Annotated in this window: 49 protein-coding genes and 1 tRNA gene (2 of these 50 running past the window's edge); 19 read left to right on the forward strand and 31 right to left on the reverse strand. The window is 70.4% G+C overall.

The genetic code is table 11. The features are described from left to right. The 4 genes from ACEXQC_RS07150 to serA all read right to left on the reverse strand — a co-directional run. Positions 1-986, reverse strand: the 5' portion of a protein-coding gene (locus ACEXQC_RS07150) for a 3-isopropylmalate dehydrogenase (protein ID WP_374819911.1). The gene continues 64 nt to the left of window position 1, outside the view; the window shows 986 of its 1,050 coding nt (coding positions 1-986); it begins with the start codon at positions 984-986; its stop codon lies off the left edge, out of view. A gap of 9 nt (positions 987-995) precedes the next feature. Beyond that, on the reverse strand, positions 996-2,306 hold the full coding sequence (locus ACEXQC_RS07155) for an RNA polymerase sigma factor (protein WP_374819913.1): 1,311 nt from the start codon (positions 2,304-2,306) through the stop codon (positions 996-998). 8 nt (positions 2,307-2,314) lie between these two features. After that, entirely contained in the window at positions 2,315-2,692 is a 378-nt protein-coding gene (locus ACEXQC_RS07160; protein ID WP_374819915.1) for a YciI family protein, read from the reverse strand. Between the two features lie 97 nt (positions 2,693-2,789). After that, positions 2,790-4,382 (reverse strand): phosphoglycerate dehydrogenase, encoded by a 1,593-nt coding sequence (gene serA, locus ACEXQC_RS07165; protein WP_374819917.1) that lies wholly within the window; start codon positions 4,380-4,382, stop codon positions 2,790-2,792. Positions 4,383-4,443: 61 nt separating this feature from the next. Here serA and ACEXQC_RS07170 point away from each other — a divergent pair, with 61 nt between their 5' ends. Then, entirely contained in the window at positions 4,444-4,833 is a 390-nt protein-coding gene (locus ACEXQC_RS07170) for a DoxX family protein (protein ID WP_374819919.1), read from the forward strand. A 45-nt stretch (positions 4,834-4,878) separates the two neighbouring features. On the opposite strand, the gene ACEXQC_RS07175 is transcribed toward ACEXQC_RS07170, so the two are convergent. Then, complete coding sequence (locus tag ACEXQC_RS07175) at positions 4,879-5,253, reverse strand: hypothetical protein (protein ID WP_374819921.1); 375 nt, start codon at positions 5,251-5,253, stop codon at positions 4,879-4,881. Next, a complete protein-coding gene (locus ACEXQC_RS07180; RefSeq protein ID WP_374819923.1) occupies positions 5,250-5,762 on the reverse strand; it encodes a hypothetical protein in 513 nt (170 codons plus the stop codon). Before ACEXQC_RS07180 ends, ACEXQC_RS07175 begins: the two co-directional genes overlap by 4 nt. 117 nt (positions 5,763-5,879) lie before the next feature. Between ACEXQC_RS07180 and ACEXQC_RS07185 the strand changes: the two genes are divergently transcribed. Continuing rightward, the gene (locus tag ACEXQC_RS07185; RefSeq protein ID WP_374819925.1) at positions 5,880-7,352 is read left to right on the forward strand and encodes an amidohydrolase family protein; all 1,473 of its coding nucleotides are present in this window, start codon (positions 5,880-5,882) and stop codon (positions 7,350-7,352) included. A gap of 71 nt (positions 7,353-7,423) precedes the next feature. Here ACEXQC_RS07185 and ilvC read toward each other — a convergent pair whose 3' ends face one another. The 6 genes from ilvC to ACEXQC_RS07215 are packed head-to-tail and all read right to left on the reverse strand — an operon-like array spanning position 7,424 to position 14,963. Continuing rightward, the gene (gene ilvC / locus ACEXQC_RS07190; RefSeq protein ID WP_374819927.1) at positions 7,424-8,449 is read right to left on the reverse strand and encodes a ketol-acid reductoisomerase; all 1,026 of its coding nucleotides are present in this window, start codon (positions 8,447-8,449) and stop codon (positions 7,424-7,426) included. 46 nt (positions 8,450-8,495) lie between these two features. Next, positions 8,496-9,005, reverse strand: coding sequence for an acetolactate synthase small subunit (gene ilvN, locus ACEXQC_RS07195; protein WP_374819929.1), 510 nt, complete (start codon positions 9,003-9,005; stop codon positions 8,496-8,498). Between the two features lie 4 nt (positions 9,006-9,009). Continuing rightward, positions 9,010-10,815, reverse strand: a complete 1,806-nt coding sequence (locus ACEXQC_RS07200) for an acetolactate synthase large subunit (RefSeq protein WP_374819931.1) — start codon at positions 10,813-10,815, stop codon at positions 9,010-9,012. Positions 10,816-10,860: 45 nt separating this feature from the next. Then, a complete protein-coding gene (ilvD, locus tag ACEXQC_RS07205) occupies positions 10,861-12,555 on the reverse strand; it encodes a dihydroxy-acid dehydratase (protein ID WP_374819933.1) in 1,695 nt (564 codons plus the stop codon). Positions 12,556-12,564: 9 nt separating this feature from the next. After that, a complete protein-coding gene (gene otsB / locus ACEXQC_RS07210) occupies positions 12,565-13,365 on the reverse strand; it encodes a trehalose-phosphatase (protein WP_374819935.1) in 801 nt (266 codons plus the stop codon). Then, positions 13,362-14,963: an alpha,alpha-trehalose-phosphate synthase (UDP-forming) gene (locus ACEXQC_RS07215; RefSeq protein WP_374819937.1), complete on the reverse strand. Its 1,602-nt coding sequence runs from the start codon at positions 14,961-14,963 to the stop codon at positions 13,362-13,364. The genes otsB and ACEXQC_RS07215 overlap by 4 nt, the downstream gene beginning before the upstream one ends. A gap of 88 nt (positions 14,964-15,051) precedes the next feature. On the opposite strand from ACEXQC_RS07215, the gene ACEXQC_RS07220 reads away from it, so the two are divergent. Continuing rightward, positions 15,052-15,243 (forward strand): hypothetical protein, encoded by a 192-nt coding sequence (locus ACEXQC_RS07220; RefSeq protein WP_374819939.1) that lies wholly within the window; start codon positions 15,052-15,054, stop codon positions 15,241-15,243. A 10-nt stretch (positions 15,244-15,253) separates the two neighbouring features. Here ACEXQC_RS07220 and ACEXQC_RS07225 read toward each other — a convergent pair whose 3' ends face one another. Continuing rightward, positions 15,254-16,498 (reverse strand): mechanosensitive ion channel family protein, encoded by a 1,245-nt coding sequence (locus tag ACEXQC_RS07225; RefSeq protein WP_374819941.1) that lies wholly within the window; start codon positions 16,496-16,498, stop codon positions 15,254-15,256. A 130-nt stretch (positions 16,499-16,628) separates the two neighbouring features. Between ACEXQC_RS07225 and ACEXQC_RS07230 the strand changes: the two genes are divergently transcribed. After that, positions 16,629-17,132, forward strand: a complete 504-nt coding sequence (locus tag ACEXQC_RS07230) for a hypothetical protein (protein WP_374819943.1) — start codon at positions 16,629-16,631, stop codon at positions 17,130-17,132. Between the two features lie 11 nt (positions 17,133-17,143). Here ACEXQC_RS07230 and ACEXQC_RS07235 read toward each other — a convergent pair whose 3' ends face one another. Together ACEXQC_RS07235 and ACEXQC_RS07240 are read right to left on the reverse strand one after the other, a co-directional pair. Continuing rightward, a complete protein-coding gene (locus tag ACEXQC_RS07235; protein WP_374819945.1) occupies positions 17,144-18,520 on the reverse strand; it encodes a glucose-6-phosphate dehydrogenase in 1,377 nt (458 codons plus the stop codon). A gap of 290 nt (positions 18,521-18,810) precedes the next feature. Continuing rightward, positions 18,811-21,531: an AAA family ATPase gene (locus ACEXQC_RS07240; protein ID WP_374819947.1), complete on the reverse strand. Its 2,721-nt coding sequence runs from the start codon at positions 21,529-21,531 to the stop codon at positions 18,811-18,813. A gap of 141 nt (positions 21,532-21,672) precedes the next feature. Between ACEXQC_RS07240 and ACEXQC_RS07245 the strand changes: the two genes are divergently transcribed. Beyond that, a complete protein-coding gene (locus ACEXQC_RS07245) occupies positions 21,673-21,951 on the forward strand; it encodes a hypothetical protein (RefSeq protein ID WP_374819949.1) in 279 nt (92 codons plus the stop codon). A gap of 5 nt (positions 21,952-21,956) precedes the next feature. On the opposite strand, the gene ACEXQC_RS07250 is transcribed toward ACEXQC_RS07245, so the two are convergent. Then, positions 21,957-22,032 (reverse strand) — tRNA-Lys (locus tag ACEXQC_RS07250). Between the two features lie 96 nt (positions 22,033-22,128). Here ACEXQC_RS07250 and bcp point away from each other — a divergent pair. Next, positions 22,129-22,611: a thioredoxin-dependent thiol peroxidase gene (bcp, locus tag ACEXQC_RS07255; RefSeq protein ID WP_374819951.1), complete on the forward strand. Its 483-nt coding sequence runs from the start codon at positions 22,129-22,131 to the stop codon at positions 22,609-22,611. On the opposite strand, the gene ACEXQC_RS07260 is transcribed toward bcp, so the two are convergent. Next, a complete protein-coding gene (locus tag ACEXQC_RS07260) occupies positions 22,595-22,963 on the reverse strand; it encodes a hypothetical protein (protein WP_374819953.1) in 369 nt (122 codons plus the stop codon). The two genes, bcp and ACEXQC_RS07260, sit on opposite strands and share 17 nt — an antisense overlap. A gap of 271 nt (positions 22,964-23,234) precedes the next feature. Between ACEXQC_RS07260 and ACEXQC_RS07265 the strand changes: the two genes are divergently transcribed. After that, positions 23,235-23,483, forward strand: coding sequence for a WhiB family transcriptional regulator (locus ACEXQC_RS07265; RefSeq protein WP_055808652.1), 249 nt, complete (start codon positions 23,235-23,237; stop codon positions 23,481-23,483). An 89-nt stretch (positions 23,484-23,572) separates the two neighbouring features. Here ACEXQC_RS07265 and ACEXQC_RS07270 read toward each other — a convergent pair whose 3' ends face one another. Then, on the reverse strand, positions 23,573-25,066 hold the full coding sequence (locus ACEXQC_RS07270; RefSeq protein ID WP_374819956.1) for a sensor histidine kinase: 1,494 nt from the start codon (positions 25,064-25,066) through the stop codon (positions 23,573-23,575). Between the two features lie 357 nt (positions 25,067-25,423). On the opposite strand from ACEXQC_RS07270, the gene ACEXQC_RS07275 reads away from it, so the two are divergent. Next, positions 25,424-25,915, forward strand: coding sequence for an Rv3235 family protein (locus ACEXQC_RS07275; protein WP_374819957.1), 492 nt, complete (start codon positions 25,424-25,426; stop codon positions 25,913-25,915). A gap of 33 nt (positions 25,916-25,948) precedes the next feature. Here ACEXQC_RS07275 and secA read toward each other — a convergent pair whose 3' ends face one another. The 6 genes from secA to mtrA form a co-directional block, all read right to left on the reverse strand. Then, the gene (secA, locus tag ACEXQC_RS07280; RefSeq protein ID WP_374819959.1) at positions 25,949-28,870 is read right to left on the reverse strand and encodes a preprotein translocase subunit SecA; all 2,922 of its coding nucleotides are present in this window, start codon (positions 28,868-28,870) and stop codon (positions 25,949-25,951) included. Between the two features lie 133 nt (positions 28,871-29,003). After that, complete coding sequence (gene hpf / locus ACEXQC_RS07285; RefSeq protein WP_374819961.1) at positions 29,004-29,702, reverse strand: ribosome hibernation-promoting factor, HPF/YfiA family; 699 nt, start codon at positions 29,700-29,702, stop codon at positions 29,004-29,006. A 128-nt stretch (positions 29,703-29,830) separates the two neighbouring features. Then, the gene (locus tag ACEXQC_RS07290; protein ID WP_374819963.1) at positions 29,831-30,538 is read right to left on the reverse strand and encodes a ComF family protein; all 708 of its coding nucleotides are present in this window, start codon (positions 30,536-30,538) and stop codon (positions 29,831-29,833) included. A 63-nt stretch (positions 30,539-30,601) separates the two neighbouring features. Continuing rightward, positions 30,602-32,284, reverse strand: coding sequence for an LpqB family beta-propeller domain-containing protein (locus ACEXQC_RS07295; protein WP_374819965.1), 1,683 nt, complete (start codon positions 32,282-32,284; stop codon positions 30,602-30,604). Continuing rightward, on the reverse strand, positions 32,277-33,971 hold the full coding sequence (mtrB, locus tag ACEXQC_RS07300; protein WP_374819967.1) for an MtrAB system histidine kinase MtrB: 1,695 nt from the start codon (positions 33,969-33,971) through the stop codon (positions 32,277-32,279). The genes ACEXQC_RS07295 and mtrB overlap by 8 nt, the downstream gene beginning before the upstream one ends. An 8-nt stretch (positions 33,972-33,979) precedes the next feature. After that, positions 33,980-34,657: an MtrAB system response regulator MtrA gene (gene mtrA / locus ACEXQC_RS07305; RefSeq protein WP_374819970.1), complete on the reverse strand. Its 678-nt coding sequence runs from the start codon at positions 34,655-34,657 to the stop codon at positions 33,980-33,982. Between the two features lie 121 nt (positions 34,658-34,778). On the opposite strand from mtrA, the gene ACEXQC_RS07310 reads away from it, so the two are divergent. The 5 genes from ACEXQC_RS07310 to ACEXQC_RS07330 all read left to right on the forward strand — a co-directional run bounded on the left by ACEXQC_RS07310 (position 34,779) and on the right by ACEXQC_RS07330 (position 40,964). Further along, a complete protein-coding gene (locus tag ACEXQC_RS07310) occupies positions 34,779-36,359 on the forward strand; it encodes a DUF7847 domain-containing protein (protein WP_374819972.1) in 1,581 nt (526 codons plus the stop codon). 9 nt (positions 36,360-36,368) lie between these two features. Then, a complete protein-coding gene (locus tag ACEXQC_RS07315; RefSeq protein ID WP_374819974.1) occupies positions 36,369-37,076 on the forward strand; it encodes a DUF4129 domain-containing protein in 708 nt (235 codons plus the stop codon). Continuing rightward, positions 37,073-38,353 (forward strand): DUF4350 domain-containing protein, encoded by a 1,281-nt coding sequence (locus ACEXQC_RS07320; RefSeq protein ID WP_374819975.1) that lies wholly within the window; start codon positions 37,073-37,075, stop codon positions 38,351-38,353. The genes ACEXQC_RS07315 and ACEXQC_RS07320 overlap by 4 nt, the downstream gene beginning before the upstream one ends. 75 nt (positions 38,354-38,428) lie before the next feature. Next, positions 38,429-39,436: an AAA family ATPase gene (locus ACEXQC_RS07325; protein WP_374819977.1), complete on the forward strand. Its 1,008-nt coding sequence runs from the start codon at positions 38,429-38,431 to the stop codon at positions 39,434-39,436. Positions 39,437-39,656: 220 nt separating this feature from the next. Continuing rightward, positions 39,657-40,964 (forward strand): DUF58 domain-containing protein, encoded by a 1,308-nt coding sequence (locus ACEXQC_RS07330; RefSeq protein ID WP_374819979.1) that lies wholly within the window; start codon positions 39,657-39,659, stop codon positions 40,962-40,964. A gap of 308 nt (positions 40,965-41,272) precedes the next feature. Here ACEXQC_RS07330 and ACEXQC_RS07335 read toward each other — a convergent pair whose 3' ends face one another. Next, positions 41,273-42,268 carry a stage II sporulation protein M gene (locus ACEXQC_RS07335; protein ID WP_374819981.1) on the reverse strand — a complete coding sequence of 332 codons (996 nt, stop codon included), beginning with the start codon at positions 42,266-42,268 and terminating at the stop codon, positions 41,273-41,275. 17 nt (positions 42,269-42,285) lie between these two features. Between ACEXQC_RS07335 and ACEXQC_RS07340 the strand changes: the two genes are divergently transcribed. Beyond that, entirely contained in the window at positions 42,286-43,116 is an 831-nt protein-coding gene (locus tag ACEXQC_RS07340) for an RDD family protein (protein WP_374819983.1), read from the forward strand. Between the two features lie 24 nt (positions 43,117-43,140). On the opposite strand, the gene ahcY is transcribed toward ACEXQC_RS07340, so the two are convergent. Together ahcY and ACEXQC_RS07350 are read right to left on the reverse strand one after the other, a co-directional pair. Continuing rightward, positions 43,141-44,649 carry an adenosylhomocysteinase gene (gene ahcY / locus ACEXQC_RS07345; RefSeq protein WP_374819985.1) on the reverse strand — a complete coding sequence of 503 codons (1,509 nt, stop codon included), beginning with the start codon at positions 44,647-44,649 and terminating at the stop codon, positions 43,141-43,143. A 72-nt stretch (positions 44,650-44,721) separates the two neighbouring features. Further along, the gene (locus ACEXQC_RS07350; protein ID WP_374819987.1) at positions 44,722-44,925 is read right to left on the reverse strand and encodes a DUF3499 family protein; all 204 of its coding nucleotides are present in this window, start codon (positions 44,923-44,925) and stop codon (positions 44,722-44,724) included. 95 nt (positions 44,926-45,020) lie between these two features. Between ACEXQC_RS07350 and ACEXQC_RS07355 the strand changes: the two genes are divergently transcribed. After that, positions 45,021-45,461: a metallopeptidase family protein gene (locus tag ACEXQC_RS07355; RefSeq protein ID WP_374819989.1), complete on the forward strand. Its 441-nt coding sequence runs from the start codon at positions 45,021-45,023 to the stop codon at positions 45,459-45,461. A 9-nt stretch (positions 45,462-45,470) separates the two neighbouring features. Here ACEXQC_RS07355 and ACEXQC_RS07360 read toward each other — a convergent pair whose 3' ends face one another. From ACEXQC_RS07360 to ACEXQC_RS07370, 3 genes are all read right to left on the reverse strand, one after another. Beyond that, a complete protein-coding gene (locus ACEXQC_RS07360) occupies positions 45,471-46,925 on the reverse strand; it encodes a DUF5719 family protein (protein ID WP_374819991.1) in 1,455 nt (484 codons plus the stop codon). Continuing rightward, positions 46,915-50,664: a glycosyltransferase gene (locus ACEXQC_RS07365; RefSeq protein WP_374819993.1), complete on the reverse strand. Its 3,750-nt coding sequence runs from the start codon at positions 50,662-50,664 to the stop codon at positions 46,915-46,917. Before ACEXQC_RS07365 ends, ACEXQC_RS07360 begins: the two co-directional genes overlap by 11 nt. 114 nt (positions 50,665-50,778) lie before the next feature. Next, complete coding sequence (locus ACEXQC_RS07370; protein WP_374819995.1) at positions 50,779-51,105, reverse strand: WhiB family transcriptional regulator; 327 nt, start codon at positions 51,103-51,105, stop codon at positions 50,779-50,781. A gap of 195 nt (positions 51,106-51,300) precedes the next feature. On the opposite strand from ACEXQC_RS07370, the gene ACEXQC_RS07375 reads away from it, so the two are divergent. Further along, complete coding sequence (locus tag ACEXQC_RS07375; protein WP_374819997.1) at positions 51,301-52,257, forward strand: GlxA family transcriptional regulator; 957 nt, start codon at positions 51,301-51,303, stop codon at positions 52,255-52,257. Here the strand turns inward: ACEXQC_RS07375 and manA are convergent. Further along, a complete protein-coding gene (gene manA / locus ACEXQC_RS07380; protein ID WP_374819999.1) occupies positions 52,247-53,518 on the reverse strand; it encodes a mannose-6-phosphate isomerase, class I in 1,272 nt (423 codons plus the stop codon). The two genes, ACEXQC_RS07375 and manA, sit on opposite strands and share 11 nt — an antisense overlap. Positions 53,519-53,561: 43 nt before the next feature. Between manA and ACEXQC_RS07385 the strand changes: the two genes are divergently transcribed. The 3 genes in view from ACEXQC_RS07385 to ACEXQC_RS07395 are tightly spaced (at most 29 nt apart) and all read left to right on the forward strand, a layout consistent with a single transcriptional unit that may run on beyond the window. Beyond that, complete coding sequence (locus ACEXQC_RS07385; protein WP_374820001.1) at positions 53,562-54,740, forward strand: acyl-CoA dehydrogenase family protein; 1,179 nt, start codon at positions 53,562-53,564, stop codon at positions 54,738-54,740. A 29-nt stretch (positions 54,741-54,769) separates the two neighbouring features. Further along, positions 54,770-56,128 (forward strand): O-antigen ligase family protein, encoded by a 1,359-nt coding sequence (locus ACEXQC_RS07390; RefSeq protein WP_374820003.1) that lies wholly within the window; start codon positions 54,770-54,772, stop codon positions 56,126-56,128. Next, positions 56,125-56,350, forward strand: partial view of an O-antigen ligase family protein gene (locus ACEXQC_RS07395; protein WP_374820005.1) — the beginning only. It continues 1,115 nt past the right edge of the window; the window shows 226 of its 1,341 coding nt (coding positions 1-226); its start codon is at positions 56,125-56,127; the stop codon falls past the right edge of the window. Before ACEXQC_RS07390 ends, ACEXQC_RS07395 begins: the two co-directional genes overlap by 4 nt.

The following is a 56,350-nucleotide window of genomic DNA, read 5'->3' on the forward strand; positions in this document are numbered from 1 at the left end:
CCCGCGATGTCGGCCACCACGGCCTCGCGCACGCGGTTCGCCGCATCCGGGAGCCGGAGATGGTCGAGCATGAGCGCGACCGAGAGGATCGCCGCGGTGGGATCGGCCTTCTGCTGTCCTGCGATGTCGGGAGCGGATCCGTGGACCGGTTCGAACATCGAGGGGTACGTGCCGTCGGGGTTGATGTTGCCCGAGGCCGCCAGTCCGATACCGCCGCTGATCGCGCCGGCGAGGTCGGTGAGGATGTCGCCGAAGAGGTTGTCCGTGACGATGACATCGAATCTAGCAGGGTCGGTCACCAGGAAGATGGTGGCCGCGTCGACGTGGAGGTAGTCGACGTCCACGGAGGGGAAAGTGGCCCCCACCTCGTCGACGATCCGCTTCCACAGGCCGCCGGAGAAGGTGAGCACGTTGGTCTTGTGCACGAGCGTGAGCTTGTTGCGGCGAGCAGCCGCCCGGGCGAAGGCGTCGCGCACGACGCGCTCCACGCCGTAGGCCGTGTTGACCGAGACCTCGTTGGCGATCTCGTGCGGGGTGCCGGCGCGGATGGCACCGCCGTTGCCCACGTAGGGGCCCTCGGTGCCTTCACGCACCACCACGAAGTCGACGTCGCCGTGCGAGGCGAGCGGCGAGGGCACGCCCGGGTAGATCACGGTGGGGCGGAGGTTGACGTAGTGGTCGAGCGAGAAGCGCAGCTTCAGCAGCAGACCGCGCTCGATGTTGGCGTCCTTCAGGCGCGGGTCGCCCGGCACTCCGCCGACCGCTCCGAGCAGGATGACGTCGTGGGCCGAGATGGCGGCCAGGTCCTCATCCGTCAGCACGTCGCCCGTCTCGAGGTACCGCGCGGCCCCGAGCGAGAACGTGGTCTTCTCGAACCCGATCCCCTCGGCGGCGGCCACGGCGTCGAGCACCTTCACGGCCTCGGACACGACCTCGGGACCGATCCCGTCCCCGGGAATGAGAGCAAGCTTGAAGGACTGTTCCATAGGCCTAGATTACTGCCGCACCGCCGCCTCCGCCGCGCGCTCGAGGAAGCGGCGGAGAGGCGCGTTGCGTTCGCCCACGAGGGCGCGACGGTAGGCCTCCGCCGAGTCGTCCTGGCGGCCCAAGCGGCGGAGCAGGTCGGCGCGTACAGCCCAGACCTGACGCTCGAGCGCCGCTCCCGTGCCCGCCCCCGGGAGGCCGCTCCGATCCAGTTCGTCGAGCGCCCGACCCGGTCCGACGGCCGGGAGGTGGCTGATCGCCACGATCCGGTTGAGGGCGACGGCGGGCGAGGGCCAAGCGGTCTCGAGGGCGTCGTAGAGCGAGACGATCGACACCCAGTCGGTCTCGGCCCAGCTCGGCGCCCTGGTGTGGAGGCCCGAGATGCCGGCCTGCAGCGCGAGGCGGCCGCGACCGGCGAGGGCGATCGTGGCCTGGTCGAGCCCCTCGTCGATGAGCCGGCGATCCCAGAGCGACCGGTCGGCGTGTTCGAGCGTCACGACCGAGCCGTCCTCCCCCGTGCGTGCCGGCGCTCTGGCCTCGGTGAGCAGCAGGAGGGCGAGGAGCCCACGCGCTTCGAGGTGCCGTGGCACGAGCGCCACGATGGAGCGGGCCAGCAGCACGGCGGCCGTGGTGGTGTCGTAGCGCGTGAGTCCGTCTCCGCCCGGCGCGGTGTGGCCGGTCGTGTACAGCAGGTACACCGTGGCGAGCACGTCGTCGGTGCGTTCGGCGATCTCGTGCGGGCCGGGGCTCTCGAGGCGGATCCCCTCGGCCTGGATGCGCTTCTTCGCCCGTGTCAGCCTGGCCGCCATCGTGGCCTCCTTCACGAGCAGCAGATCGGCGATCTCGGCCGTGGGCACACCATAGACCGCTCGGAGCGCGAGGCACAGCCTGGCCTCCTCGCTGAGGTCGGGGTGGCAGGTCATGTAGATCAGCTGGAGCCGGTCGTCGTCCACCGCGGTCGGGAACGGGTCGATCCCGGCCTCGACCGCCTCTCGAGCCGCGTGGTCGGCCGCCTCGGCGGCGAGCCGGCCGTACTTCCTGGCGAGTCCGGCCTCCCGCCGCTGGTGGTCGACGGCGAGATGCTTCGCCGTGGTGGTGATCCACGACGCCGGGTTCCTCAGCTCCTCCGCGCCGCTCCGGAGCTGGGCGGCCGCTCGGGCGAAGGCCTCCTGCGCGCAGTCCTCCGCGAGCTGGAGGTCGCCGGTGAAACGCAGCAGGCTGCCGAGGATGCGGGGCCACTCCTCCCGGAAGACCGTCGCGAGCGCGTCGTCGGGCGCATCATCACCCGCCGTCTCGGTCTCGGTCTCGCCGGGAGGAGGCACAGCCCGCCTCAGCCCGCGTTCGCCTGGTTGCCCGTGTCGATCACCGGGAACAGCTCGACCGACCCGCCGGTGGGCACGAGTGCGGCGAGCTCACGCGCCTGGGCATCGGTCTCCACCGCGATCTTGTAGAACCCGGAGACGATCTCCTTCGTCTCGCTGAACGGCCCGTCCGTGAACACGGCCGGCTGGCCGTCGCGAGCGGGCGTGATCCGCACCGCCTTGTCGCTCGACTCGAGGGCGTCGCCGCCGAGCACCTGCCCGCCGGCGGCGGCGACGGCCTGCGTGAAGGCACCGTGCTTCTGCATCGCCTCCGCCCAGGACTCCTCGGTCTCGGCCGACGAGTCCCACTCCGGCTCGCGGATGAGGATGATGAATTCCTTGGTCATGATGTCTCCTGCTCTTCGAGGGTGTGTCGTTCTGACATCACTACGACGAACGGTAGCGGCCGCAATCGACAGCCGCGAGACAAATTTTTCCGAGAGATCAGCTCTCGGTGATGTCGATCTCCTGCATCACGTCGGCCTCGATGGCCGCGGCGAGCGACTCGAGCAGGCCGTCGGGGGCCGGGGAGTCGATCGTGAGCACCGAGAGGGCCTTGCCGCCGGCCTCGTGGCGGGCGATCTGCATGCCCGCGATGTTCACGGAGGCCTCGCCGAACTCCTTGCCGTAGACCGCCACGATGCCGGGCCGGTCGGTGTAGAGCATCACGATGAGGTGCTTGGCGAAGGGCACCTCCACGTCGTAGCCGTTGATCTCCACGATCTTCTCGATCTGCTTCGTGCCCGTCAGGGTGCCGGAGACCGAGATCTGCGATCCGTCGCTCAGAGCGCCCGAGAGGGTGATGACGTTGCGGTACTCCTCCGACACGGGGTCGGTGATGAGCCGCACGTCGACCCCGCGCTGCTCGGCGAGCAGCGGGGCGTTCACGTACGAGACGCTCTCGCTCACGACGTTGGTGAACACGCCCTTGAGCGCGGCGAGCTTGAGCACGCTCACGTCGTAGTCGGCGAGCTCGCCCTTCACGACAACGTCGATCGAGGTCACGGGGCTGTCGGCGAGGCCGGAGAACACTTGGCCGAGCTTCTCGATGAGCGGGATGCCGGGGCGCACGTACGGGTCGATGACTCCGCCGGCCACGTTCACGGCATCCGGAACGAGCTCGCCGGAGAGCGCGAGGCGCACCGACTTGGCCACCGAGACACCGGCCTTCTCCTGCGCCTCGTCGGTGGAGGCGCCGAGGTGCGGGGTCACGACGACGTTGGGCAGCGCGAGCAACGGGGAGTCCTTCGGCGGCTCGCTCACGAACACGTCGAGCCCTGCACCCGCGATGACGTCGCCGGTGAGCGCGCGGTAGAGCGCATCCTCGTCGATGAGGCCGCCGCGGGCCACGTTGACGATGTAGGCGGTCGGCTTCATGAGCGCGAGCTGCTCGTCGGAGATCATGCCGGTGGTCTCCGGCGTCTTCGGCATGTGGATGGTGATGAAGTCGCTCTGCGCGAGCAGCTCGTCGAGCGTCACGAGGGTGACGCCGAGCTGCTGGGCGCGGGCGCTCGTGACGTAGGGGTCGTACGCGATCACGTTCACCCCGAACGCCTGCAGGCGCGCGGTGATGAGGGCGCCGATGCGGCCGAGGCCGATGATGCCGACGGTCTTCTCGTAGAGCTCGGTGCCCGTGTAGGCGGAGCGCTTCCACTGCCCCTGGGCGAGCGCGGCGTGCGCGGCCGGGATGTGGCGGGCGAGGCTCAGGATGTGGCCCACGGTGAGCTCGGCGGCCGAGATGATGTTGGAGGTGGGAGCGTTCACCACCATGACACCGGCGGTGGTGGCCGCCTTGATGTCGACGTTGTCGAGGCCCACGCCCGCGCGGGCGACCACCTTGAGCACGGGAGCCGCGGCGATGGCCTCGGCGTCGACCTTGGTGGCGGAGCGCACCAGGATGGCGTCGGCCTCCGCGAGCGCCGCGAGCAGCGCCGGGCGGTCGGTGCCGTCGACGGAGCGCACCTCGAAGTCGGGCCCGAGGGCGTCGACGGTGGCGGGAGAGAGTTCTTCGGCGATCAGCACGACCGGCTTCGACACGGACGGATCCTTCGTTCGGTGGTGGGGAACCACTCAACTGTAGTGCAGGCACAATGAGGGGATGGACCTGCTCACCGTCTCGGCGCTCGTGCTGCGCATCCTCCTCGCCGTGGTCTTCATCGGCATGGGGATCAATCACTTCGTGCCGGCCTCGGTGCGCGCCATGGCGGCCATGATCCCGCCCCGCCTGCGCTCGACACGCATCACGCCTCGCATGCTCGTGTACGTCACGGGCGTCTGCGAGATCGCGGGAGGTCTCGGGCTGCTGTTCCCGCCCACCCGCATCGCGGCGGGCATCGCCCTGGTCGTCTTCCTCGCCGCGGTCTTCCCGGCGAACGCCTACGCGGCCCGGCACAAGGAGCGGTTCGGTGCGCTCGCCATCCCCTTCTGGCCGCGCCTAGTGGGCCAGATCGTGCTCGCCGCGCTGATCCTCGTGGCGGCGTTCCTCTGACGCGGGCTGATGCGGCCGGACGCAGGCTGACGCAGGCTGCGGCTCCTACGCGAGGGCGAGGATGTCGAGCGAGATCACCGAGACCACGGTGAAGCCCACCACGAACACCACGGCGCGAGCGGCGTTGCGCATCCGCCGGCCCACGAGCAGAGCCACGAGGTAGACGACGATCGGCACCACCGCGTAGCCGATGATGAGCGCCCACACTCCCCCGGTGACCTCCGCGCCGAACTCGGAGAAGGTCGCCACGACCCCCACGAGGTTCGCGATGCCGCCCCACACGTGGTACGCGTACAGGAAGGCGAAGATCAGGGCGACGGCCCAGCCCGAGCGGCCGAAGGTCGAGAAGCCGCGCTTGTCGCGCGTGCCCGGAGCGGCCCCGGATCCGGACGCGGCGGATGGTGCGGTGGCGGCGCTCATGCGGCCCTCCCGATCAGGAACGGCCAGGGCACGAGCACGAGCATGCCGATCACGAGCCAGAGGAACGTGTAGCGCATGTCCTTCTTCTGCGTGAGCAGCAGCGTGGCGATGAACCACAGCGGCGAGGCGGCGATGGCGAGCGTGCGGGCCACGAGGTCGCTCACCACGCCGAACGTCACGACCTCGGCCACCTCGGCCGTGGTGAAGCTGATGACCCAGCCGATCGTGTAGAGCAGGTACACCCCGCCGAGCACACCGTAGGCGATGAGGGCCACAGAGCTGGTCTGCGCGGTGGCCTTCTCGGCCTCGGCCAGATCCTTCTCGGCGAGCAGGTCCTCGGCCTCGTCGGCCTCCTCCTCCACCGTGCGTCGTGCCGGTGCACCGGGCGCCGCGGCCTTCGACCCCGCACCCGTCACTCCCCCCGTGCCGGTCGTCGTCACCGGCGCCAGGGTGGGGTCGTCGTCCCCGGCCCAGCCCAGGCCCTCGTCGTCATCCCGCCGGTCGCTCATGCCGCCAGTTTACTGCGCGCCCCCGAGCACGGCCGCCCGCCGTTCCGCCCCGCCGCCGGGTAGCATCCACAGCGAGGGTGCGCTCTCGGCGCGCCGACGCGATCGAGGAGGATCACCATGGGCGGAGTCATCGGGGAATCGGCGAACGGTGAGGCCCTGGCGGCCTCCCGCAGAGTGCGCGCCGCCACCACGGTCATCCTCGAGCCGAGCTGGGCCCTGGTGTTCCGGAACGGCGATCTCGAGCTCGTGGCCGACCACAGCGTGGTGGTGCAGGACGGCAGGATCGACCGGATCGTGGAGGGCCGGATCGCGGGCGACGACGTGCGCATCGACATGACCGGCCAGCTGCTCATCCCCGGCATGATCTCGGCCCACACGCACGTGGCGCTCGGCTCCCCCACGCGCGGGCTCATCGAGGGCGGCCGCTCCTACGCCACCCCGGCCGTGATGCTCGAGCAGCTCTCGGGTGACGACCTCGACGCCGTGACGGCCTACAACCTCGCCGAGATCCTGCGCGCCGGCTGCACCACGCAGCTCGAGCAGTCGCTCTCGCTCGAGCACGCCCGGTCGTACGTGCGGGTGGCCCGCGACTGGGGTGTGCGCGGCTACCCCTCCGGCATGCTGCCCACGTTCTCGTCGATGCTGCCGGTCTGGTTCGCTCCGGATGACAGCACGCTCACCGACTCCGAGACCGCCACGATCGCCGAGATCACGGCGTTCCTCGAGTGGGCCCGCACGGTGCAGGGCGCCGAGGACGACCGCATCCGGCCCATGATCGCGCCTCACGGCCCCGAGACGGCCACTCCCGCCACTCTCGACGCGGTCGCGGCGGCCGCCCGCGAGCTCGGCACCGGCATCCACACGCACCTCGCCACGCTGCCGCACGACGCGGCGCGCATGCAGCGGCTCTGGGGCAAGGGCCCTGTGCACTGGGTGGAGGATCACGGCTGGTACGACGTGCCGTTCTTCGGCGCGCACCTGGGCGGCTGGGACGCAGCGAACGACGCGCCCTTCCTCGCCACCAAGGAGAACTTCACGTTCGTGCACTGCCCTTCGGGTGCGGGCGCGGGCTCCGGGGAGGGCAGGCAGCCGTTCATCGAGGCCCTCGGATCGGGCATCAATGTGGCCGTGGGGCTCGACTCGCACTCCAACGACCTGCTCGAGAACGCCAAGCTCGCGGTGCTCTACGGCCGGCTGCGCCACGACATCCTGGGCGGGACGAGCCCGGTGCCGGTGAAGCGGCCGACCGTGTGGGACATGATCCGCTCGGTCACCGTCAACCCGGCGAAGGGTCTGCAGCGAGACGACCTGGGCCGCATCGAGGTGGGCGCCCTCGCCGACCTGACCTCGATCGACATCTCCGGGCTGCTCGTGGGCGGAGGCGTGCCCGGTCCCGAGCCGCTCAACAACCTGCTCTACGCCAACGGCCGCATGGTGCAGAACGTCATGACGCAGGGGGTGCTGCAGGTGAGCGACGGGCACCTCGTGGTCGACGACGAGGCCGGCATCATCCGCCGCGGTGGCGAGGTGGTCGCCCGGCTCTGGTCCGACCTCGCCGACGCCGACTTCTTCACCCCCACCCCGCGGTAGCCCGAGCACGCGGCCCCGAGCACGGAGAAGGGCCCCGGAACCGAGATCCCGGGGCCCTTCTCGAGCGTCGACTAGCGGGCGGCGGAGCCGTCCGTGTAATCGGCGTCCTGCTGCTTCCAGGCGAAGAGAGCACGGAGCTCCTTGCCGGTGGCCTCGATGGGGTGCGCTGCACCCTTCTCGCGGAGGGCGAGGAACTCGGGGGCTCCCGCATCCTGGTCGTCGATGAAGCGCTTGGCGAACGCGCCGGACTGGATGTCGGCGAGAACGGCCTGCATGTTCTCCTTGACGCTGGGGTCGATCACGCGCGGGCCGGAGACGTAGTCGCCGTACTCGGCGGTGTCGGAGACGCTCCAGCGCTGCTTGGCGATGCCGCCCTCCCACATGAGGTCGACGATGAGCTTGAGCTCGTGCAGCACCTCGAAGTAGGCGATCTGCGGCTGGTAGCCGGCCTCGGTGAGGGTCTCGAAGCCGTACTGGACGAGCTGCGAGACACCGCCGCAGAGCACGGCCTGCTCGCCGAACAGGTCGGTCTCGGTCTCTTCGGTGAAGGTGGTCTTGATGCCGCCGGCGCGCAGGCCGCCGATGCCCTTGGCGTAGCTCCAGGCGAGCTCCCACGCCGAACCGGTCGAGTCCTTCTCGACGGCCACGATCACGGGCACGCCGCGGCCGGCCTCGTACTCGCGGCGCACGGTGTGACCGGGGCCCTTGGGAGCCACCATGATCACGTCGACGCCCTCGGGCGCCTCGATGTAGCCGAAGCGGATGTTGAAGCCGTGACCGAACACGAGCGTCTTGCCGTCGGCCAGGTTCGGCTGGATGTCAGCGGCGTAGATGCCGCGCTGGTGCTGGTCGGGCGCGAGGATGACGATGACGTCGGCCCACGAGGTGGCGTCGGCCACGGAGAGCACGGTGAAGCCCGCCTCCTCGGCCTTGGGGGTCGACTTCGACCCCTCCTTGAGCGCCACGACGACCTCGACACCGGAGTCGCGGAGGTTGAGGGCGTGGGCGTGGCCCTGCGAGCCGTAGCCGATGACGGCCACCTTCTTGCCCTGGATCAGGGACAGGTCGGCATCCTGGTCGTAGAAGATCTCGGTCACTGTAGTTTTTCTCCTTGATTGGGGACTTGTTCAGTTCTAAAAGGGGTCAGTTCTTGAACACGCGCTCGGTGATGCTCTTGCCGCCACGGCCGATCGCGAGAAGGCCCGACTGGGCGATCTCCTTGATCCCGTAGGGCTCGATCACGCGCAGGAACGCCTGGATCTTGCCGCTGTCGCCGGTGACCTCGATCACGAGCGCATCCGTCGACACGTCGACGACGCGGGCCCTGAAGAGGTTGACCGCCTCGAGCACCTGCGAGCGCGTGGTGTTGTCGACGCGCACCTTGACGAGCAGGTGCTCGCGCTGCACGGACTGGCTCGGGTCGAGCTCCACGATCTTGATCACGTTGATGAGCTTGTTGAGCTGCTTCGTGACCTGCTCGAGCGGCAGCTCCTCCACGTCGACCACCACGGTGATGCGCGAGAGGCCCTCGATCTCGGAGTGACCCACGGCGAGCGACTCGATGTTGAAGCCGCGCCGGGCGAAGAGGCCGGCCACGCGGGTCAGCAGACCCGGCTTGTCCTCCACGAGGAGGCTCAGAACATGCGTGCTCATCGGTCTACTCCTCGTCCCACTCGGGGGCGTGCTCTTTGGCGTACTGGATCTGGCTGTTCGAGGTGCCCTGAGCCACCATCGGCCACACCATGGCATCCGCCGAGACCACGAAGTCGATCACCACGGGGCGGTCGTTGGTCTCGAGAGCGAGCTTGATGGCCGCATCGACGTCCTCTGCCCGGGTCACTCGGATGCCGAGAGCTCCGTAGGCGTCGGCCATCTTCACGAAGTCCGGGATCATCTGCGTCTCGTGCCCCGTGTTGAGGTCGGTGAACGAGTGCCGGCCGTCGTAGAACAGCGTCTGCCACTGGCGCACCATGCCGAGGGAGGAGTTGTTGATGATCGCGACCTTGATCGGGATGTTGTTGATCGTGCAGGTGGCGAGCTCCTGATTGGTCATCTGGAAGCAGCCGTCGCCGTCGATCGCCCACACCACGCGGTCGGGCTGGGCCACCTTGGCGCCCATGGCCGCGGGGACCGCGTACCCCATGGTGCCGGCGCCGCCGGAGTTGAGCCAGGCGTGAGGGCGCTCGTACTTGATGAACTGCGCCGACCACATCTGGTGCTGCCCCACGCCCGCGGCGTAGACGCCCTCGGGGCCGGTGAGCTCGCCGATGCGCTTGATCACGTACTGCGGGGCCATGAGGCCGTCGCTCGGCTCGGTGTAGCCGAGCGGGAACTCCTCCTGCAGGCCGTTGAGGTAGGTCCACCAGTCGGCGAGGTCGAGCTTCGAGCCGCCCGAGATGTCGGTGTAGGCCTTGATCAGGTCGGCGATCACGTCTTTCGCGTCACCCACGATCGGCACGTCCGCGATGCGGATCTTGGAGATCTCGGCGGGGTCCACGTCGACGTGCACGACCTTGGCGCCGGGTGCGAAGTCGGCGGCCTTGCCCGTGACGCGGTCGTCGAAGCGCGCGCCGAGCGAGATGAGCAGGTCGCTCTCCTGCAGGGCGAGCACCGCGGGAACGGTGCCGTGCATGCCGGGCATGCCGAGGTTCTGCGGGTGCGAGTCGGGGAACGCACCGCGCGCCATGAGCGTGGTGACCACGGGCACGCCCGTCGCCTCGGCGAGGGCGAGCAGCTCGGGCGAGGCCTCGGCGCGGATGACGCCGCCGCCCACGTAGAAGACGGGCTTCTTGGCCTCGACGAGCAGCTGGGCCGCGGCCTGGATCTGCTTGCCGTGCGCCTTCGTGATGGGTCGGTAGCCGGGCAGGTCGACCTTGGGCGGCCAGGAGAACTCGAACGAGTTCTGCTGTGCGTCCTTCGTGATGTCGACGAGCACGGGGCCGGGGCGCCCGGTGGTGGCGATCTGGTACGCGGCCGCGATGGTGGCCGGCACGTCGGCCGCATCCTTCACGAGGAAGGAGTGCTTCGTGATGGGCATCGTGATGCCCACGATGTCGGCCTCCTGGAAGGCGTCGGTGCCCATGAGGTGCGAGAACACCTGGCCCGTGATGGCGAGGAGCGGCACCGAGTCCATGTACGCATCCGCGATGGCCGTGACGAGGTTGGTGGCGCCGGGGCCGCTCGTGGCGATGGCCACGCCGACGCGACCGGACGAGGCGGCGTAGCCCTCGGCCGCGTGGCCGGCGCCCTGCTCGTGGCGCACGAGGATGTGGCGGATGTCGTCCTGCACCATGAGCTCGTCGTAGAACGGGATGATGGCGCCGCCCGGCAGACCGAACACGTCGGTGATGCCGAGCTCCTTGAGCGAGCGGAGCACGGCTCCGGATCCGGTGAGCGTCTCGGTGGCGGGCGTGGTCGGGGCGGTGGTCTTCTTCGTTGGGACAGGGAAGGCGTCCGAGGACATCTGGTTTCCTAAAAGTCGAGCACGAGGGATGAAGGCGGAGACGACCTAGCCGGTGATGGCGCCGACAGCGGCGGAATGGACCAGCTTGGAGTACTTCGCGAGAACGCCACGGGTATAGCGCGGGGGAAGGGGGGCCCAGCCGTCTCGGCGGGATTCCAGCTCTGCCTCGTCGACAAGTAGGTCGAGCGAGCGAGCGGCGATATCGACCCGTATTGGATCACCATCGCGCACGAAGGCGATCGGACCTGCGTCGACCGCTTCGGGTGCTATGTGGCCGATGCACAGGCCGGTTGTGCCGCCTGAGAATCGTCCGTCTGTCAAGAGTAGTACATCTTTGCCGAGGCCTGCGCCCTTGATGGCGGCGGTGATGGCGAGCATCTCGCGCATGCCGGGGCCGCCCTTGGGGCCCTCGTAGCGGATGACCACGACGTCGCCGGCGTTGATCCGGCCCTCGGTGAGGGCGTCCATGGCCTCGCGCTCGCGCTCGAACACGCGGGCGGGGCCCTCGAACACGTCGGCGTCGAAGCCGGCCGACTTCACCACGGCGCCCTCGGGAGCGAAGGAGCCCTCGAGGATCGTGATGCCGCCCGACTTGTGGATGGGGTTCGAGAGCGGGCGGAGCACCTCGCCGTCGAGCGGCGCGATGTCCATGGCCGCGAGGTTCTCCTCCACGGTCTTGCCCGTGACGGTCATGGCGTCGCCGTGCAGCAGGCCCTCATCCAGCAGGGCCTTCATAACGGCGGGCACGCCGCCGTGGCGGTCGACGTCGTTCATCACGAAGCGGCCGAAGGGCTTGAGGTCGCCGATGTGCGGCACCCGGTCGCCCACGCGGTTGAAGTCGGCGAGCGTGAGGTCGACATCCGCTTCCGCCGCGATGGCGAGCAGGTGCAGCACGAGGTTGGTGGAGCCGCCGAAGGCCATGCCCACGGCGATCGCGTTCTCGAGCGACTTCTTGGTGATGATGTCGCGCGCGGTGAGGCCGAGGCGCAGCATCTCGACCACGGCCTCGCCGGAGCGGTGCGCGAAGTAGTCGCGGCGGCGGTCCGCCGCGGCGGGGCTCGCGGAGCCCGGCAGGCTCATGCCCATGGCCTCGGCGGCGCTCGCCATGGTGTTGGCGGTGTACATGCCGCCACAGGATCCCTCGCCGGGGGCGAAGGCGCACTCGATGCGGTGGGCGTCCTCCATCGACATGCGGCCGGCGCGCACGGCGCCGACGGCCTCGAAGGAGTCGATGATCGTGATGTCCTTCTCCGTGCCGTCGGAGAGCTTGACCCAGCCGGGAGCGATCGAGCCCGCGTAGAGGAAGACGCTCGCGAGGTCGAGGCGGGCCGCCGCCATGAGCATGCCGGGCAGCGACTTGTCACAGCCGGCCAGCAGCACCGAGCCGTCGAGGCGCTCGGCCATCATGACGGTCTCGACGGAGTCGGCGATGACCTCGCGCGAGACGAGCGAGAAGTGCATGCCCTCGTGGCCCATCGAGATGCCGTCGCTCACGGAGATGGTGCCGAACTGCAGCGGGTAGCCGCCGCCGGCGTGCACACCCTCCTTCGAGGCGCGGGCGAGGCGCTCGAGCGAGAGGTTGCAGGGCGTGATCTCGTTCCACGAACTCGCGATGCCGATCTGGGGCTTCTCCCAGTCGCCGTCTCCCATGCCGACACCGCGCAGCATTCCGCGCGAGGTGAGGGCTTCGATCCCATCGGTGACGGTGCGGCTACGCGGCTTGATGTCTATTTCCGGCATGTTACGAGTTTAGAGGCGCGGGAGCGATGCTCCGGCACGCTTCTCGGCGAGCATCCGGAGAGCGGATGCGACTTCGTGCGGGCCGTCGACGCGGTGCGTGGCCCTCGTGTCGCCCGATCCGCTCTTCAGCCCCAGGTCACCGGGCACGAGAGCGGCGAAGCCGTCTTCGTCGGTCACGTCGTCGCCCGCGAAGAGCACGGCGGTGGCGCCGGTCTGCGCGCGAAGACGCTCGACGGCCTCGCCCTTGGTGGTGCTGCGCACCGAGAACTCGAGCACGTTCTTGCCGCGGCGCACGGTGAGGCCGTTGGCCTCCGGATCGGTCTCGGCGAGCGCCCTGGTCTCGGCGGCGGTCGTCTCGGCGACTCCCGCGAGGCGCGTGTGCAGGGCGAAGCCCGCAGGCTTCTGTTCGATCCAGACGCCCTCGATGTCATGGGCGATGCCCTCGAGCGTGGCGCCGAGGGCATCCCGGCGCTCGAGCTCGCCCGCGTCGAGGTCCACCTGCGTGCGGCCGTCGGTGTGCACCTCCACGCCGTGCGACCCCACGAGCAGCGCCGTCCCGGGCAGCTCGCTCACGTGCTGCAGGCTCGCCATGGCGCGGCCGGAGATGAAGGCCACCTCGGTGTCGGGCAGCTCCAGCAGGGCGAGCACGGCCTCGTGCGCCTCCGGCAGGGCCCGTGCGTCGTCCGGCACGTCGACCTCGGGCGCGAGTGTGCCGTCGAAGTCGAGCGCCACGAGCAGGGTGGGGGTGGTGGCGAGGGTGGTGAGGGCCTCGTCGAGGTCGGAGGGCAGGGGCGCCGACGTGTCGGTCATCGTGCTTCCTCGATGGCCCGTTCCTCGGCGCGGGCCTCGCTGCGGGTCTGACCGCGCAGGGTGGCCTTCGGCTGAACGAGGTCGTTCGTGGGTGTCGCGAGCGCCTCCAGGAACGACGACGACCACCGGGCCACGTCGTTCTCCTGCACGCGCTTGCGCATGGCCCGCATGCGGCGCGATCGCTCGCTCTTGGGCATGCGCTTGGCCTGCATCATGGCCTCCTTGAGGCCCTCGATGTCGTGCGGGTTCACTCGAAGCGCGGTGCGCAGCTCGTCGCTCGCCCCGGCGAACTCGCTCAGCACGAGCACGCCGTCGTTGTCGAAGCGCGAGGCCACGTACTCCTTGGCCACGAGGTTCATGCCGTCGCGGAGGGCCGTGACGAGCATGATGTCGGCGGCGAGGTAGAGCGCCACCATCTCCTCGCGCGGGTATCCGTGGTGCAGGTAGCTGATGGCCTGGTGGCTGATGGTCGAGTAGTCGCCGTTGAGGCGGCCCACCGTGAGCTCGATGTCGTCGCGCAGCATCTGGTAGGTGCGCACGCGCTCGCGGCTCGGGCTCGCGACCTGCACGAGCGTCACGTCCTCCACGTCGAGCTCGCCGTCGGCCAGCAGCTCGCCGAAGGCCTTGAGGCGGTGGCCGATGCCCTTCGTGTAGTCGAGGCGGTCGACGCCGAGCATCACGACGGCCGGGTTGCCGAGACCCTCGCGGATCTCCTTGGCCCTCGCCTGGATGTCGGGGTGACGGGCCAGCTCCTCGTAGCGCGCGGCGTCGATCGAGATCGGGAACGCCTTGGCCACGACCGTGCGCACCTTCTTCTCGGTGGCGGCCTCGTCGCCCTTGGCGCCGACCGTGACGGTCGAGATGCGGTGCTGGGAGCTCGCGGCCTCCTCGTCGGAGATCGGCACGTCGATGACGGTGCCCTTGGTCTGGTGCCCGAGCAGGCGGCGCACGGCGCGCGTGAAGTTGCCCGCGTCCGCGGTGCGCTGGAAGCCGATGACGTCGGCGCCGAGCAGGCCCTTGATGATCTGCGTGCGCCACGGCAGCTGCGAGTAGATGCCGTATGCCGGGAACGGAATGTGGTTGAAGAAGCCGATCGTGAGGTCGGGCCGCTGCTCGCGCAGCATCTGCGGCACGAGCTGCAGCTGGTAGTCCTGCACCCACACGGTGCCGCCCTCCGAGGTGGCCGCGGCGGCGCGGTCGGCGAAGCGCTGGTTGACCTTGACGTAGCTCTCCCACCACTCGCGGTGGTAGGCGGGAGGCGCGATCACGTCGTGGTAGAGCGGCCAGAGCGTGTCGTTCGAGAAGCCCTCGTAGTAGAGCTCGATCTCTTCGGCCGAGAGGCCGACCGGGATGAGGTGGATGCCGTCGTGCTCGAACGGCTCCGCCTCGTCGTCGGCGCTGCCCGTCCACCCGATCCACGCTCCGTCGGCTTCGCGCATCACGGGCTCGAGGGCGGTGACGAGGCCGCCAGGCGACGTGCGGAACGAGGGATTGCCGTCGGCATCGGTGATGCGGTCGACCGGCAGGCGGTTGGAGACGACGACGAAGGGGAACTCGCCGGCGATGGGCTGAGGAATGGTGCTGTCGTTGATAGGCATGCGAGGCCGAGCCTACCAGCGGGGAGGGCGAGTCGCCCGGGCCCGAGCGGGGTAGCGTGGTGGCAACGACGCAGGGAATGGAGTCACGGTGCGCAAGTACATCCTGAACAGCAGCATCATCGGTGCGGTCATCGGTGGATTCTCGGCGGTGCAGACCACGAGGAAGGGTCCGCGCGACTGGCGCCTCATCCTCATGTGGGTCAGCTGGGGCATCACCGTGGCCCTCGCCGTCGGCAGCGTGCTGCAGGCCGACGAGGACGCGCGCGAGCTCGACTCCTGACGCTCGGGGTCTAAGGCTTCCCCGGCTCGCGGCCCTGCTCCCGGCCCGAACCCCGCTGCGGGAACGGCCGGGTAGGCGGCGGGCCTTCGCCCTCCGACTCCAGATCCGAGGTTCGGATGGGGCCGGTGAACATGCTCGCCCTGCCCTCGGCCCCGCGATCGCCGTGGAACAGGCCGGCGGCCTCCGGGTCTCCGAGGTGCGCGGGCTCCGCGATGTCGGGCTCCGCCTCGCCGAGCTGCACGCGTGAGCGCGGGATCGACTGCGGGCTCATGCGGTAGAGCCACGCGATCATCTCCTCGCGCACGAAGCAGCGCAGGTCGAACAGGGTGGGCGCGTCGACCGCCGTCACCAGGATGCGGATGCGCACGTAGCCGCCCACCGCATCCGTGACCTGGAGCACCGAGACCCGCCGGTCCCACAGGTCGGTGCGCTCCAGGATGCGCGCGAGCTCGGTGCGCATCTCGGCCGGCGTCACCCTCCAGTCGAGGTCGAACTCCACCGAGCCCAGCAGCTCCGAGTTGCGCCTCGTCCAGTTCTGGAACGGCTGCGACGTGAAGTAGGTGCTCGGCAGCACCATGCGCCTGTCGTCCCAGATGTGCACGACCACGTAGGTGAGCGTGATCTCCTCGATCCGCCCCCATTCGTTCTCCACGATCACCACGTCGTCGACGCGCACGGCGTCGCTGAAGGCGATCTGCATGCCCGCGAAGACGTTGGCGAGGGTGGACTGCGCGGCGAGGCCCGCGATGATCGACACCACTCCGGCCGAGGCCAGCACGCTCGCGCCGACCGCCTGGGCGCCGGGGAAGGTGAGCAGGATCGCGCCGAAGGCAATCACGATCACCACGGCGATGACGAGCCGCCGGAGGATGAGCACCTGCGTGCGCAAGCGCCTCGCGATGCGGTTGTCCGGGCGGTCGATCGTGTAGCGCGCGAGGGCCACGTCCTCGAGGAAGACGGCCAGGGCGCAGATGAGCCAGGCGCCGGCGGCGATCGTGACGATCAGGAAGCCCTGGTCGACCACGGGGCCCCATTCGCCGACGGGCAGGGTCAGCCCCACCGCCACCCAGAGCAGCACCACCACGAGGAACACGCGGAACGGCAGCCGGGCTCGGCGCACGAGCGCGGCGGGCCAGTCGCGACGCCGGGAGGCGAGCTTGAGCGCCAGCGCGATGAGCGCTGTCACGATGATCGCGGCCACGAGGGCGGCGACGGATGCGATCGCGAACGCGATCCAGGTTCTCTCGAGCAGCACGGCACCCCTTCCTGTCGGCGAATTCCTACCCTAATCAGCCCAAAGCACGCAGCGGACCGGCGTGTCGATTCGCCCCGGCAACACCCAGCCCGCACACTGTTCAGACACGAGGGATCACTAAGGAGCTCCGATGATCGGCTGGCGACGACGCGCGAAGGCTGCTCGGGAGACCACGGTCTCCCAGGAGCGACTCTACGAGCTCGTGAACCAGACCCTCATGGAGAACTTCGGGCCGCTCGGCTCGTTCGCCATCACCCGCCGCTCCGCCGCCGACTCGGACGACATCTTCCACACCTCGCTCGCCCGTTCGGTGGCCCGCGACATCGTGGCCAACCTCGCCGAGCACGGCATCACGGTGCGCTCCTCGCTCGGCCACGCCGCGGCCCCGCTCGCTCCGCTTGACGCCGTGTACGTGCCGCGTCAGCTCGCCCGTGCGGTGTCGTCGTCGGCTCCGGTCGCGCCCATCGCTCCCCTGACACTGACGCCTGCGGCCCTGGGTCCCGATCCTCAGGACGACGACGCGCTGCGCTCCCTCGTGGCGCACCACCGCGAGGTCGAGGCCGCCGCCGCGCAGAAGAGCACCGAGACGAGCACCGAGAAGACCACCGGCGACGGCTGGGCCTACGCCCGCTGACCCACTCGGCGTCAGCCGATGTGCTTCCAGGTGGCAGGCCCCTCGCTGCCCGCGGGGTACTCGTCGAGCGGCACCTCGTCGGCCCGCCACGCGGCGATGACGGGGGCGAGGATGCGCCACCCCTCCACGGCGGAGTCGCCGCGCACGCCGAGCGTGGGGTCGCCGTCGAGGATGCCCGCGAGCACCTCGCGGTAGGCCAGCAGCTGGCCGTCGCCGAAGGTGGCGTCGAGGCTCGCGCGCTCGAGCTCGTAGGGGTCGCCAGGGCCGTTGATGTCGATCTCGAGCGACATCGCATCCGGAGCCAGGAACAGCCGCAGCACGGTGGGCGCGTTCTCCCCCGTGAGCCCCACGGGCAGCTGCTGGGCGGGCTTGAACGTCACCACGATCTCGCGTCGACGCTCCACGAGCGCCTTGCCCGAGCGCAGGGTGATGGGCACACCCTTCCAGCGCCAGGTGGAGACCTCGAGCGTGACCTCGGCGAGGGTCTCGGTCTCGCGGGCCGGATCGACTCCCTGCTCGTCGGCGTAGCTCGGCAGCGATCGGCCGTCGACGGTGCCTGCGGTGTAGCGGGCGCGGCGGCTGCCGGCGGCGGGGTCGTCGTTCCACACGTGCGTCGCCCGCAGCACGATCTCCTTGGCGTCGCGCAGGTCGTCCGACCCGAGGGTCGAGGGTGGCTCCATGGCGAGCACGGCCATGACCTGCAGCAGGTGGCTCTGCACCATGTCGACGAGCGCACCGGCCTTGTCGTAGTAGCCGGCGCGGCCCTCGAGGCCCAGCTGCTCGTCGTAGACGACGTCGATGGAGGCGATGTGCTCGGAGTTCCACACCGGCTCGAAGATGCGGTTCGCGAAGCGCAGACCCAGGATGTTGAACACGGTGGAGCGGCCGAGGAAGTGGTCGACGCGGTGCACCTGGTTCTCGGGCACGAGCTTGGCGAGCTCGGCGTTGAGCGCCTGGGCGCTCTTGACGTCGACGCCGAAGGGCTTCTCGAGGGCGAGGGTGAGGCCTGGCGGGTACTCGATGGTCTGCAGCGTCGAGACCACGGCCGCTGCGACGGCGGGAGGGAGGGCGAAGTAGATGGCGGGATTGCCCGTGGCGAGGGCGAGCACGTCGCTCAGGGCCTTCGCGTCGGTGACGTCGGCCTCCACGTAGCGGGTGGAGGCGAGCAGGGCCTCGACGGCGGGGCCGGAGGCCTTGACCTCGGCGAACGACGTGGTCACGACGGTGCGCCACTCCTCGGCGCTCCAGGCCACTCCCCCGGCACCGATGAGCTCGATGCGCCTGTCGGGCTGGTCGGTCAGCAGCTGGCCGAGACCGGGGAGGAGGAGGCGTGCGGTGAGATCTCCGCTGGCGCCGAAGATGAGGAGCGTGTCGACCCGTTGCGTCATAGCCCTCACAGTACAACGGGCCCCCTCAGCGCGGCGGCGGAAGAGAGACCAGCAGCGGAAGAGAGACCAGCAGCTGAAGAGAGAACAGGGGCGGCCACCCGAAGGCCGCCCCTGTTCTCGAATCATCCCCGTGGACTCCGGGGCGCGGAACTGACGAGTGAACCACGCAGGGGGCCGGAGCCGCGAGCGGCGATGATCTGGCTGTCTGCCAGACATCAGTGTGGCCGGTCCCTCCGGAGGGGTGTGATGAGTACTTTCTACTCGTTCCGAACCCACCTCCGACCGGGCGGCTACTCCGTGCTGTCGACCGTGTCGGCACGATCGAGCTGCAGCGCTCCGAGCTCGGTTGCGAGCTCGCGGCGGCTCGCGATGCCGAGCTTCTTGTAGATGCGGGCGAGGTGGTTGTCGACCGTGCGCACCGAGATGCCGAACTCGGCGGCGAGCTCGGCGCTCGTGCGGAGCGAAGCGGCCCCGGAGGCGAGCTGCCACTCCCGATCGGTGAGGGGCATCACCCGCGGCTGCGCCTGCCGGTGGCGAGGAGTCATCGAGATGCCCGTGCGCACGGTCCACGAGTCGGCGAGCCTGCGGGCGTGGGAGGCGCGCACGATGTCGTCTCCCGACTGCTCGGCCACCCAGCGGGCGGCATCGATGGCGGGGCCGAGCAGCCCGGCATCCGCGAGCTGCTTGGCGATCGGCAGCACGTCGTGCCTCGAGACCACGGCCCGCGCGTGCGCCTCGCACAGCGGGAAGGCGTGCCTCGACGCCACGAGGGTGGGCAGCATGACGGTGGCGCCCACCACGGGGTCGATCCGCACGGCCTCGTAGGCCATGAGGGCTGCGAGGTAGCGGTTGCCCTCCGCTGCGGCCTTGTGCAGCACGGGGGCGAGGCTCCGGATGGCGAAGCCGCGACGACCGGCCGCCGCCGCCACCCAGGCCCTGGCGAGGGAGGCGTAGAGCTCCACCCTGGGGTCGCGGATCTCGGCGGGCGTGAGCTGGTCGAGCCAGCTGCGCGCCACGGCGAAGCGGCCCGTGCGGGCGGCCACCGCGGCCGAGAGGGCGTCGGCGGCGGGCAGCAGCCCCGCGATGTCGCGCCACACGAGGTCGCGACGGCCCTCCGAGATGTGCTTCCAGGCCCGCGCGGGCGATCCGGTGTGCAGCTCGATCATGGCGAGCGCGAACCTCCACATGCCGCGCGCGCTGGGGTTGGAGCTCTCGGCGTGGGCGAGGTTGGTGCGCGCACGCAGCCTCGCGTCGGCGAAGCGGCCCGTGAACGAGAGCACGAGCACCTCCGAGAGCTGGAACAGGTCGCGCGCGTTCGGCAGCACCTCGCTGAAGCGGTCGCAGGCCGCGAGGCCCTTGGCCACCGCCTCCTCGGCGAGCACGAGGTTGCCGCCCATCGTGTGCAGGCTCGCGGTGAGCTGCAGCAGGTTGAGGTCGGCCGGCGTCTGCACGGGGCCGAGCTCCCTGAGGGCGTCGATGTCGGGTGAGATGTCGTGGCCCGCCATGACCCGCCACTTCGCGAGGTCGTCCTCCACGTGCACTCGCTGCTCCGCCGCGAGGCGGCCGAGCACGGCCTCGATGCGCACGATCGCCTGGTCGGGCTTGAGCACACGGAAGGCGAGGTGGTTGCCGTGCGCCCTCGCGAGCGACACGAGGAACGGATCTCCGTCTCCCACCTCCTCGAGGAGCAGCCACGCCGCCTCGAAGTGGCCCGTCGCCGCCTCGATGCGCCCGACCTGCGACGAGGCCTGGGCCTGCACGTACTCTCCTGTGGCCCGCAGCAGCGCTGTGTGGCCGCTCTCGACGGCGTGCCGCCCTAGGGTGATGGCGGTGGAGTACCTGCAGGCGCTGAGCTCCTGGTGGGCCTGGTCGAGCACCGTGCGGGGCGGCACCTCCTGGCCTGCTCTGAGCTGCAGCAGCGTGCGGCGCACTCGGTGCTCCGGATAGCCGTCGAGCATGTCGGCTCCCGCCGCGCAGAAGTCGGCGCGATCGAGCTCCGAGACCGCCGTGAGCACCACCGAGGCGTAGAGCGGATGCGCGAGCCGCACCCACAGCCGCCCGTCGGCAGGCACCGTGCAGACGAACCCGAGCGCCTCGGCCCGGCGGGCACCGCGCTCGGAAGCGCCCGCGGTGCCGGCCTGTTCCACGGGCACTTCTCCGGCCACCGCCACGAGGGCCAGCAGATCGGCCACTAGCGGCTCGGTGTGCAGCGGATCGGCAGGCAGCGAGGCCACGAGGCCCCTCGTGATGTGCGGCCAGTGCTCGCGCCACGGGGCCGCGTCGTCGTGCAGATCGGTGGCCACGGCCGCCGCATCGATGAGTTCGGCGAGCGTTCTCGTGCTGCCGGCCGCGAGTCGCACGATCTCCTCGGCCGCGAGCGTGCCCACGAGCGGCCCGAGGCGCTCCTTCACGAGGTCGTGCGCCTCGCCCGGTGTGAGCGGAGGGAGGTCGATGGCCACGGTGGCGTGCGCCGCCACGTCGGCCCTCGTGGAGGGCGGGCCCGCCGGCGGCCGCCCGGTGGCGACGGAGAGCACGAGCGCCGCCGCACCGGCCTGGGCCACCTGCTCGAGCACGCAGCAGCTCGCCGCGTCGAGCTGGTCGGCGTCGTCGACGATCAGGAGCACCCCCGGCCGGTTGACGAGGCGGTGGAACTCGACGATCGCCGATCCCTCGGGCCCCGCCGCGGCGGGGAGCTCCGCGAGCAGCGGCGCGAGCGCGCCGAGAGGCACCTCGGCGAGATCGGCCCGGCCGCGCACGATGTGCACGACACGCCCTGTGCCGGTCTGTGCAGTGCCGGGCTGTGGAGTGCCGGCCTGCGCAGTGCCAGGCTGTCCAGTGCCGGCCTGAGCGGCGATGGTCTCGAGGAAGGACGTGCGCCCCACACCGGGGCGACCCGTCACGAGCACGAAGGGCCGCGGTCCCGGCCGTTCGAGCGCCTGCTGCGCCTGCCGGAGTTGACGTTCGCGGCCGTGCAGTCGGCCGGGTCGGGAGGGGGGATCCTGTTTGCTCATGAGTAGGTTCTACTCAGCAGCGAACCCCCGTGTCCGCCTCCGGACAGCAGGTTACGTAGCCGGAGGAGCCTGATTACGTAGCCGACGAGCGCTACTGCATCCGGAGGTCGGGATCCGCGGCCCCTGCCCTATCGTGGAGTCGTGAACGCCACCACGGCCAGGCTCATCCTCCTGCTGCGCATCGCCTACATCATCGGGGTGTCGCTCTTCGTGATCGACGTGCTGTTCGCCGTGGCGCTGCAGACGACGCTGTGGGTGCTCACGGGCGCGATCCCCGAGGAGCTGCCCTACACCGAGGTCATGGACTGGATCGCGATCGTGGCGTTCGTCTTCGTGGTGATCGGAGCCGTGCTCACGATCGTGACGACCTCGGAGTTCGCCCGCGCCGGCGTGGACGTGGATGCGGATCGGTCCCACTGACTGTCTGGTGCACCCCCTCGGACTTGAACCGAGAACCCACTGATTAAGAGTCAGTTGCTCTGCCAATTGAGCTAGAGGTGCGAGGCTCTTTGCGAGCCAGTGGAAAAGATTAGCATGCTCTCGGAGCCTTCGCGAACCGATGAGCGGGCGGTGCTCGAGATGCGAAATACTGGAGCCATGACAGACACGCGCGCCCGCCTCGAGCAGGGCGACACGGCCCCCGATTTCACCCTCACCGACCAGTCGGGAGCGGAGCGCACCCTCTCCGATCTGCGGGGCGAGCGCGTCATCCTCTACTTCTACCCCGAGGCGGGCACGCCGGGCTGCACCACCCAGGCCTGCGACTTCCGCGACAACCTCAACAGCCTGAAGAGCGGCGGCTTCACGGTCCTCGGAATCTCGAGGGACACCCCCGCCAAGCTCGCGGGCTTCGCCGAAACCGAGGGCCTCAACTTCACACTGCTGAGCGATGCCGACAAGGCCGTGCACGAGCTCTACGGCGCCTGGGGCGAGAAGTCGCTCTACGGCAAGACGGTCACCGGGGTGCTGCGCTCGACCTTCGTGATCGACGAGCAGGGCGTCGTGACGCTCGCTCTCTACAACGTCAAGGCCACGGGCCACGTGGCGTCGCTGCGCAAGAAGCTCAAGCTCGACGCGTAGCGGCCACCACGGGGGGCGAGAAGAGCAGCAGCACGGCCGCGATCGCGGGCGCCAGCAGGTACCAGCCCACCTCGGGCGAGGCCACGATCCCCTGGAAGCACGCGACCGCGATGACGATCTGCAGGAGCTGCCAGGTGAGGGAGGCCGCCCTGGTCCAGGGCTGCATGCGCAGGGTGTGCACGGTCACGACGGCGAGGAAGACCGCAGCGATCGCCGAGAGCACGAGGATGGCGAGAGCGGTCTCGTACGAGGCCGGCTGCTCGGTGAGGAGTTCGAGCACGAGCCACACCGTGACCCCCGCCAGAGCGAGCGCCTCGGCGGCGAGGATGACCGCCAGCACCACCAGGAGCACCGGCCGACGAGGGCCCTTCCGGCCGGGCGGTACGGCACTTTCATCGGATGTTCGCGCCTCGTTCATCTCGTCTCTCACGCCCGCACTCCGTCGAAACCCTTGATTTGCAAATACCAGTATGCGACCATAACTGATGTCAATGTTGCTCACAGTGACGTGAGCGGGTGCAGTCTCCTCTGACTGCAACGTCCACCGTGCCATTGATATCTCACCCGAATTCCCTCCGGTCATTCGACCGACGCACCCTGGTAACACCAAAGGAGTACCCGCTATGGATTGGCGCGACAAAGCCGCCTGCCTGACCGCCGACCCGGAACTGTTCTTCCCCGTCGGGAACACCGGACCGGCCGTCGATCAGATCGACAAGGCGAAGGCCGTGTGCGCCCGCTGCACCGTCACCGAGGTCTGCCTGCAGTACGCACTCGAGACCGGTCAGGACTCGGGCGTGTGGGGTGGCCTCAGCGAAGACGAGCGCCGCGCCCTCAAGCGCCGTGCCGCGAGGGCCCGCCGCGCCTCCTGATCTCAACGGATCTCGAACCCATCGAGTCGAGGAGCCCCCGGTTCCCGCTCGGTGGGTTCTTCCGTTGCGCAGGAGCGCGCACCCGGCCGTCAGCTCTTCTTGAGCCAGCGGAACGGGATCTCGATGGTCACGACCGTGCCCGATCCCACCATCGTGTGCCAGTCGATCGTGCCGCCCAGTTCTCCCTGGATGAGGGTGCGCACGATCTGCGTGCCGAGTCCAGAGCCGACCTTGCCCTCCGGCAGGCCGGTTCCGCTGTCGCGCACCTCGACCGTGAGCAGATCCTCAGAGCGCGTGGCGACGATCTCGACCTCGCCCTCCTGACCGGCCAGTCCGTGCTCGACCGCGTTGGTCACGAGCTCGGTGAGCGCGAGCGCGAGAGGCGTGGCGTACTCGCTCGGCAGCACGCCGAAGCTGCCGGACGACTTGGGGTGCACGGTGGTGTTGTGCGCCGAGGCCACCTCGGCCACGAGCAGCAGCACGCGGTCGAAGACCGTGTCGAAGTCGACCTTCTGGTTGAGCCCCTCGGAGAGGGTGTCGTGCACGACCGCGATGGCCGCCACCCGCCGCATGGCCTGGGTGAGGGCATCCCTCGCCTCGTCGGAGTGTGTGCGACGGGCCTGGATGCGCAGCAGCGACGCCACGGTCTGCAGGTTGTTCTTGACCCGGTGGTGGATCTCGCGGATGGTCGCGTCCTTCGTGATGAGCTCGCGCTCCTGGTGGCGGAGCTCCGAGACGTCGCGGCTCAGCACGATGGCGCCGAAGCGGTGACCGCGCGTGCGCAGCGGGATGGCGCGGAGCGACACCGTGACTCCCCTGGCCTCGATGTCGGTGCGCCACGGTGCCCGGCCGGTCACCACGAGCGGCAGCGACTCGTCGACCACGAGCCGGCCCGCGAGCAGCCCCGTGGTGACCTCGGCGAGCGACTGGCCCTCGAGCTCGCCCGCGAAGCCCATGCGGTTGAAGGCGGAGAGTCCGTTGGGGCTCGCAAAAGTGACCACTCCGTCGACGTCGAGGCGGATGAGGCCGTCCGAGGCACGGGGGGCGCCGCGGCGCGGCCCCGTCGGTGCACCCAGATCGGGGAAGTCGCCTGCCGCGATCATGGCGAACAGATCGTTGGCGCACTCGTTGAAGGTGAGCTCCTGGCGGCTCGGCGTGCGCGCCTCACTGAGGTTGGTGTGCCGCGTGATCACCGCGATGGGCTTGTCGGTGGTGGTCTGCTCGGCCATCGAGAGGCGACGCAGCACGGGGATGGCCCGCACCCTCGTGGGGGTCTCCTCGTACCAGTCGGGGGCCGCGGTGTCGACGATCTGGGCGCTCTCGAACGCATCCGTCACCTGTTTGCGCCACTCGGGCTTGATGGTCTGCCCCACGAAGTCGCGGTAGAAGAGGGTGGCGGAGCTCGAGGGGCGGGAGTGGGCCACGGCCACGAACGTGCCGTCGATCGTGGGCACCCACAGCACGATGTCGGCGAAGGCCAGGTCGGCGAGCAGCTGGCAGTCGCTGACCAGCAGATGCAGCCACTCGACGTCGGCTTCGGTGGAACTGCCGTGGGCGGTGACCAGGTCGCTGAGAGTTGACACGGGTTCTAGCCTACGGTGCTCGAAGTGTGACTCCCGTGACCGCGTTTCCCTACGAACCGGTCACGGGAGTCGTCTGTCTCCGGCCGGGGCTGCGGTAGGTCGGGGGAACGGGCGCCCCGGCCGGAAGAGGGTGCACCTCGCGGTGCGGATACAGTCCATCAGCCGCGGGAGCACGGGTGTTATGAGCAATCTCCACTCAGTCGCTGCCCGGCCGCCGCAGAATCCACAGGGCATAAACGCATCTGGACAAGCCTTGTCGACACTGGTTGAGTAACAGCCTCCGGGGCTGGTGAGCAGTGCTCACCTCCCGAGACGAGCTGCGCTGCGGCGAGGGCTCACCGACCACGAAGGAGTTCCATGAGCGCGCAGATCACCACCCTTCCACCCCGCCCCACGAGGTCGGCGAGACGGCCCCGGCCGCTGGGGCGGGTGGAGGATGGCGATCGCGAGCGGCACTCCGATCCGCCCGACCCGCACTCACGGGCGGTGCCCGATCCGCATCACGACCCGCTGCCCGACCCGCGGCCGCTCGCCGAGAACCTCGCACGGTGCGTGGTCGAGATCCTGGCGGGATCCCGCGATCTGGATCAGATCGCCCGCTGGTTGAGCTCCGACGTGCACGCCCACCTCCTCAAGCGGGTGGTGCTGTCGGCGAGAGCCAGACGGGTGCACGGCGAGGCGCCCTGCCGACCGACCTTCAGCATGGGCAGGGCTGTCGTGTCGGAACCGCGCCCTGGCGTGGTCGAGGCGGTCGTGATCGTGCACGGGCGCGCCCGATCGCGAGCGGTGGCGATCCGACTCGAGCAGCTCGGCCGTCGGTGGCGCGCCAGCGCGATCCACGTGCTCTAGGTCGAGACCGGCACGCAGACCGCGAGCAGAGCTCTAGCGCTTCTTCTTGCCCTGCGCGCGCCGCTGGGCGCGGTTGGCCGAGTCGCCGGCCGTCGAAGATCCGGAACCCGACGAGCCGGAGCCCGACGAACCCTTCGAGCCCTGAGGCTGCGACCGCTGGCCGCTCTTCTGACCGGCACCGGCAGAGGTGCCACCCGAGGCGGACGAGCCCGACGCCGCGTTGGCACCCGAGCCGGCTGCGCCGCCTCTGGCGAACGCACTCGCCACGGGGGCCGCCTTCTCCTCGGCCTTCTGCGCGCGAGCCGTGGCGGCCTGCTCGATCTGGCCCTTCTGGTTGCGCACCTCGACCCCGCCGGAGTCGCTCGGCGCCGAGAAGCTGAGCTTCTCCGGTGCCGGGGTGGCGGGCGTGAGGCCCTTGGCCTCCACCTTGGGAGCGCCCACCTCGGCGGCCGAGGCGTTGACCTCGACCTCGAGGTTGAACAGGAAGCCGACGGTCTCCTCGCGGATCTGGCCCATCATCGACTGGAAGAGCGCGAAGCCCTCGCGCTGGTACTCCACGAGCGGATCGCGCTGCGCCATGGCGCGCAGGCCGATGCCGTCCTTCAGGTAGTCCATCTCGTAGAGGTGGTCGCGCCAGCGGCGGTCGATCACCGAGAGCACCACGCGGCGCTCGAGCTCGCGCATGGCGGGCTCGCCGAGCGTCTCCTCGCGCTTGGCGTAGGCGATCTTGGCGTCGGAGAGGATCTCGCGCGCCACGAACTCGCGGTTGATCCTGCCCTTGCTGCCTGCCTCGGCCACGACCTCGTCGATCGAGATCGAGATGGGGTAGAGCGTCTTGAGCTCGGCCCACAGGGCGTCGAAGTCCCAGTCGTCTCCCGTGCCCGTGGAGGCGTGCTCGGTGATGACCTCGTTGATGACGTCGTCGAGGAAGCGCTGCGTGCGGTCCTGCAGGTTGTCGCCCTCGAGGATGTGGCGGCGGTCGCTGTAGATGGCCTCGCGCTGCCGGTTGAGCACGTCGTCGTACTTCAGCACGTTCTTGCGGATCTCGGCGTTGCGGCCCTCGACCTGCGACTGGGCGCTGCGGATGGCGCGGGAGACGACCTTGGACTCGATGGCCAGGTCGTCCGGCACGTTCGAGCGGCCCATGAGGCTCTCGGCGGCGCCGGCGTTGAAGAGGCGCATGAGGTCGTCGGTGAGCGACAGGTAGAAACGGCTCTCGCCGGGGTCGCCCTGACGACCGCTTCGACCGCGCAGCTGGTTGTCGATGCGTCGCGACTCGTGGCGCTCGGTGCCGAGCACGTAGAGACCGCCGGCCTCCACGACCTTCGCGGCCTCCTCGTCGACCTCGGCCTTGACCGAGCTGAACACCTCGTCCCACGCCGCCTCGTACTCCTCGGGAGTGTCGACGGGGCTGAGGCCACGGGCGTTCATGGCGGTGACCGCGAGGAACTCGGCGTTACCGCCGAGCATGATGTCGGTTCCACGACCGGCCATGTTGGTGGCCACCGTGACCGAGCCGAGACGACCGGCCTGGGCCACGATCGCGGCCTCACGGGCGTGGTTCTTGGCGTTGAGCACCTCGTGGCGCACGCCGCGCTTGGCGAGCAGCCGCGAGAGGTACTCGCTCTTCTCGACGCTCGTGGTGCCGACCAGCACGGGCTGGCCCTTCTCGTGCCGCTCCACGATGTCCTCGACCACCTGGTCGAACTTCGACTGCTCGTTCTTGTAGACGAGGTCGGACTGGTCGATGCGCTTCATCGGCCGGTTCGTGGGGATCGAGACGACGCCGAGCTTGTAGGTGCTCATGAACTCGGCGGCCTCGGTCTCGGCCGTACCCGTCATGCCACCGAGCTTCTCGTAGAGCCGGAAGTAGTTCTGCAGGGTGACCGTGGCGAGGGTCTGGTTCTCGGCCTTGACGGCCACACCCTCCTTGGCCTCGATGGCCTGGTGGATGCCCTCGTTGTAACGACGGCCGGCCAGGATGCGACCGGTGTGCTCGTCGACGATGAGCACCTCGCCGTTCAGCACCACGTAGTCCTTGTCCTTCTTGAACAGGGCCGCTGCCTTGATGGAGTTGTTGAGGAACGAGATGAGCGGGGTGTTGGCCGACTCGTAGAGGTTGTCGATGCCGAGGTAGTCCTCGACCTTCTCGATGCCGGGCTCGAGCACACCCACGGTGCGCTTCTTCTCGTCGACCTCGTAGTCCTCGTCGGGAACGAGCTTCTTGGCGATCTGGGCGAACTCGTTGAACCAGCGGTTGGCCTCGCCCGAGGCGGGGCCGGAGATGATGAGCGGGGTGCGCGCCTCGTCGATGAGGATCGAGTCGACCTCGTCGACGATCGCGAAGAAGTGGCCGCGCTGCACCATGTCGGATGCCTGCCAGGCCATGTTGTCGCGCAGGTAGTCGAAGCCGAACTCGTTGTTGGTGCCGTAGGTGATGTCGGCCTCGTACTGCACCCGGCGCTCGGCAGGGGTCTGGCCGGAGAGGATGCATCCGGTGGTCATGCCGAGGGCGCGGAACACGCGGCCCATGAGCTCGCTCTGGTAGCCGGCGAGGTAGTCGTTCACCGTGATGACGTGCACGCCCTTGCCGGCGATGGCGTTGAGGTAGGCGGCCGTGGTGGCCACGAGGGTCTTGCCCTCACCGGTCTTCATCTCGGCGATGTTGCCGAGGTGCAGGGCGGCTCCACCCATGAGCTGCACGTCGAAGTGGCGGAGCCCCAGGGTGCGGCGCGCGGCCTCGCGCACGGCCGCGAAGGCCTCGGGCAGCAGGTGGTCGAGGCTCTCGCCGCCCTCGTAGCGCTCCCGCAGGCGGGGGGTCTCGTCTTTGAGCTCCTCGTCCGAGAGCGCCTGGAAGTCCTCTTCCAGGGCGTTGATCGCCTTCGCGTAGTTCTGGAGCTTGCGAAGTGTGCGACCCTCGCCGACGCGAAGGACCTTTTCAAGAACTGAGGCCACGGAGTTTCTCCCACTGCAAGTCGTCGCTGCGCTGTCCGCGCAAGCCTAAGACATACTAGTTGCTCATGTCTGAGGGTCGGCGGCAGAGCACCTGAACGACTGCGGAGAGGCTCCGTGGCCCCGGCGACGGCCGTCAGCGGGCCGAGATGCCCACCGTCTCGTTCTCGAGCTCCACGAACGGCACGGCGTTCTGGTCGAGCGCGATCACGCCGTAATCCCAGCCCTTGCGCCGGTAGACCACGCTGGGCCTCTCGGACTCGGAGTCGATGAAGATGTAGAAGTCGTGGCCCACGAGCTCCATGTGGTACAGCGCATCGTCGACCGTCATGGGCTCGGCACCGAACACCTTCTTGCGGATGACAACGGGGCTGTAGGCCTCCTCCTCGGCCTCGGGCGCCTCGGTCTCCTGAGCCGCCACGGCGGGGGCGGATCCGGTGAGCAGCTCCACGCCGGCGGGCTGCACGTCGATCACGGCGAAGCCTCCGGTGGCCGCCTCGTGCAGCGAGACGGGGCGGTGCTGGCCGCGGTGCACCTTCTTGCGGTCCTTCGCCCGGCGCACGCGCTGCATGAGCTTGGCGATGGCGAGGTCGAAGGCGGCGTACTTGTCGCTCGCCGCGCTCTCGGCCCGCACGAGGGGGCCCGGACCGATCAGGGTCAGCTCCACCCGATCGTCTCCGCTCTGCACACCCGCTGCGGAGTTGTGGCGGCTCACTTTGATCTCGAGCACCAGCGCCTTGTCGGCGAGGTGGGCCACCTTCTCGGCCTTCTCGGTCGCGTACTCGCGAAATCGATCCGTGATCCCTAGGTTTCTTCCAGTGATGTTCACGTCCATGGAGACCTCCTAGCCATTGTTGATGGCGCCGGTTCGTCGAAGACGGGACCGTTCGCGCCTTGTGGGCCCCACGCTAGTACGGGCACCCCCACAAGTCACCGTTTAATCTCCTGGCGATCCTCTTGCGTTCACCTGAGCGTCGCCGAGCCTCCCGCGTGTCGTCGCGGCGTGTGCGCCAGGCAAGCCGCCGCCAGCACGCTCCCCCCGGCCCGCACCACCGCCCTCCGCGCCTCGGCGAGCGTGGCTCCCGTGGTGACGACGTCGTCGACGAGAAGCACAGCGCGGCCCGCGAGGGGCCCCTCCGCACGGAGGGCGCCCTGCAGGTTGGCGCGGCGCTCGGCGGCGGACAGACCGGCCTGGTCGCGCACGGCACGCACCACCACGAGTCGCGCGGATCGGGCCGCGGGGTGCCCGGCTCGGCGCAGCAGCTCGTCGACCGGTCGGAAGCCCCTGTGGCGCACGGCCTGCGCCGACGAGGGGATGGGGAGCACGAGCACACCGGGTGGGGGTCGCGCAGCAGCGACCGCCGCGGCGAGCGCGGGGGCGAGCACCCCGAGCACGTCGGTGCGCCCCCGCTCCTTCAGGGCGCCGATCGCACGCGCGGCGACCCCGGCGTACTCGAGCGCCGCCAGCACGGGCGACCCGATCCGCTCGCCACCGGTCATCGCGCCCACCTCTCTCACGTCCGGCACGAGTTCGGCGCGGCACGGCGTGCACATCCCCCACCGCAACCGCACCTCCGCGCCGTCGGCCGCGCACCCGGCGCAGGCCACGGGCACGAGCACGCCGGCCGCCCCGGCCAGCCAGGCGCTCCACCAGGATCCGGGGTCGTGCATGCTCCCCATGGTCGTCGGCGACGGATTGACGAGCGCCCCCGAGACCGGGATGGTGGAGAACGGTCAGTTCTGCACAGCGAGTCGGCCGATGCCCGTGGCGGCGACCTGCCACGCACTCCCCCGCTGCTGCAGCAGGCTCCCGTCGCGGGAGAGCACCCGCAGCCCCTCGAGGTCGTTGCCGCCGGCGATCGTGACGGCTCCTGGCGGCGACCCCAGCGAGCTGCTGCGACCGCCGAGGGTCTGCAGCACGGCACGCGCCTCGCCGGAACCCAGCTCGGTGACCGACGCGACCGAGAGCTGGTCGACCCACGTGGCGTCGAGAGGAGTACCCGTGGACGTCGTGAGCTCCACGGGGCGCCCGAGTCGCTGCGGCACGCCGTCCTGGCTCCGGATGACGGCGGCGACCACGAGCTTCGGCACCCCGTCGACCGAGAGCAGGGCCAGAGCCCTCGTGCCGTCGCGGGAGATCTCGAACGAGGTGATGTCGGAGGCGCCGTCCCAGTTCGTGGGCACGGCCGTGCCCGCGCCGTCAGGACCGAAGACCGTGAGCTCCGTGGGCTGGCCGGTGGGCACCGACCACACGTAGCCGAAGGGGTCGACGGCGGGCGCGATGAGGGAGGGGCGCTGATCGAGCAGCTGCGGCGCCGACCCGCCCCGCACGGCGTGGACCGCGCCGTCGGCCCCGCGCACGGCCGCCGTCTCCGACGACTCGGAGAACGCCGCATCGAGCGGCTGCAGCGACTCCACGCCGGCGCTCACGCCCTCGACCGCGGCCACGCCGTCGCCCGCGAGGTAGCCGAAGGCACCGTCGCGCACCACGAGCGGCCGGGAGTCGACCCTCGTGGAGACCTCGGCGGGCAGCGAGGTGGAGCCGGGGATCGGCACGATGTTCTGGTCGACCGAGATCGCGATGGTGGAGGCGGAGGCCAGGTCGCTGAGGCTCGCCGAGAGCTGACGTTGCATGCGCTGCAGGTCCACCGCATCCGATTGCAGCACGTTGCTCGAGAGCTCCACCTGGGTCTGCCCGCCGGCCGTGACGACCGCGGGGGTGATGGTGCCGTCGGGGAACGCCGTCACCACGGCCCCGTCGCCGAGCCACGCCGAGGGGCCGGCGAGCAGGGCCCGCACCACCCGGGTGCCCACGGCGGTGGAGGTGGGGAACCAGCGCAGGTCGGGCACGAGGTAGGTGAACGTCGGATCGTAGAAGTAGAGGGCGTGCGAGCTGAACACCTGGTCGAAGAAGAGCTCCTCGATGACGATGCCGTCGGCGAGCGCGTTGATGCGCCATTCGCCGTCGACCCGCGTGAACCCGAACTGCAGGGTCGTCGGAGCTCCCGGCGCCGTCTCGGTGTAGGAGCCGTTGCCGTCGACCCTCGCCGCCTCGGAGATGCTCATCTGCAGCGTGGTGTCGTTCAGCGACGAGGTGGGTCGCGGGCCGGAGTCGACCGTGGTGCCCTCGTTGGGCCGCCAGGCGTCGGCGGCGTTCGGAGTGAGGTACCGGCGGGCGATCGCGTAGTCGTCCTGCGGGCTCTTGGCGGCCAGGATGAAGCCGTTGAGGATCTCCTGCTGCGTGGCACCCGCGGTGGGATCCGCGGCGAGGAAGATGACGTCGATGTCGTCGTCGGTGCCGATCGCATCCCCCTCCTCCACCGGCCCGGAACGCGGGATGCCGCTGCAGGCGGCCACCAGCACGAGGAGCAGCACGGCGGCCAGGCCGAGGAGGCCCTTGCGCAGGCGGTCAGTCATGGTCTCTCCCCGTGGGCAGTCCGGCGGGTGGTCTGAGCTCGGCGACAGCGGGCGCCTCCCCGAACGCGTCCGACGGCTCGAGCGGAAGGGGCGACTCGCCGATCATGCGGCCCTGGATGCGCGGCAGCGTGAGCCGGAAGTTCGAGCCGGCGCCCGGCCGCGACCACACCTCGAGCACGCCGCCGTGGAGCGTCGCATCCTCGAGCGAGATGGCGAGCCCGAGCCCTGTGCCTCCGATGGTGCGCTTGCGCGACGGATCGGCGCGCCAGAACCGGTCGAAGACCCGCTCGGCCTCCTCCTCGCTCATGCCGCTGCCGTAGTCGCGCACCGAGAGCGCCACCGACCGCTCGTCGCTGTCGACGCTCACCACGATGGGCTTGCCCTCACCGTGCTCGATCGCGTTGCCGAGGAGGTTGCGCACGATGCGGCGGATGCGGCGGCCGTCGACCTCCGCCTCGAAGTAGCCGCCAGGCGCCACGAGGCGCAGCTGCGAGCCGGCCTGCTCGGCGAGCGACTCCATGCCCTCCACCGCATCCTCGGCCAGGCGCACGAGGTTGGTGGGCTCGGTGTCGAGCGAGGCGGATCCGGCGTCGAAGCGGCTGATCTCGAGCAGGTCGGAGAGCAGCACCTCGAACCTCTCGGTCTGGGTGTGCAGCAGCTCGGCCGTTCGGCCGGTGGCCGGAGGGAACGACTCGCGCTGGTCGTAGAGCACGTCTCCCGCGAGCCGGATGGTGGTGAGCGGGGTGCGCAGCTCGTGCGAGACATCGGAGACGAAGCGCTGCTGCACCTGCGAGAGGTCGGCCAGCTGGGTGATCTGCGACTGCATGCTGTCGGCCATGCCGTTGAACGAGCGGGCCAGCGTGCTGATGACGTCGTCGCCGCGCTCGGGGATGCGCACCTCGAGCTGGCCGGCCGCGAGCTTCTCGCTCGTCTCGGCCGCCACCCGGATGGGCTCCACCACGAGGCGCACGATGAGCCACGCCACCATGCCGATGAGGATGATGAGCGCGAGACCGCCGAGCCACAGTGTCTGCTGCACGAACACGAGCGTCTGATCCGCCTCGGCGAGGTTGTAGCCGATGTAGAGCTCGAACGATCCGGCTCCGGGGATGGTGAGGGGCGACCCCACGATGATGCCGGGATCCGATCCGCCCTGCTCGTTGCCGAGGGGCACGGACTGCCAGTGCTGCTGGGCGCCGTCGGGGGTGTCGGCCACGGACTGCCGGAGCTCCTGGCTGATGACACCCGTGCGGGCGAGCTCGGGGCTCGCGAACGAGAGCACCGTGGTGGTGGGCGAGGTCTCGCCCGGCGTGGCGTAGAGGGCGATGAGCCGGCTCGAGGAGGAGGCGATGATGGCGGACTTGGCCGAGCTGAGCAGCGACAGCGTGGAGGCCTCGCCCGAGGCATCCGCGGAGTCGAAGATGGTCTGCGCGGCGGTCGCGGCGTTCTTGGACTCCACGAGCACCTGGTTGAGGCGCGACTGGAAGAGGTCGTTGCCGATCGAGATCGACATGTAGGTGCCCGTGACCACCACGGCGAGGGTCGAGAGCGCGACCGTGATCACGATCGTGCGGAACTGCAGCGACCGCCTCCACACCCGCACCACCTGGCGGGGCCAGCCCCGCCAGCCCCTGGCACCCTGCACGATGGCGGGGCCCACACGGGTGGTGCGCGGGCGCTCGCTCACGGGAGTGCTCAGGATGCGCCGGCGCGGTAGCCGACGCCGCGCACGGTCATGACGATCTTGGGGTTGTCGGGATCCTCTTCGACCTTCGCGCGCAGCCGCTGCACGTGCACGTTCACCAGGCGGGTGTCTGCCTTGTAGTGGTAGCCCCAGACCTGCTCGAGCAGCATCTCCCTCGTGAAGACCTGCTGGGGCTTGGAGGCGAGCGCGAGCAGCAGGTCGAACTCGAGGGGCGTGAGGTTGACCCGCTCCTCGCCGCGCTTGACCTCGTGGCCGGCCACGTCGAGCGTGAGCTCGCCGACCTGCAGCAGGTCGGGAGTCGAGTCGGGCACGGGGCGGAGACGCGTGCGGATGCGCGCCACGAGCTCCTTGGGGTTGAACGGCTTCACCACGTAGTCGTCGGCGCCGGACTCGAGGCCCTTCACCACGTCTGCCGAGTCGGTGCGCGCCGTGAGCATGATGATGGGAGTGCCGGACTCGGCCCGGATGAGGCCGCAGACCTCGATGCCGTCGAGACCGGGGAGCATGAGGTCGAGCAGCACCAGATCGGGCTTGGCCTCGCGGAACGCGGCGAGCGCCTCGGAGCCGTCGGCGCAGAAGACCGGATCGAAACCCTCGGCGCGCAGCACGATGCCGATCATCTCCGCAAGGGCCGTGTCGTCGTCGACAACGAGAATGCGAGGGTCCATGGCGACCACAGTAGCCGAGCGGCTCAGGGCGGAGGCCGAGAAAACTCCGGGCGAGTGTGAAAGCATGGAGGAGGTAGGACGTGGTCGGTCGACACCGGCGCTGGGGGTTCGAGGGACAGCGATGAGCGAGAACGACACGTGGGCGGCACCAGGGGCCGACAAGGGCGAGCCGAAGAAGGCGCCCGAGCAGCAGCCTGAGCAGCAGGCGCAGGCGACACCGCCGGCACCGCCGCAGCACGGGGAGTACGCGCCGCCATCAGCGCCCCCGGAACAGCCCCAGTACGGGCAGTACGCGCCGCCATCAGCGCCCCCGGCACCGCCGCAGTACGGGGAGTACGCGCCGCCATCAGCGCCCCCGGAACAGCCCCAGTACGGGCAGTACGCGCCGCCATCGGCGCCCCCGGCACAGCCCCAGTACGGGCAGTACACCCCACCGCCTGCGCCTCAGGCGCAGCAGCAGTACGGGCAGTACCCGCCGCCTCCGCCCTACCCGCAGCAGCAGCCGGCGCAGCCGCAGTATGAGCAGCCCTACGGGCAGCCTCAGTACCAGCAGACTCAGTTCGGACAGCCCCAGTACCAGCAGCCGGGCTACCCGCAGCAGCCGTACGGGCAGCCGCAGTACGCGCCTCAGGACGGCACTCCCGCGTGGGCGCAGCAGGGCTACGCGCAGCCCACCGCCACCGGTTGGGCTCCCCCGCCCAAGCCAGGGCTCATCCCGCTGCGCCCCCTCGGTTTCGGCACCCTCCTCGGTGCCCCGTTCCAGGTGGTGCGCCGCAACCCGAAGGCCACCTTCGGCAGCGGCCTGATCGTGCAGCTCCTGATCGTGCTGGTCACGGTGCTCTTCGTGGGTGCCGCCGCCGTCTGGGCCGGCGCCCGCACGGTGTCGGCCGTCGGCAGCGACCTCGACGCCATCGAGGCGGGCAACGTCGCCATCATCGTGGTCTCGCTGCTCGTGCCGCTCGGCCTCTCGCTCTTCGCCTCCGCGCTCCTGCAGGCGGTGCTCGTGCTCGAGGTCTCGCGGGCGACCCTCGGCGAGAAGCGGCGGCTCGGCGAGCTGTGGAAGGCCGCCTTCCGGCGCATCCTGCCGCTCACCGGCTGGTTCGCGCTCATCGCCCTGGCCGTGGTGATCGTGATCGGCATCGTGGTGGGCCTCATCGTGCTCGCGACCGTGCTCGGTGAGACGGGCATCGTGCTCGCCGTCGTCGGCACGGTGCTCGTCGGCCTCGCCGCACTCGTGCTCGGCATCTGGCTCGGCACCAAGCTGGCCCTCGTGCCGAGCCTCATCGTGCTCGAGAAGCTCGGTGTGTTCGCGGCCATGCGGCGCTCGTGGGCGCTCACGAGGGGCAACTTCTGGCGCACCTTCGGGGTGATCGCGCTCGTCTCGGTCATCCTCAACTTCGCCACGCAGATCCTGTCGACGCCGTTCTCGTTCCTCATCCCCATCGTCGCGACGCTCATCGACCCGAACAGCTCCGGCTCGGGGATCGTGGCGATCATCGTGCTGTACTTCGTGTTCCTCGCCTTCACGATCATCCTCTCGGCGCTCACCTCCGTGGTGCAGGCCGCGACGGTCGCCGTGGTCTACCTCGATCTGCGCATGCGGCAGGAGGGCCTCGACATCGAGCTCACCCGCTTCGTGGAGTCGCGGCAGGACGGCGACGAGTCGTGGCCCGACCCCTACCTGCCGCGCCGCAAGGTCTGATCCGCTCCCATGTCGCCCTTCGTTCTCGCTCTGAGCTCGCCCCTGGGCGCGCTCACCGGTCGCGCCCCCGGCGAGGTGCCGGTGGAACCGGATGCGGAGACCGCCAGGGAGTGGCTGCTGGGCGAGCTCAGCAAACCGCCGTACCAGGCCGCTCGTCCGAGCTGGTTCGACCGGGTGGCCCAGGGCATCGGGGAGTGGCTCGACTCGCTGCGGGTGCCTGACGGCGCCGGACTGACGGGGCTCGTGCCGCTCATCGTGGTGCTCGTGGTGGTGGCGCTCATCGTGGTGGCGTTCCTCGTGTTCGGGCGACCGCGCCTCAACCGGCGCAGCCAGGTGCAGCCGGGGTCGCTCTTCGGCGCCGACGACGCCAGGTCGGCAGCTGAGCTGCGGGCCTCGGCGGCCCGCGCCGCCGCCCAGGGCGACTTCACGGTGGCCGTGGAGGAGGCGTTCCGCGCCCTCGCCCGCCAGTTGGCCGAGCGCACCGTGGTGCTCACGGCCCCCGGCACCACCGCCCGCGACTTCGCCGGGCGGGCGGGTGAGGCGTTCCCCTCCCGACGCGATGAGCTCGTGGGCTGCGCGCTGCTCTTCGACGGTGTGCGCTACCTCGGCGAGACTGGCACCCACGCGCAGTACGACCGCGTGACCGCTCTCGACCGGCAGCTGCAGAACGAGGGGCCGGTGGCGATGGATCGCGTCGACCACGAGGTCGTGCGGTGAGCCTCGGAACCACGGGAGCGCCGGCCGTCGCTACCGCGGAGACACCGCGCGTGCGCTCCACCGCGCGTCGCGCCGTCTTCTGGGTCGTCGTGGTCGTGGCCGCCCTCGTGGTGGCCGTGCTCACCGTGGTGCTCGGGGCATCCGCCACTCCCGACACCGACAGGTACTCGATCGAGAACGCCGGCCCCACCGGATCGCGCGCCGTGGCCGAGGTGCTCAGGCAGCAGGGCGTCGACGTGGTGGGGGCGGCGAGCCTCGAGGAGGCCACGGCGGCCCTCGACGGCGCCGGCGGCTCCGGCGGCGCGGGTGCCGACGCCACGCTGCTCGTGGCCGACGTCTACGGCTACCTCGACGACGACCGCCGCGCCGAGCTCGCCGACCTCGTGCGCTCCAGCGGGGCCGACCTCGTGCTCGTCGAGCCGTGGTCGAGCGACCTCGACGTGCTGGCGCCCGGCATCGCCAATGCGGGATCGCCCGAGGGCGACGACATCCTCGAGGCCGGCAGCGGTTGCGGCATCGAGGCCGCCGAGCGCGGGGGCACCATCACCGCACCCAACGCCACCTACCGCCCGGTCGCCGCGGGCGGAGACGCGAACGGCGGCGAGGTCGACACGTGCTTCCTGGCCGGATCGGGCGACTCCGGCGACGCCTTCGCGCTCATCCGCTCGACCACCGCGAACGGCACCGTCACGGTCTTCGGGGGCGGCGACTCGCTCACCAACGGCCTCGTGGCGCAGGAGGGCAATGCGGCTCTAGCGCTCGGCCTGCTCGGTGGCGACGAGACGCTCGTCTGGTACATCCCCGGCTACGACGATCTCGCCCTGGACGGCGAGGCCCCCGAGACCCTCGGAACCCTCACGCCGGTGTGGGTGACCCCCGTGCTGCTGCTCCTCATCCTCACCACGATCGCGGCCGGCATCTGGCGCGGGCGGCGCTTCGGCCCCGTGGTGGTGGAGAACCTGCCGGTCACGGTGCGCGCGAGCGAGACCATGGAGGGCAGGGCCCGGCTCTACGCCAAGCACAGCGCGCACGGGCGGGCGCTCGACGCCGTGCGCATCGGCACGATCACCCGGCTGACCTCGATGCTCGCTCTGCCGCGGTATGCGGGGGTGGTGGAGGTGAGCCGCTCGGTCGCCGCCGTGACGGGCCGGCACGTCGACGAGGTCTACGACACGATCGTGGGCGCGGTGCCGCGCTCGGAGGCCGAGCTGCTCGCGCTCTCCGACCGGCTGCTCCTGCTCGAGCAGGAGGTGAGCCGTGCCACCACCCCGCGCTGACGCCGCGCGACCGGATGACCGGAGCGGCTCCCGAGACAGCACCAGAGACAGCCCCATGACAGTGAGGACAGGCCGATGACAGACACCACCACCCCCGCGGGAGCGCCGTACGGCGAGCCGCAGCAGTACAGCCCCGAGCAGCTGCGGCAGAGCCTCGCGCGCGTGCGGGCCGAGGTGGGCAAGGCGGTCGTGGGCCAGGACGGCGCCGTCACGGGCCTCATCATCGCGCTGCTGGCCCGCGGCCACGTGCTGCTCGAGGGTGTGCCCGGTGTGGCCAAGACACTGCTCGTGCGCTCGCTCAGCCAGGCGCTCAGCCTCGACACCAAGCGTGTGCAGTTCACCCCCGACCTCATGCCGGGCGACATCACCGGATCGCTCATCTACGACGCCAAGGCCGGCGAGTTCTCGTTCCGCGAGGGGCCGGTGTTCACCAACATCCTGCTCGCCGACGAGATCAACCGCACTCCCCCCAAGACCCAGTCGGCCCTGCTCGAGGCCATGGAGGAGCGGCAGGTGAGCGCCGACGGCGTGACGCGGGCGCTGCCCGATCCGTTCCTCGTGGCGGCCACGCAGAACCCCATCGAGTACGAGGGCACCTACACGCTGCCCGAGGCGCAGCTCGACCGTTTCCTGCTCAAGCTCGTGCTCGACCTGCCCGAGCGCGACAACGAGGTCTCGGTGCTCGAGCGCCACGCCAACGGCTTCAACCCGCGCGACCTCGTGGCCGCGGGCGTCACCCCCGTGCTGAGCGCGGCCGAGCTCACCGCGGCCCAGCAGGCGGTGCTCGGGGTGCAGGCCTCGCCCGACGTGCTGGCCTACATCGTGGACCTCGCCCGGGCCACGCGGCAGAGCCCCTCGGTGAAGCTCGGGGTGAGCCCTCGCGGCTCCACCGCGCTGCTCGCCTCCGCGAAGGCCTGGGCGTGGCTCAACGGATCCCCCGGCATCACGCCCGACCACGTGCAGGCGATGGTGCTGCCGGTGCTCCGCCACCGCATCCAGCTGCGGCCGGAGGCGGAGCTCGAGGGCGTCTCCGTCGACGCGATCCTCCGCAGCATCCTCACGCAGGTGCGGGTGCCCATTTGATCAGGGTGCTGGCTGCGCCAGAAACCTCTCGCCTTCGGCGAGGGGCTTCTGGCGGTCGCGCCGGTCCCTGCCCGGCGCGAGGGGGCGTGTTCGGCTCCGGTCGCTGGCGCGGCCGGGGCCTCACCTTGGGTCGTCGAGTGGGCCCCGTTGCGTTCTGCTACGTCGGGGCTCGTCGGGTGGGCGCTGTTGCGTTCGGGCCTGGCTCGGGGCGGGGCTCGGCGTGAGTGTTTCTGGGCGGTTCGTGGGGCTGCTGGCTGCTGGGGTGGTGCCTGTGGTGCTGCTCGGGGAGATCTACGGGGAGCCGTATGCGGCGCTGCTCGGGTGGATCGGGCTGCTCGTGGTTCTTCTCGTCGTGGATCTGCTCGTGGCGGCGTCGCCCCGGGCGCTCGCGCTCGAGCGGGTGCTGCCTGCTCGCGTGCGGCTCGGTGAGACGACGTCGAGCACCCTCTACATCACGAACACCGGATCGCGCACCCTGCGCGCGATCGTGCGCGACGCCTGGCAGCCCTCGGCGGGGGCGTCGACGACGCGCACCCGCGTCGGCATCCCCGGCGGCGAGCGTCGTGCCATCACCATCGGCCTGACCCCGTTCCGGCGGGGCGAGCGGCGCACCGAGCGCGTCACCGTGCGCTCATTCGGGCCTCTCGGGCTCGCCGCCCGGCAGACGACCCTGCGCTCCGAGGGGCGCATCCGCGTGCTGCCTCCCTTCAACTCGCGAAAGCACCTGCCCTCGAGGCTTGCCCGGCTGCGGGAGCTCGACGGGCGCACGAGCGTGATGATCCGCGGGCAGGGCACCGAGTTCGACAGCCTGCGCGAGTACGTGCGCGGCGATGACGTGCGCTCGATCGACTGGCGCGCCACCGCCAGGCACACCGACGTGATGGTGCGCACGTGGCGACCCGAGCGGGATCGGCGGGTGGTGATCGTGATCGACACCGGCCGCACCCAGGCCGCGCGCATCGACGACGAGCCGCGCATCGACACCGCCTTCGAGAGCGCGCTGCTGCTCGCCGCGCTCGCCTCGAGGGCGGGCGACCGCGTGGACCTCATCATGTACGACAGGCGACTGCGCGGGCGCGTGCACGGTGCCTCAGGGCCGGAGCTGCTCTCGCGCATGGTCGACGCGATGGCGCCGGTGGAGCCAGACCTCATCGAGATGGACTGGACGGCGGTGCCCGGCCTCGTGCGGCAGGTCACCACGCAGCGTTCGCTCGTGGTGCTGGCGACGGCGATCGACTCCCCCGGCATCTCGAGGGAGCTCATGGCGATCGTGCCGCAGCTCACCCGCAACCACACGGTGCTCGTGACCTCGGTGACCGACCCCGACGTGGCGGCCGGAGTGCTCCGCCGCACCGACCGCGAAGAGGTCTACCGCGCCGCGGCCGCCGAGCGAGCCCTCCTCGACGTGGCCCGAGTCACCACGGTCCTCAAACGCTACGGAGCCGACGTCATCACAGGCGCCCCAGCCGACCTCCCGCCGGCCCTGGCAGACCGCTACCTAGCCTTGAAGGCCGCCGGCAGGCTCTAGCCACCACGGCAGCAGCACCGGGAGAAACCCACCCCCAACACCGCACCACCGCGCAAGCCACAACGCGACCAGGCCCTACCCAACGACCCAAGGTGAGACCGACGCCGCGAAGCGACGTCGGCCTCACATGTCGCCTGCGCCGCACAGGGGGCGGCGCAGCAAAACCCCGTTTCTGCTGCGGGGGCCGTGCTTCGCGCGGCCTCCGCAGGCTGCGCCGCCGCTTCTGCGGCGCAGCGCGACATGTGAGCGGCCGGTCGCTTCGCGGCCAACCGCTCACCTTGGGTCGTCGAGTACGGCCTGTTGCGAATTCAGCCGGCCACTAGTTGTTTCGCGCCTGCTTCGAACTCTTCGAGGTCGCCGGTGTGGCCTGCCTTGGCCGCGCGGCCGCCGATGAACAGCATGTAGAACAAGAACGCCCCCAGCGCCAGCGCCCCGATGCCGATCTTCACCGTCCACGGCCACGGCGCCGGCGTCACGTACCCCTCGATGACTCCCGAGACGAAGAGCACGAACACGAGGCCCACCGCCACGGTGAAGAGCGACCGCCCGTTCTCGGCGAGGGACTGGCCGCGGGTGCGCGCACCCGGCGCCACCCACGCCCAGAAGATGCGCAGCCCCGCCGCAGCGGCCACGAAGATGGCCGTGAGCTCGAGCAGACCGTGCGGCATGATGTAGAGGAAGAACGTGTCGCCCTGGCCGAACTCGAACATGACGGCCGCGTTGACGCCGAGGTTCTGGGCGTTCTGGATGATCACGTACGGCACGAAGATGCCCAGGATGCCGAACGCGATGCACTGCGCCGCGATCCAGGCGTTGTTCGTCCACACGAGCCCTGTGAACGACGCCGCAGGGTTCTCGGAGTAGTAGTCCACGAAGTCCTCGTCGGCGAGCTTCTGCAGATCCTCGTTGTCGCCGAGCGCGGCCATGACCGCGGGGTTCTGCGAGATCCACACCGCGTAGAGCGCGGCGATCACCACGGTGGCCAACGCCACGGCGAGCGTGAGCCAGCGCAAGCGGTACAGGGCCGCCGGCAGGTGGATGGCGAAGAACATCGGGATCTGGCGGAGGATGTTGGCTCCGGCACCCGTGAACCGCAGGCGGGCCCGCGAAAGCGAAACCGACAGTCGGTCGCCCTGACGCGTGGACCCCGCAACGGTCTTGATGGCGGAGAGCTGGGTGGCACCCGACTGGTAGCGCTCGATCAGCTCGTCGGCCTCCCGGCCCGAGTACTCCCGCCGTCGACCGAGTTCATCGAGACGATCCCATTCATCTCGATGGGCGGCGGAGTAGGCGTCGAGGTCCATCTGCTTAAATGATAGGCATGACTGAGGCGTATGCCGACGACGAACTTCTCACCGGCGAGGCGGTGGCACTCGATGTGCGCCCCGCGAGCTTCCTGCTGCGCAGCGCGAGCGGCGCGATCGACTTCCTCGTGTCGGTGGTGCCACTGGCCGTCACCCTCTATGTCTTCTTCGGTGTGCTGTTCGCCGGCGAGGGCATCGACCAGGCTCTCGGCCAGGCGCTCTTCACGGCACTGCTCGTGGGCTTCCTGGTGGTGCTGCCCATCGTGGTCGAGGTGGCCTCCCGCGGGCGCTCGCTCGGCAAGCTCGTGATCGGCGCCCGCATCGTGCGCGACGACGGCGGGGCCATCTCGCTCCGGCACTCCGTCATCCGGGGCCTCACGGGCTTTCTCGAGATCTTCTCCACCCTCGGCTCGATCGCCTTCATGAGCTCGCTGCTCAACTCCCGCTCGAAGCGGCTCGGCGACCTGCTCGCCGGCACCTACAGCCAGCACGAGCGGGTTCCGGCCGCCCTGCCCTTCGATGTGGCGGTGCCGCCGCCCCTCGTCGTCTGGTCGCAGACGGCGGATGTGGCGAAGCTGCCCGATCGACTGTCACGGCGCGTGGTGCAGTTCCTCACCCAGGCCGGCAGCATGACGCCGGCCACGAGCGAGCGGCTCTCCGCCGAGCTCGCGGGCGAGGTGGCACCCTACGTGGCGCCGATCCCGAACGTGCACCCGCACCTGTTCCTGCTGGGCGTGGCCGCGATGCGCCGCGACCGGGAGTACCGCGCGCTCATGATCGAGCGCGAGCGCCTCGCGACGGTCGATCCGGTGCTGCACGGCCTGCCGAACGGCTTCCCCGACCGCTAGCGCTGAGCGGCCGGGGGGCCGCTGCTAGTAGCGGTAGTGGTCGACCTTGTACGGTCCGTCGACGGCCACACCGATGTAGGCGGCCTGCTCGGGCCGCAGCGTCGTGAGCTCCACGCCGAGGGCGTCGAGGTGCAGGCGCGCGACCTTCTCGTCGAGGTGCTTCGGCAGCACGTACACGCCGATCGGGTAGTTCTCGGGGGTCACGAAGAGCTCGATCTGCGCGAGCACCTGGTTGGTGAACGAGTTGCTCATCACGAAGCTCGGGTGGCCCGTGGCGTTGCCGAGGTTCATGAGACGGCCCTCGGAGAGCACGAGCACGCTGCGACCGGTAGGCAGTCGCCACTCGTGCACCTGCGGCTTGATCTCGACCTTCTCGGCGCCGGGCACCTTGGCGAGGCCCGCCATGTCGATCTCGTTGTCGAAGTGGCCCACGTTCGCGATGATCGCGAGGTGCTTCATGGCGAGGATGTCGTCGACCCCGATGACGTTGACGTTGCCGGTGCCGGTCACGAAGATGTCGACCTCCGAGATGACCGACTCGAGCCGCGCCACCTGGAAGCCGTCCATGGCCGCCTGCAACGCGCAGATCGGGTCGACCTCGGAGACGATCACGCGAGCGCCCTGGCCCTTGAGCGCCTCGGCGGCGCCCTTGCCCACGTCGCCGTAGCCGACCACGAACGCGACCTTGCCGCCCATGAGCACGTCGGTGGCGCGGTTGAGGCCGTCCGGGAGCGAGTGGCGGATGCCGTACTTGTTGTCGAACTTCGACTTGGTGACCGAGTCGTTGACGTTGATGGCCGGGAAGAGCAGCTGCCCGGCGGCGGCCAGCTCGTAGAGGCGGTGCACACCCGTGGTGGTCTCCTCGGAGACGCCCTTGATCTCGGCGGCGATGCGCGTGAAGCGATCCGGGGTGGAGGCGATCGAGGCGCGCAGCAGGTCGAGAATGACCGCGTACTCCTCGCTGTCGTCTGCACCCGTCTCGGGCACGGCACCGGCGAGCTCGAACTCGCGGCCCTTGTGCACGAGCAGGGTGGCGTCTCCGCCGTCGTCGAGGATCATGTTCGGGCCGATCCACTCGACCGGAACCCCGGCCTCCGCCTCGGCGGCGGCCTCGGCCGACCAGTCGAAGGCGCGGTCGGTGCACCACCAGTACTCCTCGAGCGTCTCGCCCTTCCAGGCGAACACGGGAACGCCGGCGGGCTCCTCGACGGTGCCGGTGGGGCCCACGACCATGGCGGCTGCCGCTTCATCTTGCGTGGAGAAGATGTTGCAGCTCACCCAGCGCACCTGAGCGCCGAGGGCCGTGAGGGTCTCGATGAGCACCGCGGTCTGCACCGTCATGTGCAGCGAGCCCATGATGCGCGCGCCGGCGAGCGGCTGCGTGGGGCCGAACTCCTCGCGGAGGGCCATGAGCCCTGGCATCTCGTTCTCGGCGAGTCGGATCTGGTGGCGGCCGGCCTCCGCGAGCGAGAGGTCGCGCACCTTGAAGGGAACGGCGACACCGGTGGTCGGGGCGAGGGTGGCAGAAGTCATGCCCTCATTCTCGCAGATGAGGATGCATTGCGGCCGTGAGCGGCGCACCGCGTCGCGCGCCCGCCGGGCGGCTCAGCCTGCGGGGACGTGCCGCAGCACCTGCCAGCCCTGCGGGGCCGTGAGGCGCTCGATGTGGCGCGCGCACAGGTCGTAGGTGTGCGGCTCCGCGATGGGGCTCAGCGGCCCCACGACGATCATGGAATCGGCGTAGTCGTAGGTGAGCGTGGTGGTGGCCTCACCTCGGCACGAGGGCCTGGAGCATTCCCGGTTCGTCATCGGATCGAGCCTACCCGCGGGCCCCCCGACGCCCCGCAAGGCGCACGCGTGTCGCGCGCCGCCTCTCCGACCGCGCATCCGCCTAGACTTGCCGCATGCCCAGGTCTCGTCGAGCGCCGCGTTCCGCGGCCGTCAGGGCTCGCACACGCAGCAGGCACGGGCGTGAGCTGCGCTCCTCCGCCACCGGCCCGCACCTGCCCTTCCTGCGCACCCGACTCGACCTGTTCGAGTCGACGGTCGCCTCCACCGCCGAGTACCTGCGGAGCATGTGGCCCAACGAGCTCGCGACCGTGAGCTTCGAGGTGGCGCCGATGCCCTTCGGCTCGTTCGGATCTCCCGACCACGTGGACCGCTGGTCGGTCACGAAGAACCGGGTCATCATGTTCCGGCTCCCGATCGAGCGGATGTCGCACCTGCACCGCGACGACGAGGTGCACAAGCGGCTCGCGATCGAGTCGTGCGTGTTCCGGGCCGTGGCGGAGCTGCTGGGCAAGGATCCGTGGGATCTCGCGCCCGACCGCTTCCGGCACTTCTGAGCCGGCGCCCTACGGGTAGACGACCACCGACGACGCCGCGGGGTTCGGCGGCGAGACGGCGTACGACGACGACTGGCCGTCGGCGAAGTAGGTGACCGTTGCCGACACGGGGGCCGAGGAGGTGACCGTGTAGGAGGATCCGGCGACGAGGGGCACGTACCGGCCGCCCGGCACGATCGTGACGGCGGTGACCGCTCCGGTCTGGTCGGTCATCGTGACCTCGGCGGGGGCGTCGTCGACCGTGACGAGGTGCAGTCGCGGGCTCGGACCGTCGGCGTTGGCCACGAAGAAGCGACCGTCGAGCGGCTGCAGCGACTGGTACCAGGCGAAGTCGAGGCTCTCGTTGCCGATCGTGGAGGTGCGGGCGCCCATGACGAACGGCACATCCGACTCGGCCTCGATGGTGTACACGCCGTCGGGGATGTCCTGCAGCGGGAACTCGGTGACGACGCCGGGGGTGAGACCCACCTGGTACTCCGTCTGCGCACCGCCGTCGCGCTCCTCGGCGACACGGATGGTGACCGAGGCGGGCTCGCTGCCCGGCACGAACAGGCGCAGCACGCTCTGCAGGTCGGAGTAGTCGGCATCAGCGAGTCGCTCGGAGATGGTTGAGGTACCCGAGACCCGCACACCCGAGACGGTCTGCGAGGGGGCGGGCGGGGCGGTGGCGCCCGCGAGCTCCACTCCGCCGGGCTCGAGACCGCGCACGATGCTCTGCTGCACGGCCGCGGTGACCGCGCCCACGCTCGCCACCACGTGCACGACGGGGGCGGAGACATCCGGAGCGAGACCGGCGAGCGAGAGGATGCGGGTGGACCGCGCGGCCACGTCGATGTTCTGGGCGCCGGGAGAATCGATGGCGCCGGCGTCGCCGTAGATGGTGAGGTCGACGACGCTCGCGACGTCACCGGGGTTGGAGAGGATGACGAAGCTCGTGCGACCCACCGTGGTGGAGCCGGCCACGAGCCAGCTGTCGGCGCTCGCCTCACCGCACGCCGTGGCGGCGAGGCCGACGAGCTCGGGGGTGGCGACGCTCTGCGACTGGGCGGCGGCGAAGAGGGTGCCGGCGTCGGCCGGGTCGGCCGGGTCGCCCTGGGCGGCGGCGAGGGCGATGCGGGCCGGGGCCGTGGTCTCGTTCGTGATGACGTCGTCGGGCGAGAGCAGGGAGGATCGGTCGAGCGCGACCGCCGGGTCGGATGCGGCGGCGAAGACGGTGGTGGTGCCCACGCTCGAGATGGCGGTGGCGTCGGCACCGGTGTCGTCGGAGAGTCGCACGAGGGGCCCGGCGCACGCGCGGACCTCTTCGGCCGGGGCCGGATCGACGGAGAAGGAGGCGGGCACGGCGCTCACCTCGGGCAGAGGGAGCACCACGGTGGCGGCGGCGACCGCCACGAGGGCGGCTGCGGCGACGATCCCGGTGACGATGCGCGCGCCGGTGGCGACGAGCTTGCGATCAGCGGCCATCGGTCGGTCCCTCCTCGGGAGTGGGGGTTCTCGGGGCGTCGGGAGCCTGTGTGCCGGATCCGGTGGTGCCGGTGCCGGTGGTGGGGCGCCCGACGTGGAAGCCCGCCTGCTCGGCGGCCTGGCGGTCCAGGGCCTCGCGGATGCTCAGCACGGTCTCGTCGTTGGGGTCGTAGTCGTCGTACCCGGCCGCGGTGGAGGACTCCTCCGCCGCTGGGGCGGACTCTGCAGCTGGCTCGGGCTCGGGCTCGGGCTCGGGGGCCGGCTCGGGCTCGATGAAGACCACGGGCTCGGCGTTCTCCTGCGGGTGGGGAGAGTCGGAGACGGGCTCGCCTTCACCTTCGGGCGCCGGCTCGACGAAGAGCACGTCGTCGGGTGCCGATGAGGGCGCCGGTGCCGGTTGCGCTTCCGGCTCGGTCGAGGGGCGCTCGTCTGTGACGTACTCGGCGGCGTAGGTGCCTGCCGCCGTCTTCACGGGTTCGGCGGCCGCGACCGGCTGGCCCGGCGCGACCGAGTCGGCCTCTGAGGGGACCGGCTCGCTGTCCGTCGCCTGGTCGCTCTCGGCGCCGTGCTGGCGGGAGGCGAGCACGGCCGCGGCGATCGCGGCGCTCGGCGCCGCCTCGGGCAGTTCGGGATGGCCGGGGGTGGGGCGGGCACCGGCGCCTGCGCGCCCGGGCTCGTCGCGTCCGGGCTCGTCGCGCACGGGCTCGTCGCGCCCGGCATCGGCAGCGACGCCGTCGGGGGTGTCGAGGGATTCGGGCTCCTCGCCCACGGCGACGCGGTCGTCGTGCTCGGTGCCCTTCTCCTCGGCCAGCTGCTCCTCGGCGGAGTCGGCCGAGGCCACGTGCGCCGTTCCGCTCACGGCCCGGCTGCCCTGCACCTGCAGTCGCCCGGCCGGCAGGGCCAGCAGCAGTGCGATGCCGAACACGAAGGCCTGCACCACGAGCACGAGCACTCCGAAGGGCGTGCCCGTGTTGGTGGGCGTGGGCGCCTGCAGCGTGGCGAGCGTGCCGTCGCCGGAGACCTGCCACAGCGCACCGGCGAAGGTGTCGCCGATGAACGTCAGCTGCGCGTTGCTGTTGAGCGCGCTCGTGGTGCGCGAGACGATGGCCTGCGAGGCCGACGACGACGCATCGGACGCCGAGGGGTCGGTCTCCGCCGCCGGCTCCAGCAGCACGAACTCGATGCCGAGCGCGGTGAGGCGCTCCGAGACCTCAGCACCGCTGATGGAGGCCGCGTTGCCCACGATCTCGGCGATCTCGGCGCGGTTGCTGAGCTCATCCGCCCCTGCACCCGATGCCGCTCGAGAACCGGCGCTGCCGCCGCCCGCTTCGGCCGCGTAGTCGGCGGTGGAGGCGAGCGTGGACTGCTGCGACAGCGTGGGCCCTGCCCCGTGCACCACGGTCGCGCCGAGCGCGCCGTCGGCCTGCGGGACGAGCCGCAGGGTGCCGACACGGGGGTTGGTGGCCGATTCGGCCGTGACGTAGGCGGGCAGCTCACGGCCGTCGCCCGGCACGACCTGGGCGGTGCCGAGCAGCACCCCGAGCCCCATGGGCAGTGCGAGCACGCCCACGGCGATCGTGGCGACCACGGCGGGCACACCCGTGAAGCGGGGCAGCGCGGCGAGCCCGAAGACCGCGGCACCGCTGAGACCGAGCCAGTACAGGCTGAGACCGGATCCGGGCCAGATGGTCACGGCCTCGGCGCTCGACGTGGCGAGGGCGAGCTGGCCGGCGAGCACGGCGGTGGCGAATCCCACGATGGCGATCACCATGCTGATGACCGGCCGGTAAGAGCCGGGCAGCACGAGCGCGGCCAGGGCCAGCAGGCCGAGCGGCACGGTGAGCACGGCCACCACGACGAGCACGGCGCCCGAGTCGATCCCGACGCCGCCGGCGAGCGACTCCCAGCCGCCGAGGCCGGTCTTCGGCAGTCCGAGCAGCAGCTCGAGCACCGGCACCTGATCGCGGGCGACGGGCAGGCCGGGGTCGGCGAGGAGCGCGAGGGGTGTGCCCCGCTCGATCTGGTCGATGATGAGCGGCCCGAACAGCGCGAGGGCCGGGATCGGGATGCCGATGAGCCGCATCACGTTGCGGCGGCTCGCGACGGTGGCCACGATCCAGAGCAGCACGAGGGCGGGCAGCAGCGAGGGTGACACCGCGAGCACGGCGGCGAAGAGGATGGAGGCCATGGCCGACGCCGACCAGGAGCGCGGGGCGGCGAGCACGGCCAGCACGAGCCACGGCAGCAGCAGGTGGGCGAGGATCGCGCCGATCTGGCCGGAGTCGAGTGCCCCGAGGAACGGCGGCGCCACCACCCACAGCACGGCCGCGACGCTGCGGAGGAGCGGTCGCTCGGTGAGGTGCGCGGCCAGGAACCAGCCCGCGAGAGCCGCGAGCGGCAGAGCCAGCAGGTAGAGGCCCACGATGGCGAGCGAGGGCGACCAGAAGGTGAGGGATCCGATGACGGCGATCACCGCGGCGAACGGATCGGCGGCACCCACGAACCCGAGGCCCGTGTCGCGGAACCCGGTGCCGATCTGCGCCCACAGCCCGCCCGCGGTCGGATCGAGCGGCAGCGCTCCCCCGCCCGTGATGGCGGAGGCCCCGAAGACGGGGATGAACGCCACGAGCCCCACGAGGAGCGCCACGAGCACCGTGACGACACCGCCGGAGGAGATGAACTGGATGCGGTCGCGTGCGCCGCGCAGGTAGGTGAGGGCGATCTCGCGCTGCAGCGAGCGGCGTCGACGGATCTCGTCTCCCGGCATGCGGAGGGGCGCGATGGCCTTCCACCCCACGCGCTTGGAGGCCTTGAGCCGCTTGCGCGCCTCGCCGATCCGCGATCCGAAGGCCGTCTTGAACGCAGCGGCGAACTCGCCGCCGATGGCGCCCGGCTGCTTGCGCACGAGCTGGAAGAGCGACCGCGCGATGGCGAGCGGAACGAGCGAGAGCCAGTGGAAGACCACGGCGAAGGGAGGTGCATAGACGAGCCTGCGGTGAAGCTGGGCGGCACGGCGGGCGGTCTGGCGCTTGCGACGCACCGAGCCCCTGGTGGAGCGGCCGGGATCGGAGAAGCCGTCGCCGTCGGTGGCCACGCGGGCGGCGGGCACCGCCATGACGCGGTGGCCGGCGAGGCGCACGCGGATGGAGAAGTCGAGCGCGTTGTCGGCCGTGGGCAGTGCGGGGTCGAACCCGCCCACCTCGTTCCACACCGTGTGCCGCACGAGCAGGCCGGCGGCACCCATGCCGAGCACGTCGCTCAAGCGGTCGTGCTGCGCCTGGTCGAGCTCGGTCTCGACGATCGGCACGCTCGCGCCGAGGCTCGTGATGGTCTCGCCGAACTCGGCGATGTAGTTGCGGTCGCTCCACTCCATCTGCTTGGGGCCGGCGGCGGCCACGGAGGGGTTGACCTCCACGGCGGCCAGGAGGGCCGCGAGGGCATCCGGCTCGGGAGCGGTGTCGTGGGCGAGCAGCCAGAGCCACTCGTTCTCGCTCTCGGGCGGGGGCGCCACACCGAGGGCGTGCTGGATGGCGGTGCCGAAGCTCAGCCGGCTGGACTCCGAGATGAAGCGTGTGGGCTGGGCGGCCGCGAGGAGCGAGGAGGAGGCGTCGGTCGACGCGCAGTCCACCACCACGAGCGCGTCGGGCGCGCGGGTCTGCGCCGCGATCGCTTCTAAGGTGCGCGGAAGGTGGTCGGCTCCGTTGGAGGCGACGAGAACGGCTGTGACTCGGGCGTGCATCGCACTGACCCTAAGCGACCGGCCCAGCGGGGGGCCGGTGCCTTATCGGCGTGCCGGTTTCTTATGAATCCCGTGTGAGGGACCGCGCCGCAGAAGCGGCGGCGCGGAATCTGGTCAGACTGCGCGTTTGCGCAGCTTGCGGCGTTCGCGCTCGGAGAGGCCGCCCCAGATGCCGAAGCGCTCGTCGTTCTGCAGCGCGTAGTCGAGGCACTGGGCCTTGACCTCGCACGAGGTGCAGATGCGCTTGGCGTCTCGCGTGGAGCCGCCCTTCTCCGGGAAGAAGGCCTCGGGATCGGTCTGGGCGCACAGCGAATCAGCCTGCCAGGCGAGCTGGTTGTCGTCGTCTTCGGCGATCGGCTTGCGCACACCGGGAACACCGAGACTGACCGGGTCGACGAACCAGTCGTCCGGGACGCCTGAGCGATACTCTGACAATGCCATATCACGCTCCACCCTCTGATCTCGTCTGCGACCTGCCGACAACCCCGTGTGCCTAATTACACCGGTGTAGTTCGCCTGAGTCAAGTCGCGGATGGTAAACCCTCAACTCTGCCTTAAGGGTTGCGACACGGCGGCGCGAGGCCGCGTTCGGCGGGGCCATGGACATTCTTCAGCGGATGTCGATATTCTGCCAGAATGCTCTCGAAAGTCGTTCTCCTGGCCATCCCCGGCGTCGCCCCGTTCGAGTTCGGCGTGGTGTGCGAGGTGTTCGGCATCGACCGCACTGAGCACGGCGGCCCCCGGTTCGACTTCTCCATCATCACAGCCGAGCCCGGGCCCGTGCCCACGAGCGTCGGCTACGACATGATCATCTCCGAGGGGCTCGAGAAGGCCGCGGAGGCCGACCTCATCGCCGTTCCCGCGCACAGGATCGACGACGAGGTGCACCCCGAGGTCGTGCGTGTGCTGCAGGAGGCCGCCGCCCGCGGTGCCTGGATCCTCAGCATCTGCAGCGGAGCCTTCACCCTCGCCAGGGCCGGTCTGCTGAGCGGCCGCTCCGCCACCACGCACTGGATGCACGCCGAGAGGCTCGCCGCCGAGTTCCCCGACATCGCGGTCGACCCCGACGTGCTCTTCGTGGAGGACGGCCGCATCATCTCGAGTGCGGGCACGGCCTCGGGCATCGACGCCTGCCTGCACCTTATCCGCACCGAGCTCGGCGCCTCGGCGGCCAACGTGGTGGCCCGGCGCATGGTGGTGCCGCCACAGCGAGCCGGTGGGCAGTCGCAGTACATCGCCACCCCCGTCAAGGAGAGCCGCAGCGACTCGTTCGCCGAGGTCACGGCGTGGATGCTCGAGCACCTCGACCAGGAACTGACCATCGACGAGCTCGCCCGCAGGGCCCTCATGTCGCCGCGCACCTTCGCGCGTCGCTTCAAGGCGGATCTCGGCACCACCCCCGGCGCCTGGCTCAACCGTCAGCGCCTGCTGCGGGCCCAGCAGCTGCTCGAGGAGAGCGGATCGGGTCTCGACGCCATCGCCGCGGAGGCGGGCTTCGGCACCGCGGCGGTCATGCGCCACCACTTCGCGAAGACGCTCGACACCACGCCGGCGGCCTACCGCCGCACGTTCTCGGTGCGCCTCAGCGCGTGAGCTGACCGGGGGCCGCCACGAAGGCGATGCCCTCGCCCGTGAACGAGAGCTGACCCTCGTCGGGCGTGACGTACACGGATCCGCCGCGCACGAGCACCGCGTCATCCGAGGCGCCCCGCACGGTGAGCGCGCCCGAGATGCACAGCACGATGGCGGGGCCGGCGGGGTCGAACAGCACGGGCGCACCTCCCGACGTCGGCTGCACCCGAGCGAGCTCGAAGTCGTCGACGTCGGGGCGGAACACCGAGAGCCCCTCCGCGGGGTGCGAGGGCTCGAGGTAGGGCACGGGAACGGCCTCGAAGTCGAGCACCTCGAGCAGCTCGGGCACGTCGACGTGCTTGGGGGTGAGCCCGCCGCGCAGCACGTTGTCGGAGGCGGCCATGAGCTCGACACCCACCCCGCGGAGGTACGCGTGGATGTTGCCGGCGCGCAGGTAGAGCGCCTGACCGGCCTTGAGGGTGACGCGGTTGAGCAGCAGCGAGATGATGATTCCCGGGTCGCCCGGGTACTCCTCCTGCAGTCGCACCACGGTCTCGAGCGAGGGCGTGTACGGATCGGTCATGTGCGCGTGGGCGGGATGCAGGGCCTTCTCGGCGGTGCGCACGAGGTGGCCCACGAGGGTCTGCACCTCCTCGCCGCCCGAGAGCACCCACGACACCACGGAGTGCAGCACCTCGGCGTCGGTCTCGCGGAGCGTCTCGGAATCCTCCAGCAGGTGCACGATGGGGCCGTAGAGCTCCCAGCGCGGTGCGGTCTGCGAGGCATCGATCGTGACGAGCAGCTCGATGATCTCGCGCACCTCGGCGAGCGGCCGGAATCCGCACAGCGCCTCGTACTTCTCGCTCAGCGCCACCACGATCTCGGGCTTGTGCAGAGCGTCTTTGTAGTTGCGCTCCGGGGAGTCGAGCGGCACCCCCGCCGCGTTCTCGCGCTCGAAGCCCTCCCGGGCGCGCTCGAGGGTGGGGTGGGCCTGCAGCGAGAGCGGCTCGGCGGCCGCGAGCACCTTGAGCAGGAAGGGGAGCGTGTCGCTCCGGCGATCCGCACCGAGAGCGGTCTGCGGATCGGCCGCGATCCACTCCGCCAGATCGGTGGCTCCCCCGGTCTCCGCGGGGTCGAGCACCTCGCTGGGGCTGCCCGGGTGGGCACCCAACCACAGCTCGGCCTGCGGCTCGCCCGTGACGGGAGTGCCGAGCAGCTCGGGAATGGCGGTGGGCGAGCCCCAGGCGTAGTCGCGAGCGGTGTTGGTGATCGGTACGAACATGGGTCCACTCTCACACGGCAGGTCTGCGGGCTACAATCTCGCCATGACCTTCGAGCCCCTCGCCAGCGATTTCTACAGCTACGAGTCCCTCCTCAGCGACGAGGAGAAGGGGGCGCTCGCAGCGCTCCGCCAGTACCTGGAGGCCGAGGTGAAGCCGGTCGTCAACCAGCACTGGGAGAAGGCGAGCCACCCCGACGGCATCATGAAGGGCCTCGCGGCCACCGGAGCCTTCTCGTTCGCCTGGGAGGAGACGAAGCCGTTCGAGAACTCGGCCGTCTTCCGCGGCTTCGTGGCCTTCGAGCTCGCCCGCGTCGACGCCTCCGTGGCCACCCTCGTGGGTGTGCAGAACGGCCTCGCCATGGGCTCCATCAGCGTCACCGGTTCGCCGGAGCAGCGCGCGGAGTGGCTGCCGAAGATGGCCTCCGGCGAGGTCGTCGGCGCGTTCGGCCTCACCGAGCCCCTTTCCGGTTCCGACTCGGCCCAAGGCCTTCGCACCATCGCCACGCGCGACGGCGACGAGTGGGTGCTGAACGGCTCCAAGCGCTGGATCGGCAACGCCACCTTCAGCGACATCACCGTGATCTGGGCGAAGGATGCGGAGGACGGCCAGGTGAAGGGATTCATCGTGCCGACCTCCACCCCCGGCTACACCGCCACCAAGATCGAGAACAAGCAGAGCCTGCGCATCGTGCAGAACGCCGACATCACGCTCGAGAACGTGCGGGTGCCGGAGAGCCTCAGGCTGCAGGGCGCGAACTCGTTCCGCGACACCGCGAAGGTGCTTCGCCTCACGCGCGCCGAGGTGGCCTGGGCCGCCGTGGGCAACTCGGTGGGCGCCTACGAGGCCGCCCTGCACTACGCCCGTGAGCGCGTGCAGTTCGGCAAGCCGATCGCGAGCCACCAGCTCATCCAGGATCTGCTCGTGAAGTCGATCGGCAACATCACCGCGAGCCTCGGCATGGTGGTGCGCGTCTCGCAGATGCTCGACGACGACACCCAGAAAGACCAGCACTCCGCCCTCGCCAAGGCCTACACGACGGCGAGGATGCGCGAGACGGTCGCGTGGTGCCGCGAGGTGCTCGGTGGCAACGGCATCGTGCTCGACTACGACGTGGCACGGCACTTCGCCGACGCCGAGGCGCTCTACTCCTATGAGGGCACGCGCGAGATGAACACGCTCATCGTGGGCCGCAGCATCACGGGGTTCGCTGCCTTCGTGTGAGCGGGTCAGGCGTCGGTAGGCTTCTCCCCATGCGATACCCGACCGACGCCGCCACGCGACTGCTCAGCGTGCTGGTGATCTTCACGGTCTTCGCGGGCGATCTGTGGCGCAACCTGCTGAGCTGGTGGGGGTACGCGGCCTTCGTGCTGGTCATCACGATCGTGGTGGCCGTCGTCATGACGCGGCGCCGGCTGTGGCGCGAGGTCGCGGTCTGGAAGCTGCCGCGCACCTTCGTGCTGTTCCTCGTGCTCGCCCTCGTCTCGATCGCCTGGTCGTTCTACCCGGGCGCGACCCTGCTCGGCCTCGCGGCCCAGGCCGCCACCACCATCGGCGCCCTCTACCTCTGCGCGTCGCTCAGCTGGCCAGGGCTTCTGTCGGCCCTGGGCACAGCGCTCAACTGGATCCTCGGCCTCTCCGTGCTCTTCGAGCTCGTCGTTGCGGTCTTCGTGCGCGCACCGATCTTCCCCTTCTTCACCGACTACGGCGACGAGAAGGTGCCCGACGCCTTCTACTGGACGCAGGCGGACCTGTTCACCGGCGGCCCGATCCAGGGCATCGTGGGCAACCGCAACCTGCTCGCCTTCGTGGCGGTGCTCGCCCTCATCGTGCTGGCCGTGCAGCTGGCGCAGGGGCTCAAGCGGCGCAACCCGGCGATCGCCTGGATCGTCGTGGCCGTGGGCGTGCTCGCGCTCACCCGGTCGGCCACCGCCATCGGCGCCCTCGTCATCACCGCCGCCGCCTTCGGTGTGCTCGTGCTCGCCCGCCGGGCGCGCGAGGGGCGGAGGGCGCGCGTGTTCGCGGGCGCCGCCGTGCTCGCCGCTCTCGCGGTCGTGGCCGTCGTCGCCCTGCAGCAGCAGGTGCTCGCGCTGTTCGGCAAGTCGGACGATCTCACCGGCCGGCTCGACATCTGGAACGCGGTGGCCGGCCTCGCCGCCGAGCGCCCCGCCTTCGGCTGGGGCTGGGTGAGCTACTGGGTGCCGTGGGTGGAGCCCTTCGACGACCTCGCGGTGCGCAAGGGCGTGACCTACCTGCAGGCGCACAACGCCTGGCTCGACGTGTGGCTGCAGCTCGGCGTGGTGGGGCTCGTGCTCTTCATCGCGTTCGTGGTGGGCGCCTGGCACCGCGCCTGGTGGTTCGCGGTGGAGCCGCCGCTCGATGCTCGCGGCCGCGCACTCCCCCGCGTGGCGCTCTCGCTGGCACCCGCGCTGCTGCTCACGGCCCTCGTGGCGCAGAGCTTCGTGGAGAGCCGCATGCTCGTGGAGGGCGGCTGGGTGCTGCTCGTGGTGATCGGGATCAAGACCAAGCTCGACCTCTCCCGCGTGGATCTCGATCTCGGCTCGCATCCCGAGCCCCGCCCGGCGGGCCTCCGCCCGGCGCTGGGGCGATGACGCTGATTCCGCAGCACCCTGTCGCCGCGGGACTGCTCCGGTTCGCCGGATCCACCCGGTTCGCCCGTGTGCTGACGTTCGCGGTGATCGGCACGGCCTTCCTGTCGTTCCCGCTGCGCGCGACGATCGGCTGGCCGGGGCTCATCGCCATCGTCTCGGGGCTCGTGCTGCTGGCCGCCGTGTCGCTCGCCGGCCGCTGGCAGGAGCTCGACTGGCACGGAC

Origin of the sequence: Herbiconiux liukaitaii, assembly GCF_041927495.1 — a bacterium.
Lineage (GTDB): Bacteria > Actinomycetota > Actinomycetes > Actinomycetales > Microbacteriaceae > Herbiconiux > Herbiconiux liukaitaii.

What these genes read in the sequence shown, in the direction of transcription:
- ACEXQC_RS07160 (WP_374819915.1), bottom strand. Translation starts at nt 2,692, where the DNA reads ATGACCAAGGAATTCATCATCCTCATCCGCGAGCCGGAGTGGGACTCG.
- ACEXQC_RS07170 (WP_374819919.1), top strand. Translation starts at nt 4,444, where the DNA reads ATGGACCTGCTCACCGTCTCGGCGCTCGTGCTGCGCATCCTCCTCGCC.
- ACEXQC_RS07175 (WP_374819921.1), bottom strand. Translation starts at nt 5,253, where the DNA reads ATGAGCGCCGCCACCGCACCATCCGCCGCGTCCGGATCCGGGGCCGCT.
- ACEXQC_RS07180 (WP_374819923.1), bottom strand. Translation starts at nt 5,762, where the DNA reads ATGAGCGACCGGCGGGATGACGACGAGGGCCTGGGCTGGGCCGGGGAC.
- ACEXQC_RS07185 (WP_374819925.1), top strand. Translation starts at nt 5,880, where the DNA reads ATGGGCGGAGTCATCGGGGAATCGGCGAACGGTGAGGCCCTGGCGGCC.
- ilvN (WP_374819929.1), bottom strand. Translation starts at nt 9,005, where the DNA reads ATGAGCACGCATGTTCTGAGCCTCCTCGTGGAGGACAAGCCGGGTCTG.
- ACEXQC_RS07200 (WP_374819931.1), bottom strand. Translation starts at nt 10,815, where the DNA reads ATGTCCTCGGACGCCTTCCCTGTCCCAACGAAGAAGACCACCGCCCCG.
- ilvD (WP_374819933.1), bottom strand. Translation starts at nt 12,555, where the DNA reads ATGCCGGAAATAGACATCAAGCCGCGTAGCCGCACCGTCACCGATGGG.
- otsB (WP_374819935.1), bottom strand. Translation starts at nt 13,365, where the DNA reads ATGACCGACACGTCGGCGCCCCTGCCCTCCGACCTCGACGAGGCCCTC.
- ACEXQC_RS07215 (WP_374819937.1), bottom strand. Translation starts at nt 14,963, where the DNA reads ATGCCTATCAACGACAGCACCATTCCTCAGCCCATCGCCGGCGAGTTC.
- ACEXQC_RS07230 (WP_374819943.1), top strand. Translation starts at nt 16,629, where the DNA reads ATGATCGGCTGGCGACGACGCGCGAAGGCTGCTCGGGAGACCACGGTC.
- ACEXQC_RS07235 (WP_374819945.1), bottom strand. Translation starts at nt 18,520, where the DNA reads ATGACGCAACGGGTCGACACGCTCCTCATCTTCGGCGCCAGCGGAGAT.
- ACEXQC_RS07240 (WP_374819947.1), bottom strand. Translation starts at nt 21,531, where the DNA reads ATGAGCAAACAGGATCCCCCCTCCCGACCCGGCCGACTGCACGGCCGC.
- bcp (WP_374819951.1), top strand. Translation starts at nt 22,129, where the DNA reads ATGACAGACACGCGCGCCCGCCTCGAGCAGGGCGACACGGCCCCCGAT.
- ACEXQC_RS07265 (WP_055808652.1), top strand. Translation starts at nt 23,235, where the DNA reads ATGGATTGGCGCGACAAAGCCGCCTGCCTGACCGCCGACCCGGAACTG.
- ACEXQC_RS07275 (WP_374819957.1), top strand. Translation starts at nt 25,424, where the DNA reads ATGAGCGCGCAGATCACCACCCTTCCACCCCGCCCCACGAGGTCGGCG.
- hpf (WP_374819961.1), bottom strand. Translation starts at nt 29,702, where the DNA reads ATGGACGTGAACATCACTGGAAGAAACCTAGGGATCACGGATCGATTT.
- ACEXQC_RS07290 (WP_374819963.1), bottom strand. Translation starts at nt 30,538, where the DNA reads ATGCACGACCCCGGATCCTGGTGGAGCGCCTGGCTGGCCGGGGCGGCC.
- ACEXQC_RS07295 (WP_374819965.1), bottom strand. Translation starts at nt 32,284, where the DNA reads ATGACTGACCGCCTGCGCAAGGGCCTCCTCGGCCTGGCCGCCGTGCTG.
- mtrA (WP_374819970.1), bottom strand. Translation starts at nt 34,657, where the DNA reads ATGGACCCTCGCATTCTCGTTGTCGACGACGACACGGCCCTTGCGGAG.
- ACEXQC_RS07310 (WP_374819972.1), top strand. Translation starts at nt 34,779, where the DNA reads ATGAGCGAGAACGACACGTGGGCGGCACCAGGGGCCGACAAGGGCGAG.
- ACEXQC_RS07315 (WP_374819974.1), top strand. Translation starts at nt 36,369, where the DNA reads ATGTCGCCCTTCGTTCTCGCTCTGAGCTCGCCCCTGGGCGCGCTCACC.
- ACEXQC_RS07325 (WP_374819977.1), top strand. Translation starts at nt 38,429, where the DNA reads ATGACAGACACCACCACCCCCGCGGGAGCGCCGTACGGCGAGCCGCAG.
- ACEXQC_RS07335 (WP_374819981.1), bottom strand. Translation starts at nt 42,268, where the DNA reads ATGGACCTCGACGCCTACTCCGCCGCCCATCGAGATGAATGGGATCGT.
- ACEXQC_RS07340 (WP_374819983.1), top strand. Translation starts at nt 42,286, where the DNA reads ATGACTGAGGCGTATGCCGACGACGAACTTCTCACCGGCGAGGCGGTG.
- ahcY (WP_374819985.1), bottom strand. Translation starts at nt 44,649, where the DNA reads ATGACTTCTGCCACCCTCGCCCCGACCACCGGTGTCGCCGTTCCCTTC.
- ACEXQC_RS07350 (WP_374819987.1), bottom strand. Translation starts at nt 44,925, where the DNA reads ATGACGAACCGGGAATGCTCCAGGCCCTCGTGCCGAGGTGAGGCCACC.
- ACEXQC_RS07355 (WP_374819989.1), top strand. Translation starts at nt 45,021, where the DNA reads ATGCCCAGGTCTCGTCGAGCGCCGCGTTCCGCGGCCGTCAGGGCTCGC.
- ACEXQC_RS07360 (WP_374819991.1), bottom strand. Translation starts at nt 46,925, where the DNA reads ATGGCCGCTGATCGCAAGCTCGTCGCCACCGGCGCGCGCATCGTCACC.
- ACEXQC_RS07365 (WP_374819993.1), bottom strand. Translation starts at nt 50,664, where the DNA reads ATGCACGCCCGAGTCACAGCCGTTCTCGTCGCCTCCAACGGAGCCGAC.
- ACEXQC_RS07370 (WP_374819995.1), bottom strand. Translation starts at nt 51,105, where the DNA reads ATGGCATTGTCAGAGTATCGCTCAGGCGTCCCGGACGACTGGTTCGTC.
- ACEXQC_RS07375 (WP_374819997.1), top strand. Translation starts at nt 51,301, where the DNA reads ATGCTCTCGAAAGTCGTTCTCCTGGCCATCCCCGGCGTCGCCCCGTTC.
- manA (WP_374819999.1), bottom strand. Translation starts at nt 53,518, where the DNA reads ATGTTCGTACCGATCACCAACACCGCTCGCGACTACGCCTGGGGCTCG.
- ACEXQC_RS07385 (WP_374820001.1), top strand. Translation starts at nt 53,562, where the DNA reads ATGACCTTCGAGCCCCTCGCCAGCGATTTCTACAGCTACGAGTCCCTC.
- ACEXQC_RS07390 (WP_374820003.1), top strand. Translation starts at nt 54,770, where the DNA reads ATGCGATACCCGACCGACGCCGCCACGCGACTGCTCAGCGTGCTGGTG.